This window comes from Nesterenkonia sphaerica (assembly GCF_005771565.1).
Taxonomy (GTDB): Bacteria; Actinomycetota; Actinomycetes; order Actinomycetales; family Micrococcaceae; genus Nesterenkonia; species Nesterenkonia sphaerica.
The window spans coordinates 1-56,330 of the sequence record NZ_VAWA01000010.1 but is presented as its reverse complement, the minus strand read 5'-3'; the positions used below and the strand labels follow the sequence as shown (position 1 = coordinate 56,330).

Sequence of the window (56,330 nt, the reverse complement as noted above, 5' to 3'; positions counted from 1 at the left end):
GGCTCTCACTGGTATGGCCAGGTGCACCAGGCCGACCCCTGCGGAGACCGCGAGCCTCAGGCGCTGATAAAGCTGGCCACCCAGGCGTAGTCCCATGCGCGGTCCTTCCACTTCTCGTACCGCCCCGAGGCCCCGCCGTGACCGCCATCCAGCTCGGTCTTCAGCACAATCGGGGCTTGGCCCAGCTGGTGTTCGCGCAGCACAGGAACCCACTTGGCGGGCTCCACGTACATCACCCGCGTGTCGTGCAGAGACGTCACTGCGGCAATGGCCGGGTAGCGTGCTGGGCGGACGTTCTCGTAGGGCGAGTAGGACTTCATGTAGCGGTAGACCTCGGGGTCCTCGATCGGGTTGCCCCATTCCTCCCACTCCCCGGCCGACAGCGGCATCTCCGGGTCCAGGATGGTGGTCAAGCTGTCCACGAACGGCACCTGCGCCACAATCGCTCGGTACTTCTCTGGAGCCAGGTTGGCCACCGCCCCCATCAGCAGGCCGCCGGCGGACCCGCCCATCGCCGCCAGCCGTGTGGCGTCCGCCCACCCGCTGTCCACCAGGTGATCGGTGACGGCCAGGAAGTCGGTGAAGGTGTTCTTCTTGTGCAGCTTCTTCCCGTTCTGGTACCAGAGCCGCCCCAGTTCACCGCCGCCGCGGACATGGGCAATGGCGTAGACAATCCCGCGGTCCAGCAGGCTCAGCCGTGGCACGGCGAAGCCCGGGTCATTGGAGATCTCATAGGAGCCGTAGCCGTAGATCACCGCCGGGTGGGTGCCGTCGCGCCTGAGGTCCTTGTGATGCAGCACCGTCACCGGAACCTCGGTCCCGTCGGGGGCAGTCGCCCACTCCCGCACCGCCCGGTAGTCCTCCCGGTGGTAGTCGTTGACTGGAGTCTCCCGGCGCAGGATCGGCACGGGATCCTGATGAGGAATGTCATAGATCCGGTCGGGCACCAGCCAGGAGGAGTAGCGGACTCGGAACAGGGGGGCGTCATAGCTGGCCTGTTCCACGCTGATGGTGTGCATCGTGTCTTCGAACACCGGGCCGGGGAGCGACGCCGCCTTCACACCGGCCGCGCCGTCACGCACCTGCCGGACGGTGTCCCAAGACAGCATCCGCACCGAGGGATTGGCGCTGATGCGGGCCTCCACCAGCACCTGAGCGGCAGTGACGATGACGCTGTCGTCCAGCTTCACGGCGTCGTCGTGCTGGATCACAGTGGGCCCCAGGTCCAGCTGGTCACTGCCGGCCTGGCCCAGCAGCGCCTCAGCGGTGGTCAGCGACACTGCGTTGTTGGGGCCCTGCTGGTTATGGGTGATCAGCAGCATCGCCTCACCGTCGACCTCACATGGTGCCACCGAGTTCAACACCCTGCGCTCGGCTGGCACAAGGAGCTGCGGCTCAGCGGCGGGGTCGGTGAGGTCCAGCAGCCGGGTGGCGTTCCACTCCGAATTGCCGGATTCGATCACCAGCTGCCGCCGATCGGCTGAGAGTCCGGCGCCCAGCCACTGGGTGACATCCGTGATCTCCAGCAGAAGCCGGTCCTGGGTCGCGGGCGTCCCCACGGTGTGCTGCCACAACCGGTGCGGCCGCCACGCAGCGTCGGCGGTCAGGTAGTAGGCGCGCTTCCCGTCGGGAGACAGATGCACCCCGTAGTGGACGTTCTCCACCGACTCCGGCAACGCCTGACCGGTCTGCAGGTTCCGCAGCCGCAGGGTGAAGTGTTCGTCCCCGGAGGTGTCCTCCACATAGGCCAGCAGCGTCCCGTCCTCGCTGACCGCCATACCGCCCAGGGAGTAGAAGGGGTGGGCGGATGCTTCGGCATTCGTGTTGAAGTAGGTTTCCTCCCCGGGCAGCGTTTCCCCTGCGGTGACCTCCGGGGGTGTCCATGCGGACAACGACGACGCCTCCGCAGAGGCCGGGACGCGACAGAACACCGGGTGCTGCTCACCCTCGATAGTCCTGAGGAAGTACCACCAGCTGCCCCGGCGGGCCGGCACTGAGAGGTCAGTCTCCACAGTCCGCCGCTTGATCTCCGCATAGATGGCGCTGCGCAACGGCTCCTGCTCCGCGGCGACGGCCTCAGTGTAGGCGTTCTCGGCGGCAAGGTGCTCCAGCACCTGCGGATCGTCCTTATCGCGCATCCATTCGTACGGATCGCAGAAGGTGTCGCCGTGGCGGGTGCGCTGGGTGGGGATCTTCTTGGCAAGGGGCGGAGAAGGGGTGGTCATGGGACCATTCAATCAGAGGCTGCAGCCGCTCCCGGCGGAGTCATTCGCCCGGGCGGATCAGCCCTGATTCATACGCTATGACCACAATCTGCGTCCGATCACGCAGCTGGAGCTTGCTCAGGATCCGTGAGACGTGGGTCTTCACCGTCTGCTCAGCCAAGAAGAGGCTGGCGGCGATTTCCGCATTGGCCAGGCCCCGGGAGATCAGCCGCATGACATCCAACTCGCGCTCGGTGAGTCCTTCCAGAAGTGCTGTGTTTTGCACGGGAGAGGGAGGTCTCTCGGCGTAGTCAGCGATGAGGGTGCGGGTGATCCGCGGCGACAACAGCGCCTCCCCTTGTGCCACTACGCGTACTGCGTGTATGAGCTCCTCCGGGGTGGCGTCTTTGAGGAGGAATCCGCTGGCACCTGCGCGCAGGGCGGCGAAGACGTACTCGTCGGCGTCGAAGGTGGTGAGCATCAGAATCCGCGGCGGACTGGCTGCCTCGCTCAGCACGGTACGTGTGGCCTCGAGGCCATTGACTCCGGGCATGCGGATGTCCATCAGCACCACATCGGGCTGGGTGCTTTCCACGATCTCCAGAATCCCGGCGCCGTCCTCCGCGGTGCCCACCACGTGGATCCCGGGCTGGGCGTCCAACAGTGCGGCGAATCCGGCGCGGATCATGTGCTGATCGTCCACGACGAGTACGCGCACATCGTCAGCAACAGGTGAGGTTGTCACGGGTTCACGGTACAGCAGGCCGCCGCAGGGCGCGGGAGCCTGCAGCGGTTACGTACTGTTGTACTCTATGACCTCCCCATGGCTGCACGCTGAGCACACGCGAGGGATCGCCTCCCGGTTGGCACGTGACTACACCTACGTGGTGCCGGGCTTTCCGATCGCGGTGTTCAGCTTCAGCCTGTTGCTGGTGATGACGGTGGTTTCGGCGGTGACGGCCATCATCTGGGTCGGGGCGCTGCTTATGCCACTGACTCTGGTGGTGGCCTCAGGCTTCGCGGAACTGGACCGGACCCGACTGCGCATTTGGGGAGCCACTGCCCCGGCGGTCGTCTACCAGCCCCTGGGCACGGGGGTGTGGGGGAGACTCCGAGTCTTAGCGGACCCGCGGCGGTGGTTGGACCTCGTCTTTGAGACGTTCATTACGATTGCGCTGCGGGCGGTGACCTTCACCGTGGCGGTGCTGTGGTCGCTCGCCGGGCCGGCGGCGGTGACCTACTTCTTCTGGTCGCTGTTCCTGCCGACCCCGGGTGTGCTGATCCAGCTGCTCGGCTTGATCAACCCGGTGTTGGTGCCGCTGTCAGCCATTGGGCAGTACGTCTTGGACGCGGGAGTGCTTTTTCTGCTGGGCCTGGCGTTCATAGCGACCCTGCCGGCGGTGATCCACGCGCTGGCGGCTGCAGACGCTTCGTTGAGCACGGCGCTGCTGACTTCAGGAGAACGTGCGCACGCCGGGGGGTCCCGCCCAGATACCAGGTATCGGACCGCTTCCTTCAGCTGTGCTGCCTGGTCCTGGATCGGCACCGGGTTTGCGGCCCTGGTGCTGTTTTCGGTCGCCTGGCCGGTCACCGTCGCGGTGCATTCGGTCAATGTGGTCCTCGCGCTGCTGCTGGTGCTGGTGCACTGCGGGGCCGCGGTGCTCACGCTCACCCGCCCCTGGACAGGCCTTGCGCTGTCAGTGGGCGCGGCCGGGGGCATCATGATCGCTACCGTCAGCTCTTCCCCCGCGCCCTGGCCGTGGCCGGTCACCGCGATGATCACGCAGTCTGCGGTTCTGATGGTCGCAGCTCTGGCGCGGCCCTGGTACCACGCAGTCTCAGCCTGGTGTGCCGGGGTTGTGCTGACGCTCGTGGCCCTGGTCAGCGTCTCCGAAGTGCCCGCCGGGGCCATGGCCAATAGTGTGGTCTACGCCTCCTTGACGGCCGGCGTCGTCGTGATCGGGATCCTGGTTCGGATCTGGATACTCAACGCGGGGCGGTTGGAGGAAGCGCAACGCACCAGCGCGCAGCAGGACCGTCGGCGCAAGGAGCTCCAGGAGCGTAACCGGATTGCCCGTGAGCTCCACGACGTCGTCGCACACTCCATGTCTGTGATCAGCGTGCAGGCGGCGACTGCGCAGTACCGCATCCCGGGGATGAGCGCCGCCGCACTGCGTGAGTTCGATGACATCGCGGAATCCTCCCGGCAGGCGCTGAGTGAAATGCGCATGCTGCTGAGCATCCTCCGCGGCGACGACGACGTCCCCACCGCCCCGGAGCCGGGATTGGATGACATCGACCGGCTCATCGAATCCACCCGCGCCTCTGGGACCACGATTACCTATAGCGGCCTGAATCTGGGTGAGGATGTCCACGCGCCTGCGGCGACGGGACTGGCCGCCTACCGGATAGTTCAGGAAGCGCTGAGCAATGCGCTGCGACACGCCCCCTCCGCCACCGTCGACGTAGATGTCACTGCCGAGGTTCACCACCAGGTGAGGAGCCTGCGCATTGCGGTGGTGAATGGTCCTTCGCCCGATGGGGTGGTGGATCCTGCTCCTGGGGCGGGGTTGGGGTTGAGCGGTATTCGGGAACGGGCTTCTGCCGTCGGCGGGAGTGTGACCACGGAGCATACTGCCGCGGGGGGATTCGCCCTCCGGGCGCACTTGCCGCTGTGACAGTACCCCGGTAGGGGGTCAGATTGGCTCCACCGGGTGACGTGCCACAGGCTCCGGTGACGTACCGTGAAAGCAAGAGCGGACGGTCACCAGTTCGCCACGGCCGTGTGAGGAAGGGATTCCACCCGATAATGACGATCACCCAGGACACTGCACCGGCGATCAGGTCTGAGCGCAGGCCGGTCAGGAACCGGCAGACCAACGACTTCTTTGAACTCGCCCAGCGGGTCAAGGAGGCAGGGTTGATGGACCGCAGTGCTGAGAGCTATATCGGCCGGGTCATTGTGCTGGCTCTGAGCTTCATCGGTGCTGGGGCATTGCTGGTGGCCGTGGGCGACTCCTGGTGGCAGCTTGCCGTGGCGGCGCTCTTCGGTATTCTCTTCACGCAAGTGGCCTTCCTGGCCCACGACGCCGCCCATCAACAGGTTTTCAACAGCGGTCGGCGCAATGACCGGCTCTCCCGGATAGTCGGCAATCTCGTGGTGGGCATGTCCTACGCCTGGTGGGCGAAAAAACACGGAACCCACCACGCCCACCCCAATGTCATCGGCAAAGACGGCGACATCTCTCCAGGCACACTCGCCTTTGTCCCGGAGGACGCCGAGGGCCGCACCGGGCTGGCTGGATGGTTCGTCAAACGGCAGGGTTGGTTCTTCTTCCCCATCCTCATGTTCTTCGGCTTTGTGCTCCACTACCATGCGGTGCATGTTGTCCTGACCTCCGAGAAGGTCAAGCACCGGAAGACCGAAGGTGCCTTCCTCGCGGTTCGACTCATCGGTTACCCCGCACTGATCATCCTGCTGCTCGGCCCAGTCCTCGGTGCCGTGTTCATTGCCGTGCAGGTCGCAGTGTTCGGCGTCTACATGGGCGCCACCTTCGCCCCAAACCACAAAGGCATGCCGCTGATCCCCAAGGACGCCAAAGTGGACTTCATGCAACGTCAGATCCTGACCTCCCGCAATATCCGCGGCGGTCGGGTGATGAACGCCGCCATGGGCGGGCTGAACTACCAGATCGAGCACCACCTCTTTCCCCGCATGGCCAGTCCCAATCTGCGCAAGGTCCAGCCGCTGGTCCGGCAGTTCTGCGCAGAGCGCGGCATCACCTACACCGAAACCGGTCTCATCGAATCGTGGGGGATTGTCATCCGCTACCTCAACCGAGTCGGACTCGGTTACGCCGACCCCATGGACTGCCCCGTCACCTCGCAGTTCCGCCCCCGCTGACCGGTCCGCCGCGGCAGTTGACCGCGGTCCGATAACCGCACAGGATGACGGGTGTGAGTTCCTCCCCGCCCGAGCCTGCCCCGCGGAACGCGCCCCCGGGCACAGTGACCGAGGTTTTTCTCGTCTTCCTCCGACTCGGGCTGACCAGTTTCGGCGGGCCCGTGGCGCACCTGGCCTACTTTCGTGAAGCGCTGGTAGAACGTCGCCGCTGGGTCAGTGAGCGTGCCTATGCAGATCTCGTGGCGCTGTGCCAATTCCTGCCGGGGCCAGCATCCAGCCAAGTAGGCATGGCCCTGGGCCTGCAGCGCGCCGGGCTCTGGGGAATGTGTGCGGCGTGGTTCGCCTTCACCATGCCTTCGGTCATTCTGCTGGTGGCCTTCGCCTATGGCGTGGCCGGTGCTGGAGACCTCTCTGAAGCGGGATGGGTCCACGGGCTGAAAGCCGCGGCAGTGGCCGTCGTCGCCCACGCAGTCCTCGGAATGTCCCGGACGCTGACTCCGGATGCGCCGCGGGCGACGATCGCCGCGTTGACCATGATCATCGTGCTGCTGCTTCCCACACCCTTCATCCTGGTGGCGGCCATCGCCGTGGCAGGGCTCATCGGACTGGTGTGGCTGAAACCTGCGGCGGAGACCTTTACCGAGGGTGATGAGTTCAGAGTCCGGGTCTCTAAGCGGCTCGCAGCCGGATGTCTGGGACTCTTCGCCCTTCTGCTGGCCGGGCTTCCCCTGCTGGTGGGGCTGACCGGCAACGCCTACGCAGCACTGGTGGATCTCTTCTACCGCGCCGGGTCACTGGTCTTCGGCGGAGGCCATGTGGTGCTTCCGCTGCTGCAGGCCGAGACGGTCACCACCGGCCTGGTGGAGGCTGACACCTTCTTGGCCGGCTATGGTGCGGCCCAGGCAGTTCCCGGTCCGCTGTTCACCTTCGCCGGGTTCCTGGGTGCGTCCACACTTGAGGGGCCCGGCGGCATTCCGGGAGCGGTGATCGCCATCGCGGCGATCTTCCTGCCCGCAGCGCTGCTGGTGCTCGGAGCGCTGCCGTTCTGGGAGGCCCTGCGCAGCCACACCCAGGTCCGGCGTGCCCTGATGGGGGTCAACGCCGGAGTGGTCGGTATCCTCGCTGCGGCGCTCTACGACCCAGTTTTCACCGCAGGAGTGCTCGACGTCGGCCTCGGTGCGCTGCTGCTGGCCATCGGAGCATTCACCGCGCTGAACAGTTGGAAAGCCCCCGCCTGGGCTGTGGTGCTCGTCGCCGGGGTGTTGGGCTGGCTCGCCCTCTAGAGTCCGCGCCGGTGCGCTGAACTGAGGGCCGCCCTCGTTACCCTAGAGGACTATGACTCAGCGCCGTCGTCCTTCCCCCGCCGTGTATCGCCGCCGGCGGCTGGCTGCGGCGCTGCTGGCGGTCCTCGCCCTGGCCCTGGCGGTGTGGGGCGCACGCCTGCTCTTCGATGCACTGACCGAGGAATCCGACCAGCCCGGTGCCAGCCCCCTGAACGGGACGGAGAACCAGAACGACGACGCCGCTGCCACCCCGGAACCGACCCAGGACCAGGAGACTGAGGCCGCAGAGCAGGAACCCGAAGAGGAGGAGACGGTGGAGGAGGGCGTCTGCACCGCTGAGGACATCGAAGTGCGGGCTCGGACCAGCCATGAGTCCTACGACGCCAGCACCGCACCGCTGCTGATGATGGAGATCGAGCACGTCGGCACCTCAGAGTGCACGCTGGATGTGGGCACTGAAGAACAGGAATACCGGGTCTCTACCGGCGGCCGGGAAATCTTCACCACCGCGCAATGCGACCTTCGCGGGGAGTCCCTGGAGATGGAGCTTGAGCCGGGCCAGGCCGAACGTGCCAATATGCTGTGGCCACGCTCCGACTCCTCGGTGGACTGCTCCGAACCGGCGGATCTGGCCACTGCGGAATATCAGCTCACGGTGGCGGTCTCCGGGATCACCAGCGAGCCACATACTTTTCAGATGAGCGGGAGATCGGAATGAGCCACAACCCCAGCACCAGCTCCGCAGAAGCCCAGTTCCAGATCAGACCGGCGCGGACCTCCGATGTGGCGCGCATCGTGGAGATGGCGCAGCCACTGGTGGAGAAGCGGGTGCTGGTACCCAAGGAGCGGGTGACGTACTACGAGTCCATCCAGGAATTTCTGGTGGCGGAGGACTCCCACGGCCACCTCATAGGGTTCGGCGCGCTGCACGTGATGTGGGAGGACCTCGCTGAGGTCCGCACGCTGGCGACCCTGGACTCCTGGCGAGGCCACGGCGTCGGATCCGGGCTGCTGCACCAGCTGCTGGCCCGTGCCACTGACCTGGGGGTGTCCCGTGTCTTCTGTCTGACGTTTGAGGTGGAGTTCTTTCTCCGGCAGAACTTTCGCATCATGGCGGACCAGGCCCCGGTGGACCCTGAGGTGTACGTCGAGCTGCTGCGCTCGCCGGACGAGGGTGTCGCGGAGTTCCTCGACCTCGCCCGGGTGAAGCCCAACACTTTGGGCAATACACGCATGATCCTGGATCTGGATACCGAGTCGTCCTGAGCTGTTCACTCTGAGTTCACCCCGGCAGCAACTTCTGGTCACCTGAGGTTCTTAGCGTGGCATCCGGCTGAGCAAGCGCGCCTGAGGTCAGGAGCACTTGCCGGTAAATGCCACAACCCTATGGAACTTGGCGGCTGCGCGCAGACGCCAACGCTCAATCCTCAGAGAGGCACAAACGTGAACGCAGCAAGTTTCGGCCGCACGGCGGCCCTCCTGTCCCTCGCATCATTCGTGCTCGTGGCCTGCGGTGAGGCCAACAACCCGGTGGCCGAAAACGGCGATGAGAACGGAAACGGGGAGAACGGCGGCGGTGAGACCAGCGAGGTCCAAGGCACTCTTGTCGGCGGGGGCGCTTCCTCGCAGGAGGCTGCCATGACCGCCTGGACAAATGGGTTCACCTCAGTGGCACCCGAGGCGCAGGTGAATTACGCCTCGGTCGGATCGGGAGCCGGGAGGGACGGATTCCTCGGCGGTGAGTATGACTGGGCTGGCTCCGACTCAGCCATGGAAGACGAAGAGTGGGAGCAGTCGAAGGAAATCTGCGGTCCCGATGGCGCGTTCCACATCCCCGCCTACATTTCGCCGATCGCTGTGGCATTCAATGTTGAAGGCATCGACGAGACCCTCAATCTCGACGCCGACACTATCGCGAGCATCTTCTCCGGGGAGGTCACGTCCTGGGACGACGACGCCATCGCCGAGCACAATGAGGATGTGGACCTGCCGGACACACCCATCACCGTGGTCCACCGCGCCGATGATTCCGGCACCACGGACAACTTCACTGAGTACTTGGAAGCGGCCGCCAGCACCTGGGAGTGGGAGGCCAGTGACGCCTGGCCCTCAGAGATTTCGGCGGAGTCCGCTCAGCAGAACTCGGGCGTAGTGGATCTCACTTCACAGACCGACGGTGCCATCACCTACGCGGACGCTTCACAGATCGGCGGATTGAACTCTGTTGCGGTCTTGGTCGGCGAGGACTACGTCGAGCACAACGCAGAGGCGGCCTCGCAGGCGGTCGCCTCCTCCACACCGGTCGAGGGCCAGGCGCCGAACAACATGGCAGTGGAGCTGGACCGCGACACCGAGGAAGCAGGCGCCTACCCGATAGTCCTGGCCGCGTACAACATCTTCTGCAATGAGTACCCAGACCAGCAGACAGCTGATCTGGCGGTCGCCTTTGCGGAGTACCTCGTCTCCGAGGAGGGCCAGCAGACAGCCGAGGCTGCAGCTGGCAATGCCCCGATGTCGGAGGATCTGCGCAGCACTGCCATGGATGCGATTTCGCAGATCAGCGCACAGTGACCACGCGAGCTCAGTCGCCCAGCGCCCGCAACACGCTTGTCACCTCTGACTCCGGGGGAGTCATGGGTGACAAGGTGTTCTCGGGGCTCGCTCTGCTGGCTGGGGTGGCAATTCTGGCCACCCTGGTGTTCGTCGCGGTGTTCCTCAGCTTCAACTCCGTCGGAGCGGTGTATCGGGAGGAAGAGGGCCTGATCATCCGCCAGTTCCTGCAGTATGCGTATCCGCTGGTGATCGGGACTTTGATCGCCTCACTGATCGCGCTGCTGCTGGCGACACCAGTGGCTGTGGGCGTGGCCCTCTACATTTCCCACTTCGCCCCGCCCCGGCTGAGCAAGTCCATCGGGTACGTCATCGACCTGCTCGCGGCGATCCCGTCGGTGGTCTACGGCGCCTGGGGGATGAGCTTCCTCGGCCCCACGTTGGTGCCTTTGTACGGATGGCTACACCAGCACCTGAGCTTCATTCCGCTCTTTGCTGGCAGCCCCTCGCAGACGGGCAGGACTATTTTCACTGCGGGTGTGGTGCTGGCGGTGATGATCCTGCCGATCATCACCTCGGTCTGCCGGGAGATCTTCATCCAGACGCCCAAGCTTCATGAGGAGGCGGCCTTGGCGCTCGGGGCGACACGCTGGGAGATGATCACCATGGCGGTCTTCCCCTTCGCCCGAGCCGGCATCATCTCCGGGGTCATGCTCGGTCTGGGTCGTGCGCTGGGGGAGACCATGGCGGTCGCGCTGGTCCTGTCCCCGGGCCTCCTGACCGCCTCGCTGATCTCTGCAGGAAACAGCACCATACCCGCGGAGATAGCCCTGGGCTTCCCTGAGGCGCCGCCCGGATCGGAGCGCCAGGCTCAGCTGATCGCCATCGGGCTGGTCCTGTTCATCATCACGCTGATCGTCAACATGACCGCACGCTGGATTGTCAGCCGCCACAAAGAATTCTCCGGAGCGAACTGATGACTCAGACACAGCAGCAACCGATGCCTACCTCCGTGCAGGGACCTGCCGGTCCCGCGAACCAGCATGCCCCGGCCCCGGCCAGCACCCCCCGGCCCAGGTCGCTGACGCAGCGTCACATGCCCTGGTGGGTCAGCCTGGTGATCTTGGCGGTCTCGGCAGTGCTCGGGGCGGCTCTGAGCGCGCTGATGACCTTCAATATGGCGATCTGGTTCATCCTCACGGCAGTGCTCTACGTGATCATCAGCTACGGAGTCACCCGGGCGAAGGTGAGCAGGCGCAAGGCCACAGACACGCTGTGGAAGCACCTGGTGTACCTGGCTTTCATCATCGCACTGCTGCCGCTGGTCTCGGTGATCTGGTCGGTCACCTCGATCGGCATCCCCGGCCTGCTTGAACCTGGTTTCCTCGCCTCAGATATGCGGGGCATCGACGGCACCATTGACCGCAGAAGCCAGGAAGAGGGTGAGCCGGTCCTGGGTGGGATCCGGCACGCATTGGTGGGTTCGCTGCTGATCACCCTCAGCGCCACCTTCATCTCCGTGCCGATCGGCCTGATGACCTCGATCTACCTGGTCGAATACGCCCGTGGAGGGCCGCTGGCGCGGGCCATCACGTTCTTTGTAGATGTGATGACCGGGATTCCCTCCATTGTTGCCGGTCTGTTCGGAGCGGCAGCGGTGGGGTGGTTCCTCGGGGTCGGAAACAGCCTGGGTCTGGGGCTGCCGACGCGCTCCACCATGGGAATTACAGCCGCGATTGCGTTGTCGGTGCTAATGATCCCGGTGGTCGTTCGCACCACCGAAGAGATGCTGAGAGTGGTGCCCAATGAGCTCCGCGAAGCTTCCTATGCACTGGGTGTGCGGAAGTGGCGGACGATCCTGAAGGTCGTGATTCCCACCGCAATCTCCGGGATTGCTGCCGGGGTCACTCTGGCCATTGCTCGAGTCATCGGTGAGACCGCGCCCATCCTGGTGACCGCAGGGTTCATCGTCAGCAACAACTGGAACATGTTCCAGGGTTGGATGACAGCGCTGCCGGTGTTTATCTTCCGGCAGTTTCAGAACCCGACGTCGCCCAATTTCTCCGACCCGTCCCACCAGCGGGCGTGGGCAGCGGCTCTGGTGCTGATCATCATCGTGATGGGCCTGAATCTCACCGCACGTCTGATTGCCACGTTTCTTGCGCCGAAGAACACCGGCCGCTGACTTCCCTTAATCATCCTCAAGAAAGCATGTGTTGAAGCAATGTCCAAGAGCATCACCGCCAAAGACCTCAACGTGTACTACGGCGACTTTCTCGCCGTGGAAGGGGTGAACATTGAGATCGCCGCACGGTCGGTCACCGCGTTCATCGGGCCTTCCGGGTGCGGCAAGACCACCTTTCTGCGCAGCCTGAACCGGATGCATGAGGTCCTTCCCGGCGCACGTGTGGAGGGCCAGCTGCTGCTGGATGACGATGACATCTACGCCCCTGGGGTGGACCCCGTCTCAGTGCGGGCGATGGTCGGTATGGTCTTTCAACGCCCCAATCCGTTTCCCACCATGAGCATTCGGGAGAACGTGCTGGCTGGCTACAAGCTCAATGGTGCGCGGATGTCGAGGTCGGACGCCGACGGGATCGTGGAGAGCGCGCTGCGCGGGGCCAACTTGTGGAACGAGGTCAAAGACCGGCTTGACCGGCCCGGTTCCGGTCTCTCCGGTGGACAGCAGCAGCGCCTCTGCATCGCCCGGACCGTTGCGGTGAAGCCCGAGGTCATCCTGATGGACGAACCGTGTTCTGCGCTGGACCCCATCTCCACTCTCGCCATCGAGGACCTGATCGCTGAGCTGCAGCAGGAGTACACGATTGTGATCGTCACTCACAATATGCAGCAGGCAGCCCGTGTGAGTCAGAACACCGCGTTCTTCAACATTGCAGGCTCCGGGAAGCCGGGCAGGATGATCGAGTATGCCGAGACCTCTACGATCTTCAACAACCCCAGCAATCAGCAGACCGAGCGGTACGTCTCTGGAAAATTTGGGTGATCACAGCAGTGGGCTCAGCGCCAGAGTGAGAACGGCGGCTCCGGCTCCCGTCACCACCGGGGTGGCAGCCCAGTAGAGGGCGATGCGCCTGCACTGCCGCCAGTTCACCGTGGCAAACCGCTGGTTTGACCCGGCGCCAATGATCGCGCTCGCCGCTGTCAGTGATGTCGACAATGGCAGCGCCAATCCCAGGGACCCCATGAACAGCAGTCCCGAGGTGGCCGTCGTCGCAACCATCCCGCGCAGCGGGTCGATAACCACCAGACGGTGGGCCAGCACATGCCCGATCCGCCAGCCTCCGTGCAACGCTCCCGCGCCAATCAGCACAGCGAAGACCACATAGGCCGGGCCCATCCACCCCTCAGGATCGGCGATACCTGCGGCCCCCAGGGCAATCAGCAGCACAAAGGCAAACCGCTGTCCCTGCTGCAGGCCCGTACCCAGGGACGTCACGCCCACAGAGACTGACTGCAGGCCTCGGGCGATGCGGTTGACATCGTGCGGGTCCTCACCGCGCGCGATTCGCACGGCGGCAAAGACCAACACATAAGCCAGCCCGACGGCCACCAGCGGCGAGATCAACAGCGTCAGCAGCGGCGTCAGCCACGGCAGCGCCCACACGCTCTGGGTGCTGACGTCCCCTATGGACACTGCAGCAAGCGTGCCACCGAGCAGGGCCGCCAGCAGGCCGTGGGTGAGCGAGGTCGGCATGCCCCGGAAATAGGTGAACAGGTTCCACCCGAAGATCGCCGCCAATGCTGAGGCCACCACGCTGAGCGCCATGGCGGCCTCCATGTCGGGGAACTCGAACCAGGAGAAGAGGTAGAGGCCCAGAGGCATTGCCAGCAGTACGCCCAGGGCATTGAACGACGCCGCTGCACGCACGGCCATGCCCGGGGTCAGCGCACGGGTGCGCACCGGGATCGCGATGGAGTTGGGGACGTCATGAAGGCCTGCGAGGTACAGGGTCGGCGCCATGATGGCGACGATCAGCGCCAACAGCAGAACTTCCACCTCAGGATTCCCGGACGATGATCGACCCGCAGATCGCAGCAACCTGCCTCAGCGAATGGACAGCCGCCAGGATCTGGTCCGCCAACTGTGCCTGCTGCTGAGCAATATTGGGCTGGAAGGCCGAATCCGTGGAGGTGACCCAATCGCGGTGTCGCCTGTTGGCCTGCTTGCTCAGCCGCTGCAGCTGCACCCAGTACTCCTCCAGGTGGTCAAAGTCCTCCAGCCGGCCCATCGCTTCGCCGGTCAGCTCCGCCTGGCGGGTGAGGGATTCAAGCATTTCGGCAGCCTCTTTGGGCAGCTCGAGGCCTTTTCGACGCAGAATGAGGTCCCCGGCCGCCACCACATGCTCCATAGTGCGGTTCAGCTGCTGGGAGATGGCGAAGATGTCTTGGCGCGGAAGCGGGGTGAGGAAAACGCTGCGAATATGGGTCATGAGGTTGAAGTGGAGGTCCATGGTGCGGCCCTCCAGGCCCAGCAGCTCCTCCTGGTGGGAGGATAGCTCCCCGGCAGGTGTACCCAGCAGCTGGGCAAGTAGGCTCAGGCCGGAGCGCAGCTCGGCTGTGATACTGATCAGCAGCTCTGCTGATTGGTGCTTCCGATGGCGGTTGAGAGCTTTCATGCGGTCCCGGCCCCTGGTCAATGCGATGCGTCCTGCCGCTGAAGGTAAACGGCAGGTATGTGACAGATGGTGAGTGTATATCCACCGGGTGAACAGCTGCGGACCAGCTAGCCGTTCAAAGGGGGTGGGTGTCGGGCTGGGAACGCCTCACGGCGCGTGGCCGCTCGTAGCGGCTAAAGGTTGGAGCCCGGGGGTTACCTGCAGCCCGACACCTGAAGACCAGTGTGCCGCTGCACCCGGGACTCGGTCAAGCCGCGCGTGTGGACGGTGGCCCGGCGGCGGCGTGGGCTGGCGGAGCGCTGCAGCAGACCGCCCCCGGTGGATCTACCCCGACTCTTCGTTAACACCTCACGCTATAGCGCAGGGTCATGCGAGCAAGGCTGGGTAGAACGGGCAAGGCGGGGTAGAACGAGCGAGGCGGCACCACGCGAGCAGGACGCGGCCATGGCGCCCCGCACGCGCCGGGGAGGCGCACCCCCGGGGTCACTTGATGTAGGGCACACCTTCGGCTGCCGGTGGACGCACCCGTCCGACGAAACCGGCGACGGCGAAGATCGTGATGACGTAGGGCAGCATCAGCAGCATCTCTGAGGGGACCGGTGTGCCGATGGTGGAGAGCACCTGACCTACGGAGGTGGAGAACCCGAAAAGCAGGGCGGCCAACAGCGCACCCTTAGGATTCCAACGCCCCAGAATCATGGCGGCCAAGGCGATGAACCCTTGTCCGGCTGACATTTCTTGGCCGAACGCCAATCCCTGACCCACCGTGAAGTAGGCGCCGCCCAGGCCAGCGATGCCGCCGGCCAGCACGGTGTTGAAGACCCGGGTGCGTGGGACATTGATGCCAACGGTGTCGGCGGCCTTGGGGTGTTCACCTACGGCACGCATGCGCAGCCCCCACCGGGACTTGAAGACCAGGATGTGAAGGGCGAACACGATGACATACATCAGGTACACAAGGATGGTCTGGTTAAACAGCACCGGACCGATGATCGGGATCTGGCTCAGGCCCGGGATCGGCAGCCGTGGCAGCTGCTGACGGGCGTTCCACATCTCTGCGTTCTGTGTCAGCACGGTGGAGTACAGGAAGCTGGTCAAGCCGATCACCAGCACATTGAGCACCACCCCAACGATGATCTGGTTCACGTGGTACTTCACGGCGAACCACACCAGCAGCCCGCCCACGGCCGCACCGGCAAACGGTGCGGCGAGCAGTCCCACATAGGCGGAGGTGAAGAACGACGCCGCCACTGCAGCAAGGAACGCCCCAGCCAGCAGCTGGCCCTCGATTGCAATGTTGATGATGCCCGAGCGTTCACCCACCAGACCGCACATGGCCCCGAAGATCAACGGCACCGACAGCATCAGGGCCCCGGCGAGCAGGGTGACCACTGGGATGAAAGCACCCCGGCCGGCCCCCGCGTAGACCAGGAACGCCAGCACGAACAGCAGGCCGAACAGCATGGGGTGCCAGAGCCCGAGCTTGATCCGGCGCGCGGCGGCGACGACGGCCAATACGCCCAGACCGAGCTGGAGCAGACTGAGCACCAGGGCCGTGGCAAATGAGGGCAGGTTCGCCGCGGGGAGGGTGACAATATCTGTTGCGGTAGCCAGCCGGAACTGTGTCACCGCTCCGCTGGGGGTCAGGAACGTGAACGCTCCCAGTGACAGCAGTGCCAGCAGCACATAGGTGATGGGGAACTTCCACTTGATGGGCTGCAGATGTGTATCTGCCTCGTGGCGGGGCTCCGCTCTGACCGCGGCAACTGACTCCTGGGTGGGCTGTTCACTCATTTGCTCACCTCCTGCGTCGGCGCGGGCTCAGAGGCAGCTTCTGCGGCCTGTTGGTCTCGGAGTCGGCGTCGCCGGCGGACTCGCGGACTGCCGTCCGGGTGGGGCAGGAAGAAGATGGCGCGCACCAGCGGCGGAGCGGCGATCAGCAGCACGATCACCGACTGCAGCACCAGCACAATGTCGATGGGGGTGCCGGTCTGCGCCTGCATCAGCACACCGCCTGCGCGGAGTCCGCCGAAGAGCACCCCGGCCAGGAAGGTGCCCAGGGGTCTGGAGCGTCCCAGCAGGGCTACGGTGATCGCGTCGAAGCCGAGCGTCCCGGCGATTCCGGCCGCCAGGCGGTACTCGGTGCCCAAGAGGTGGGCCGCACCGCCGAGCCCGCAGAGCGCACCACCGATAATCAGCACCAAGGCGGTGGCCTTCGGAACATTGACCCCGGCGGTACGCGCAGCCTCCGGATTCTCACCGATGGCGCGCATTTCAAAGCCGAGGGTGGAGCGCTCGAGCAGCCACCAGACGAAGATGGTGGCCGCAATGGCCAGGAGGATACCGGCGTGGAGTCGGAACCCAGTGCCCAGGATGCCGAAGAGCCGGGCGGATTCGTCGACCGAGGCGGAGATGGGCTGATTGGATCCGGTCTGAACAAACCACTGCTGGCGCAGCAGCCAAGCAATCAGGTACAGCGCAATGTTGTTGAGCATGATCGTGACGATCACCTCATTGGCACCGGTCTTGGCCTTCAGGACACCTGCGATGCCTCCCCAGATGGCGCCGCCGAGGGCCCCGCCGACGAGTGCGAGCAGCAGGTGCGCGCCCAGGGGAAGCTGGAAGGCGTAACCGATGAAGGCTGCGCAGGTGGCGCCCAGAATGATCTGGCCCTGACCCCCGATGTTGAGCATTCCCGAGCGGAACCCGATGGCGATGCCCAGCCCGGCCAGGATCAGCGGCACCGCGTTGACCAGGGTCTCGGTGATGGGTCGGATCGCTCGCTGCGGGGTGGCCGCCTGCCAGTCGTAGACTGCACCTCGGAACAGTGCCGAGTACGCATCTCGGATCACCTCAAAGCTGGTGAGGAAGAAGTCTCCGGGCCGGGCGAAGAAGTACCCCATGGTGGCCTGCACCTGCGGGTTGGTGGCCAGGATGAGCAGCGCACCCACTACAAGGGCCACCAGTACCGAGAGCAGGGTGATCACCCAGGAGGCTTGGGAGAGCTCGCGCACTGCGTAGTGCAGGCGGGACTCGGCCTCCTTCAGAGCGCCCCCGGGGGTGCGGGCGTCGTCGCTGGTCTGCTGCGTGCTCATGCTTGGGCCTCCTCGTCTGCTTCACCGAGGATGGTGTGGTGCTGCTCCGCCTGGGTGTAGGCCTCCTCGACCGGCACCCCGGCCATCATCAGCCCCAACACATCCCGATTGGTGTCGCCGGGGACGATTCCCACCACGACGCCGCGGTACATCACCGCGATCCGATCGGCCAGGTTGCTCACCTCGTCGAGCTCCGTGGAGACGATGAGGCAGGGGGTACCTTTGTCCCGCTCCTCGATGATGGTGCGGTGGACGAATTCGATGGACCCGACGTCGAGCCCGCGGGTCGGCTGGCTGGCCAGGAAGAGCCGTATATCGCGGCTCATCTCCCGGGCCAGCACCACTTTCTGCTGGTTGCCCCCGGAGAGCGTGGATATGGGGTCGTCCACGGTGCCGAGGCGGACGTCGAACCGTGAGGTCTGATTCACTGCGGCCTCACGCATCACGCTCGGTCGCATTGCGACGCCGTTGGAATACGGCTGCTGGTCATATTGGTCCAGGACGAAATTCTCAGTGATGGAGAACGCGGGGATGACCCCGTCAGTGGACCGGTCTTCGGGCACGAACCCGATGCCGGCATTAAGGCGTTCTTTGACGCTCATCCGGCGCAGGTTGGTGCCGTCCAGGGAGATGGTGCCGGCCACGGCGCTGCGCAGCCCGAGGATCGCCTGAGCCAGCTCGGTCTGGCCGTTGCCGTCAACGCCGGCGACGCAGAGTATTTCCCCGCGGGCGATGCTCAGGCTGACGTTGTCCAGGACGACTTTCCCGCTCCCGGAGACCACGGTCAGTCCCTCGACCGAGAACCCGATCTCTCCGGGGGTCGCGGGTTCCTTCTGCGTGGCGAGGTTGACCTCCCGGCCCACCATGAGACTGGCCAGCTCCGTCTCAGTGGATTCAGGGAGGGCCTCGCCGACGATCTTGCCGCGCCGGATAACCGTGATCTTGTCAGCGATAGCCCGGACTTCCCGGAGCTTGTGGGTGATGAAGACAATGGAGGTGCCGGCTTCTTTGAGCTGGCGCATGATGCTGATCAGTTCGTCGGTCTCCTGCGGGGTGAGCACGGCGGTTGGCTCATCGAGGATGAGCACCCGCGCATCCCGGGACAGTGCCTTGATAATTTCCACGCGCTGCTGGGCACCCACGGGAAGGTCCTCGATCATCGCGTCGGGGTCGACGTCGAAGCCGAAACGGGCAGAGATCTCCTGGACGCGATGCCGGGCTTCCGCGAAATCGATCATGCCGGCGGTCTTGGTGGGTTCATAACCCAGCATGACGGACTCGGTCACGCTGAAGACCGGGATCAGCATGAAGTGCTGGTGCACCATGCCGATCCCGGCCTCCACGGCGTCTCCGGGACCATCAAATGTCACGCGCTTATCGTCGAGGAGGATCTCGCCCTCATTGGGGGAGTGCAGCCCGTAGATGGTGTTCATCAGCGTGGACTTACCCGCGCCGTTCTCACCCAGCAGGGCGTGGATCTCCCCAGGTTGCACCGTCAGATCAATCTGATCATTGGCGGTGAAGGTGCCGAAGCGTTTGGTGACACCTTTGAGCTGCAGCTTCATGCCACTAGTTCTCCTCAGACGGGTTGCGCTGTGGGGATGGGTACTACTGTGGAGCGTTCTCAGACTCGACGACGGTCTCGCCGCTGATGATTTCCTCGGTCAGCTCGGAGAGCTTGTCCTTGACCTCATCCGGGACCTCGTCCTCGAAGTCGTGGAACGGGGCCAGGCCCACACCTTCGTTCTCCAGGTCGCCCACATATGGCTCGGAGGTGAAGTCTCCGGCGACGCCTTCTTCGACCGTATCGTAGACCGCCTGAGAGATCTGCTTCAGCACTGAGGTGAGAATGATGTCCCCGTAGTCGGTGGACTCGTATCCGTCGGTGTCCACCCAGATCAGCTTGGCTTCCCCGTCATCTTCGATGGCGCCTGCAGCGCCGAGGCCCACCGGACCTGCCACGGGCATGATGATGTCGGCGTCCTGGGCCAGGAACTGCTCGGTGAGCGCGCGTCCGGCGCTCTGGTCGTCGAATCCGCCGGAGAAGGAGCCGTCCTGTGCGTCCTTGTCCCAGCCGAGCAGGCTGACCTCAGCGTCGTGGTCCTCGTTGTAGCGCTCCACGCCGTCGGCGAATCCGTCCATGAACACGGTGACCGAGGGGATCTGGAGTCCGCCAAAGGTCGCGACGGTGTCGGTCTCGGTCATAGAAGCGGCCAGGTATCCCGCCAGGTAGGAGGCTTCTGAGGTGTTGAACACCAGTGGCTTACCGTTATCGGGTTCGTCGGGAAGGGTGGAGTCGATGATGCCGAAGTTGAGATCTGGGTTGTCCAGAGCGGCGTCGTTGATGGCGTCCTCTAGCAGGAAGCCCACCCCGAAGGTCAGATCGCAGCCCTGCTGGACCATGGCATCGACGTTGGGTCCGAAGTCAGCTTCGGAGGAGGACTCAGCAGTGGAGGAGTTGATGCCGAAGTCGTCGATGGCGTTCTGGAGGCCGGTGTAAGCAGACTCGTTGAAGGACTGATCGTCCCACCCGCCTTCGTCGGAGACGAGACAGGCAGTGTAGTCGGGGTTGTCTTCGGCTTGGGCTTCGCCGTTCTCCTCGTCTGTATCGGGCTCATCGTCGGGGGCTTCGCCGCAGGCGGAGAGGGCGAGCACGCCGACGGCAGCCAGGCTGAAAAGTGTTTTGGGCTTGAAAGACCTCATCGTGGATCTCCTGTGGTGTGAGTGATGCGAGCGCCGATGTGGCGCAGTGGGGCCATATTACAGTCCTCAGTCGAGAGCGCCGGTGCGGAAGGCTCGAGCTGAGGATTCAAGTTCCTCGGCCGTAGTTACCAGCCGGTTCGCTCGCTCGGTGAGCACCTGGGCTTCGCGGGCGCTCACGTGTGCCCTGTCGGCCCAGAGAGCCTGGCCTCGGGCGATGACTCGGCAGAAAGCACCCGCACGGTCGAAGGCGACGTCAATGTCTCCGGAGTACATCCCGGCAAGAAGGTGGTCGGTGAGTCGGTTCATCTCTTCTGCGGTCGGTGGTTCGGCGACTCCCGCAATGGCGGAGGGGGCAGAGTGGCTGCGTCCGAGCCGGTAGAACTCACTCATCCGTTCCGGGGACTTCTGAATGGCAGCTCGCAGCGCATAGATCCGCCACAGCGCTCCGGCCAGTGACCGGGCAGGGGAGTGTGCCCACAACTCGGCAATCGCTTCAATACCCTCTGTTTCCGCGAGTCGAACGAACCGCGCAGTGGCCTCCGGGTCCGCCGCGTGCCGCCCCTGATTGATCAGCGCGTGGGCGGTGTCATGCGCGGCTTGGGAGATGTCGGCCGGGTCAGCTCCACCCTCGCGTCGGTCGAACGACGCGGGGTCTGAGTACGCGGGACGGCGGTAACGCGGGGCATGTTTCATGGGACCGCCATGATAGCTGGACTCGCCGCTGCATTCGCAGAGGACCGGCTCGAGTATGGTTGTGGCGCGGTGTGGGATACCATAGTTTCTGGCCTTTTTGACGGCCAGATCCAACACGACCAGGGCCTTTAGCTCAGCTGGTAGAGCATCGGACTTTTAATCCGCTTGCGAAGGCGATAGGCCAGCCTGGCAGTGAGTCACTAGATCCCCGCCATATCAGCGATCCCAGGCCATCGACAGCTTGCTTAGTGAGTGCCCAATGGCCGTCTGGTGGCCATTTTGGTGGCCATTTTTCCGAGCGCTAATCGCCCACAGCAGTAATCAGCTAGGCTTTGCGCAAGGTTGGCAAGCTCACCGCTCTCTGCCGGATGCGCAGTTCGGCCCAAGCCGTGTCCCGCGACGCCCTATAGGCTTGATCTATGACACCTCTTCCGCCCCTGATACGCCGTCAAGGCATGACTCTTGTGACGATCGTTAAGAACTATGGAACCGCTGACGAAGAGCGAGTGGAGACTGAGGCCCAACTGCTGAACTCGAATGAGGCCTACTTCGCTCTCGAGGACCCTCTCTATGAAGGTGACCACGTCGAGATGCCAGACCCCAGGGGCGGGACGATACTCAAGGTCGCGGCTGAAATCGAGCAGAACCCGATGCCCGCCAGCATGAAAGCATCATTCGGCCGCTCCAACGGTTACGCAAAGGTAAAATGGGGCCAGGCCCAGCCTGTGCGCCAGGCTCCGGTGCGGCGACTAAATCTTGAACTACTGCATTCGGAGGTCATCTCCTCAGCAAGCACGCTATTCGCGGACGGTCAGTATGACTCAGCTATCACTGAGGCTATGAAGTCGGTCGAAGTCCGGGTGCGACGACTAACCGGTTTGGAGCTGTCGGGAGCGCCACTCATGCAGGAGGCGTTCAAGCCCCAGGGGTTCAAACTCGATGTGGGAGTCGAGGAAGGGCGCAGTGGCGAGGACGAGCGCGATGGTTTCTTCCACCTGTTCCGGGGCGCTATGGTAGGGATCCGAAATCCGAAGGCACACGAGCTTGCCCACGGCGACGACCCGAATGAGGCGCTGGAGACGCTCGCGCTGGCCAGCCTCCTCCATCGCCGCCTGGACATCGCCGAGTCCCGGCTGAGCAGGTGATCCTGTAGCCAGCAGCAACTGTTTCGTAGCTACTTCTAGCTCAGATCTTCAGGCTGACCGGGCCCTACTGTTTTCCTAGCGCCTCAGGTGTGCGGTGCCCGCGCCATCAAATCGGCGGCCATCAGCTGACGACGAGGTGAGGCGCCTATTGAGCGTCAGTGTCAGCCTCGTAGAACAACTGCGTGAGATCCTCACGCATCTCGTACTCCTGCTCACCCATGGTCTCAGTGTCCACCTCAGCACCTAGTAGTCCTGCGTCAGCAAGGGCATTATTGAGACGCCATGCATCTTCGACAGCAGCTTGTTCTTCAGCTCGCGTGGTGCAGTGCCTACAGATATATGAGCCGTCTATCGTAGCCTCACCCTCGTCAAACTCATCGCTTTCGACGCTCACCACTCTGCTGCATCGGATGCACTTTGCATTGTCGAGGTCCATGTGCTGATTCTCCCACTATCACGATTGGTGTAGAACGGCGATGAGGCCCTGAACCAACCTGGGTTCAGTTAGCCCGTGCGACGCTGTTTCCACTCGTCGAAGTTAATGACGGTCGTGTCACTGGAAGGCCCTTCTTTGATGTCGTCGCCTGGCTCCGGGTTGGGGTCTTCTGGGGATTTCGGATGAGCCCAGAGGGCATTTCCGACCTGCGCTGCGACGTCACGCTTCATGTCGTCGAGCACGTGCTGGTACCGGTCCAACATGGCCCGCTGGCTCCAGCCCATGAGGTCCATCACGACACGGGCATCGATGCCGAGCGTCAGCATCATTGTGGCCGAGACGTGCCGTGCGTCATGAAGCCGGCGGTGGCCAACTCCGCACTCCTCCAGGAGTGCTTCCCACCGCCTCCAATCACTTTCAGGGCGGTGCGGACGACCGTTGAGCTGGCAGAAGACAAGGTCAACGGTGACGCCGTTCGGATCTGTATATTGCTGACGTCGTTCACCCTCAGCTGCATTCAGGGCCAGATGCTCTGCATGAAGTTTCTTCAGGTGCTTCAGCACCTGCTTGGGGACGGGGACACTCCGTCGCCCAGCCTGCGACTTAGGAGTTCCAAAGAAGAGGCCGCCACCATGCCTGGATGGGCAGAGGTGCGGTCCCTTCGCGGGGCAGCGGCTACGGTCATCACATCCGTGCCGCCATTTCTTGGGGTAGAGAGTCCGACGAAGGTCAATTTGACCGCTGTCAAGGTCCACTGCATCCCAGCCCAACCCCAGAATTTCACCTTGCCGGGGCCCATAGGTGAGCGCCATCATCCAGCGTGCGGCCTCAGATGGCGGCAATGTCTCTGCATGAGCGATGATCTTCCGAGCATCTTCTGGGGTGAAGGTTGGCGGCACAAAGGCCTCGTCGGAGCGGCCCGAAGGTGCATCAACCTTCAGCAGGGGATTGGAGCCGAGCCTTCCCCGCTTCACTGCTGCTTTGAAAGCGCCGTTGAGGATGCGGTGAAGCTGGAGCACTGAAGCAACGGCCCTTCCCTCAGCCCGCTTACGTGCGTAGAAAGTCTCAATATGCTCAGGGTTGAGCTTGTCCAGCTTGGTTCGGGCCAGTTTTGTGTTTTTCAGCCAGGCGATCTTCGCCTCGTAGCCCTCCAGGGTGCTGTCCCTCAACGTCTCCTTCTTGATGACGTAGAGCCAATGGTCCAGCCATTCTTGGAGAGTGGGGGCGGAACCGATGGTGACGGCGCCGTCTTCGACTTGACGGATGAGGTCGCGACGGGCAGCCGCACAGAGAGCCTGGGATCGGCCATAGACCGGCTTGCGGATGCGCTTTCCGGTAATCGGGTCAGTCCCGACGGTGACATCAGCCCTCCAGCGTCCTTTGCTGACTTGGTAAGGCTTAGAGCCCTCCCCGTTTGCTCGACGTCCCATCACTCACCTCGCTGCTGAACCCACTGGCGGTAGATCTCTCGGATTTCTGCTTCATCGGGAGATTCTTCGGACGGAGGAGTCATGTCACGAAGGAACTGGACGACGAAGTCTGAAGCGAAGCGCTCGAGGTGCTTCTCTGTCTCGTAAATCTGCAGTGCACGAAGGAAAAGCCCGTGTGCTCCCAGGCTGAGAACATCTCCCACTTCCTCGAGATCGTTCACGTTCCAAGTGACGGCGTCATTTAAGCGTTCAGAGACATAACTGCGTGACTTGCCTAGACGCTCTGCGAGCTCGCCTTGGGTGATCTTCCGGTCGTTGATTTCTGAGCGGACAAGCTTCGACACGGCCTTCGACAGCGGCCCTGGGGGCAACGATGGTCTCGACTTCATGGATTCCACTGTAATGGGCTCTGCAGCCATTTGGCAGCAGAAAGTGCAAGGCAATATTTGTACTCAACCGGACACTTACTAGTGAAACAAGGTACTCATGTCACGTCCGGGCATCCTGGCGTGACGCCAAAAGTGCCCAATTGCGTCAGTGGGTGCGGGGCTCCACTGCATGGAGCACGCAGTGGATCAGACAACAGGGCGGGCACTACATCTATAGCGTTGCTTCAGTGCGTGACTGGCGGCATTCATCGCTGGAGAGGAAGATTGAAATGGCCCAGTTGTCTCTGCCGGACCAGCAGTCAGGGGCGAGTTCTGAGGGGACTCGGAGTTCGCGAACTTCCCCCACGTGGGTCCTCAGCTCTCGGCGAGTTGTGCCAGTCGTTCGATTCGGCGCGGTCGTAGAAGATCGTGGGCGGCATGAGCTAGATCTCTAAGCTCTCGCGATAGTTCGGCGAGGTCCCAGACAAGGTCCTGGAGTTCTTCCTCCAGCCATGCCTCCTTCGGCGATTGCGTGAGCTCGACCGATACGCTCCTCCCAGCTGCCTCGTCTTCTGCTGTGATGTCAGCCCATGTGAGTTGGCCGTGCTGCCAGGAGATTCTGCGACGTCGCCATTCATCGTGCGCTGGGACTTTATGGGCTCGGAATTCTCCTGACCCGGAGAAGCAGAACCGCAGGCCTACGAGTCCTGACCATCCGCGCTGTGGTAGGAGGTCAGCGAAGTTCCGGTAGTAGTCACGCAGGTATTGCCAGTGGAGTTCTACTTCGCAGATTGCTGTCCTGACTTCTTCCGTAGAGACGCGATCTGGGCTTTTGGCTGCCCGGTTTTCGAGACAACTGCGATCGCACTCGATGTGATCGTTCTGGTCATAGCGCGACGACCGCGACGGTGGATCTGTACGGTGTGCCCATGCGTGCCACTCTTGCGCATGGTGCTTCTCGACTGTGAATGCGCGGATCGTCTCGTGCATTTGATCTTCAAACACGTGCGAGAGGTTCTCGATGGCGGGTGTAGCTTGGTAAAGCCTGTGCAGGGCTGCGACGTGACGTTCCCGTCGGAACGTTCGGCGGGTGACGGTGCGTTCCCGAATTAGGAACCTCAGAACGACAAGCATCAGCGGGATGACTGCAACAAGAATCGTAGTCAGCGTGGCTTCCGGGAGTGACATAATCTGCAGTACCTCTTGCACGGCACCGGTAACGCTCTGGACCTCTTCCGGAAACGCAGTGAGCACGGAGGCGAGTAACACTGCGATTCCGGCCCCTGTCCTAGCAAGTCTCGGCACGGATGCGACAGCTGCGACAATCCCCCAGGCAATCAGCCAAACCTTGCGCAGACACCATCGTCCTATACGAAGTGTGAGATGCTCTCTCGGAGTTAGGGCGGGAAGAAACATCCGACGTTTGGGCTGTGCGATGCCGGTACGCACGATTCGGGATCCAATCCATCGGAGCGCCGATTCGACCCTGGCACTACTCGACTCCAGCCGGATGACAGTTGCCAGTGACGCGTTGGAAGCCAGACGTCTCGCGCATCCTCGAGTGGCTTCGGCGGCCGCGCGCATTAAGCCGTGGAGGAGTAGCCCGCCGGCGAGTACCAACGGGGTGTAGACGAGAATGCTCGAGATGAACGTTGCGAGGTTTCCATCCGAGCCACTGGCATTCGATAAAACCGCTCTCGGCCGCTCGAAGAACCCAAGTATCAGTTCAAGCAATTCCATGGGTAGCTAAGCCCCTTCAGTCAGCTCATAAGTCAGTGAGAGGCTCGAGAACTGGCACCTGTTGCTGCAAGCAGCCCCAAGCCCACACTTCGTCCCGATGCACGATACGTGGTGCCCAGGGGGTCAAGGAGCACAACGCTCGACCAAGTCAGAGAATCGATAGAGCTGCCGAAGTGCGTTCGCCTGCCCGTCGAACCGCCTTAGGGAAGATTGCGCGCCGAGAAGGGCGGGGCCCATCGCGGTTCATGAGTGAACAGTCTCGCTACAGCCCGGTTGGAGTAGAAGCTAAGAACACACAGCTCACGTTTCCTCAGAGAGGGCTGTACGGTGCTGCGCAGGCAGGTGTTGCTTCCGGACACTCACTGGTCACCAACGAAGCGCCCCCTCGAGAGGACCCTTTTTATGAGTGACCACAGTGCATCAGATTTTGACCTGCAGTGTCCCGGATGGTGCCGTGCCCAGCACGGTGACGAGATTCATCCTGATGACCGCCGCCACGAAAGCGAGATCGTGGTGGTGCCGGTGGCGGAAAACGCGCGGACATCCGCGCCAGCTGGCAACGGCGCGGTGCATAGACGACCGGACTCAACAGAAGTCTTTTTGGTGGTCCACCAGCAACTGGGTGAGCCAGATGTATGGGTCGGCCTCGGAGTCGATGGCCGGGGCATGGACCTATCCCTGGAAAGCGCCCAACGAGTACACCAGGCACTGGGAGACCTGCTGAGCATCACCCGGCGCAAAGGCGCCTAAGGTTTCAATCCGCGGCAGGCGGCGCTTGTTCGGCGTCCTCGGAATTACGGAATAGCTCCAGGGGGTCGATGCCGAGCCGGCTCGCGTAGTCCTCGATCGCAGAGAGACTCAGGTTCTGGTCTCCGCGCTCGACGTGCCCGTAGTACACCCGGTGAAGGCCATCGAGTGCCTCCTCGGCGAACCGGGCCTGGGAGAGACCACGTTCTTGGCGAATCCGCCGCAGATTCGCGCCCACGCGCCGATGAAGTTCGCCTATAGCCACAACTTCTCAGACTGCGTGGAGTGTCACAGAAAGTCGACAGTGTTATAACTCTGCAAGAATGATCGGGGCTCAGACCTCAACGACGGGAGAAACATGGACAACCAGCGACAACGACGGTTTTACGGGGTAGCTCTGATGGGTGGTGCCGCCTTGGTACTAACCAGCTGCGGAGGCAGCGACGTCGGTCTCGACAACGCCGAAGAGTTCCTCGAGGACGCCACCAGCGCGTGGCTAGATTCGCTGCCCAGCGACAATGTCGCGGTCCATGACGAGGCCGGGTGCTTCTTTGTGGTCGACGGCGAGGGCGAGGTCACCGGTGAGCTGGCCTGCGGCGGCGCCCGGACCCTGTTCGCCGAGGACGGCGAGGTTTGGGACCTCACCACTTTTGATTACTCCGAGGACTCCGACGGCGAGATGGTTGCTGAGTTCGACGAGTCCATCCTCGCCGAAGCGGAGATGGAAGTCTCTCGCCCTGAAGGCAACATCGTCGATGCTGACGGTGACGATGCCCCGGAGGCATTGGATGAGATCGAGGCCCCGTCTCGCCCTGAAGCTGACTCGGGTCTGATTGTGGCCCCCAGCCCACAGGACCAGGAGGATGACGCTGTCGATACCTCCGGTGGCAGTCTCGTTGAAGGGGAGGAGGTCTCCGATGGCGCCTACACCGTCAGCGAGGAGACAGACCCACAGGATTCTGAAATCGTCACCCCGGCTGGGGTCGCCACAATCGAGGAGCTCGGGGCGGCAGAGACGGTCACCGTCGAAGGCGTCCCTGGCCAGCGCGGTGTCGAGGATGATCAGTCCGCAGTCCCCCATGCCTCGGCTGAAGGAGAGACCTTCCGCTACGTCTGGGCGTCGTTTGCAGCCAACGAGCTCCCCGAGGCCCCGGAGAACAACGCCTATCTGGACCTGGGTGATGAGCAGATCGAGCTCAGCGACCTCGAGGGCGGCGCCTTGGTCTCGGTGCCCGATAGTGGTGCTGAGCTGGTGGTGACCACTGGTGAGGACACCGAGCAGCGCTATGACCTTCTCACTGGCCAGCGCGACAGCGACCCCGTCACTGACGGGTTCTATGTCGAGAACCGCCACCAGCCCGAGGCCGACATCACTCTGGACTTCCCGGACTTCGAAGACACCATCACTGAAGAAGAAGTCGGCTCTCCCAGCCAGGCCGGGGACCTGACCATCTCCACTGAGGCAGTCGTTGAGTCCTACACCATCACCGCATGGAACCCGATGATGGGCTGGGCCAGTGAGGGCGAGGCCTGGCTGGAGTTGAACTGGGAGGCCTCGGTCAGTCGTGATGGTGATGCCCGGGCCGGTTACTACCGGGCCAGCGATGATCAGCCCAGCGTTGTGGACTGGAGCATCACCGTCGATGACACCACCATCGAGGAGCGCTACGAATCCACTGACGCCGGACGCAACGGTGGCAACAGCTTTGGAGAAGTCAGCGTGATCGCTATCCCGGCGGACTTCGAGAACATCTCCCTGGATGCAGAGATCACCAGCCATTGGGATGAACAGCCGGTGACTGTCGAGCATGAAGGCGCCGAGCTGCCCTTCGACGAAACCCACGACTCGGAAGACGAGGGTGAGGTCGATGAAGACGGCCCGCTCGATGAGGACGAGAACACCGGCTGGTAAAGACACCCACCAACCTGTATCCCGCCGCCACCACGTACGAGAGGAACAACGACCATGAACCAGCGCGTGAAAGCCCTAACCGTTATCCCTGCGGCAGCACTGCTGCTGACTGCCTGCGGAGGCGACGACGTCCCCCAGGAAGACCTGGAGATGATGCTCGCCTGGGAAGAAGGAGAGCACCCAGATGACATCACCTGTGAAGAAGGCCTCAGCTACGAAAAAGCAGACGCGACTTCCTGCAGATTCGAGGAGGGAATCTCACTGGATGCCAGCTATACCGATGAGGAAGGCGCTCACAGTATTCGCTTCGTCGGAGGCTGGGGCGAGATCTGGGTCGACATCGACGAATGGGAAGAGATTCGCGACGAAGTAGAGCAGGAGTTCGAGGATGGCTGATCACCACCGCGCACCGGTATTCGTCCCTATCAGCAGCATCATAGTCGGGGGTTGATGGTGGCCCGGACTCGTCGTTTCAACGCCCGGAAGTTCTTCCGCTTCCTGCTCATCTTCACCGCGGTCGTCTACGCGGCCGGATGGGTGCTGATGCTGCTCTTCGGCCTGACTCCCGACAGGATGGAGAACCGGTCCATGGGAGGGTGGCCGGAGTACATCTTCGAGCTCGTCCTCAGTCCCTTCCTTGCCGCGGCAGCTCTGGTTATCGTCGTGGTGGCACTGTTGATATTCGTCGGACTTCTGCTGCTGATATTCAAGGGCTATAATCTCTTCGACAAGGTGCTCACCAGGGCAGGGTTCTTCGACATCGTGACCCACGAACCATCCCCCGCCGTGGGTGCCGGTGCAGAGCCCGGTCCGGGTTCCACCAAGCTGGGGCAACGGGTCGCTGCCCGCCGCGAGCTGCATCCGCTGTCACCACAAGAGATCAAGGCCGGAACATTGGGCACTGTGGTCGGCTTCGACGAGGGCTTGGGCACCGACTATTACACGGTGCGATTCGCCAGCGGACAGACACTGAACAACCTCACTGACGCAGACGTTGTCTTCGTCTGATTCGGCTGTTCGGTCCGCCTCAGCGCTGATGTTGAGGCGGACCGAACACTGACCACATTCGATGAGGAGGAGGCTCCCCCGATGGCTCAGAATGAACCCGAGGACCTTCCATCTTTCACTGGGTTCTATCGACGCAAATCCATCGGCGACGACGTCGCGTTCACCTCCGAACGGAAGTGGATTGCGGGCATGGAACGCCCTGGCAAGAGACGCCAGTACAAGAAGCGGGAGAACCGCCAAGAGCGGCGCAGGATTCACACTCGGCTCCACCAGCGATTCGATCAGATCGAAGACCAGTGAGCGGACCGCTCCGGGCGCTGCGAACAGGGCAAGATTCAGCTGCAGAAACTACTGCGCCACCGCGCTACCCGGTGACCTGAAGGCCAGATTATTCGCCCCACTTATGTGCCTATGAGCCTGTGCGCTTAGCCGCTCACAAGGTGCGTCACGGCCGGTTGTGTGCTCTCGACGTTGGACGGCTGATCCCTGGGCGGCTCGAGTGCCGTACCTGCCCCTTATCTCCCCGCAGAAGTACCCTCCCAGACCCCCATCTCCTATAGCCTCCGAACCCCCTACTTCCACAGCTGGCCACTTGCGATCACAGTCTCAGCCGAGACCCCCTCGACGCGACCGCGAGCCGGGATCGTCATACGTTGAGAGGAGCCCCCGCCGACTGTGTGTCAGCTTCGGTTCATCTGCCGGCATTTCCACATACCCGTATAGACCCCCAATCCCGGCAGAAGTACCCCGCAGGGCCTCCATGACATAAAACCTCCAGACCACTACTTCTCCCAGCTCCGCTCGAGAACCAAATATTGAGGCACTCCGGTCTCCGCTACGAGGCCCCCTGCGGTCTTCCAGAGAGTGTGCTTCAGGCTGACATCTTTGCGGGGCGATTCGCCCTCGCCGTGCCACTTCCACATGCTTTCTCTCCAAGAAGGCAACTGCCCTACATTGCGGGCTGGTCTGATCGCTTACCTCGGGTACGTGGCGAGGTGTGCGGGGGTTGTTTTTCTTGTCGCTCACCAGGTAGGCGGGCGAGCAGATTGGGTGAGGGCCTGAGGGTGCGCGTCGGCTGGGAGTTGAATCGGAATCGCGCGCGTAGAAACCGGCCTGCGTTTGGTCATAGTGTAGCGTCGCTACAGTGGGGTCATGACCGACGGGGCGACCGACTACGGCCAGTACCGAAAGTTGCTGGGGCTCAGTCTGCTGTGCTTTCTGGGGGCGATCGTGTTGGGTCTTATCGGGATGCATGCCGGTATCGGTGCTCTGGATGAGATGTATCACGCAGATCCGCAGATCACTCATCATGGTGAAGGTGCAGGTCTGGCTGCAGCGATCGTGACGGTCTACGGAGTGATCCTCGGTGCAGCCGCAGCCTTGGCCTACGGTGTGGTGGCCATCGGGCTGAAGATGCGCCGTCGATGGGGAGTGAGTCTGGGCACCGCTGGGGCGCTGGTGGGGTTCGTGCTGATGATCTTTGCCGGCGGGTTCCTGAACGGGGCGCTGTTCACTGTGCTGGGCGACCTTTACGGCAGCGACTACACCCCGGCCAGCACCTTCGGAGTGCTGCTGCTGACCGGTCTCACCGTTGCCGCACTCCTGGGGCACTGTGTCATCAGCATCCTCTGGTTGCGTGAAGGGGGCCGGAGTGTGCAACGCAGCTGAGAGATCACGGCCACTGGCTGGTCTTCGGATCGGGGGCGAGAGTAGTCGTCTCTATTTTTTGTGAGGGGCTTCGTCCCCTCACACTCCCCGTGGGGGTTTCCGGTGTATCTCCGCTGTCGCGGGGTGGGCGCGCCTGCCGGCGCAGGGGCCGTGCGGCCCCTGTGATTCGCAGCCGGGCATTGCCCTGATATTCGCCTTCCGGGTTCTTACAGCGGTGGGTCCGGGATGAAGGTGCCGGCATGATGCCGGTGTAGCCTTCGAGGACCCCGGGGTGGGCCAACGGGAAATCACTCCAGCGACGATATTCCAACTCACCGTCGCCCGGGAGTATCCAGCAGGACAGCAATCTGCTTAGGACTCATTCGCGGCTTTTCTTCCAGCAGGCTGCCCCTCCATACTGGCCCAACGCCGCTCTGACGTTCTCCACCGGTTGGCGTTCCTAGAGGAGCCTCAGCCACGGGCTCTAGTTGTATGAGGTCATTTGCCATACCAGCCCTCATCGGCCGGCACTCAGATATACCGTTCAACTGCGCGATAGGTCGAAGCCGTTTTACTGATGGTGGATCAGATTCCGGGCATAGATATACTCATCGTCCTCGATCCGGTGTAGGGCGATCATCTGCCGACGGGTGAAATCCGAGTTCAACCCGGAAGCGATCCGAGAAGCCTGGTCAGCGATGGCATAGACCTCATCGAAGCGTCCGCACCAGGTGGCGATAATCCGATGACGCAGTGCGAGCCATGAGAACAAGCGGTTCTTTTCGTCCAGGGTGATGGCGTCGCGTTTGACTTCCCCGAAATCCCGTGCGGCTTTCATGACCGGACCGGGGCGGAGAACGTCGGCAAAAGCTTCTGGGTGACCGAACCTGTCACCGTCCAGAGTGCGGTCCTCGGGCCCATGGAGTGCGTGCCATGGGTCGGCATCGGCCAAAGTGTCCAAAAGCAAGCCGTTCGCCGTGTCAAGGTACATGTGGGCGACATCCTCCTCGACATCCAGCAGTCCGGCGGTGGTCACACTGAGCAACTGTGCCTGTACATGTCGGTTGAGATGGAGTCTTCTGTCGTTATCCATGACCAGTGAGTGTCCGGAACCAGAGCAACCTTGCGCTGATGAGCATGCGACACGCCGCCCCACAAGACTCTTGACCTTGCCGACAGATGTCCATATAGTGGACGGCACGTTGATCGTCGAAGGGCGTCGCGAGCCGACTACTATCGACAATCGACTGCGGGGTGACCCCCACGAACCGACTTCTCGACTCGACCCCACGAACTGATCTTCATACCCCGCGACCGTTCTTTGCGGTTTTGCCGCAAAGAGAAGATCAGAACGAAAGGTTCGTGGGATGCAGAGTCAAGCGTCTCCGCAAACACTCTTCACCGTGACCGAAGCGGCCACTGCCCTCGGTGTGAAGAAAGACTACGTCTACGCCGTCATCCGAGACGGCGACCTCCCAGTCATCTACCTGGGCCGAGGCTCTCGGCCCGTCATGCGCGTGCGCCCATCCGACCTGCAGCGCTTTATTGACTCTCGTCGCCTCGAAGGTGGGGCGCACGATGACTGAGGAAGCCGACGGGAGGCCTTTTGTCCAGAAGGCTGTCAACATCGTTCGTCCCATCAGTGATGCTGCGTACCTGCAGTTGGATGACGCTCTCCTCGACGCCGGTATAAGGAATGAGCGCATCCGGGATACGGTCTTCGATGTTCTGGCGGCCATCACTGATACCCATAGCCACGATGGTCCGGAAGCAGCGGTCCACCTCAGGGTGATCGGTGAATGCCTGGAGATCGAATACACAGGAATGACCTATCCGTCTCAGGACGAAGGTTTTCGATTGCTGACCCGGACAGCCGTCCGGTATGCCGCGGAAAACCCAATCGCAGGCGACGCTGATACGCGCTCCATGAAGGAGTGGCGACAAGGCCTAGAGCTGGCGCTCTTCCACAAAATGTATGCCCTGATGGAAACAAAGCGCAGGATCGGGGCCGGCAGGTTTAACTACCGCTACGACTGGGAGGACGAGGACGAGCCGGAGGATCAGGGAGCTCCGGAAGGCCCGTCCACGGGAGCGCTCGAGGATGCTCTTGTCGCCGAGATACAGAACCTTCGTGACTCCGCAGTGGAAATTGAGGAGATCGCGAGTATCACAGGGGCCAGCCGCAAGGAAGTCGAACGAGTGCTGGGATCTGTCCCGTGAAGCTCTTGAAAGCCGCCAGGCTTCCTTCGGTCGCGGGATCGCCGAAGACACCCGCAGTGCGATGCAATGACGTTCGCCGCGAGTGCCAATCCCAGCGTCAACGTCCCCTGTGAAAATGAGAAGTACAGAAAGGCCCCGCATGGACGAGCAGCAACAAGCTCTCCGAGACACAGCATATGAACTGGTCGCCGCCGGGTTTCGGATCCTTCCTCTCGGTAAGGACAAAATGCCCCTGACGCCATGGTCAGACGCCAAGTACAAGTTTGAGGGCGACGAGACCATTGAGTTGTGGTTCGGTGAGGACCAGCAGGATGATGATTGGCTCTCTGGGCGTCACCCGGAATCGTCAGGGCCGGCGCAGGGCATCGCGATCGTCACGGGGGAACCCTCAGGGTTCGTTGAGATGTGGGAGCTGGAAGGCCCACACCGGGACAAAGTCTCAGAGCTCAACAGGCTTGCCCAGGAGCACGGCGAACGAACGGAAGAGGTCTGGCGACGCATCCGGTCCGGCTGGATGGAACAGAGTCCTTCGGGCGGATATCACTGGATGGTCAGGATCACCGATTGCGAGGAGATGCCGCGCAGCGAAAGCCTGGCGGAGGACCCAGAGCATAAGAAAGTTCAAATCGCTGAGGTCAAAGCCGCCAAGGCAAACTCCACCATGGCTCCTAGCTATGGGCACACCCACTCGACGGGCAAACCTTATAAGACGCTGACAGGCGGGCCGGATACCATCGCCGAAATAACGATGGATGAGCGGCACCTTCTTCGCGCCCTCTTCCAGAAACTCGATCGCCGCCCGGCCAAACCCAAGCGTGAGGTGGGGTTTCAAGTAGCTCGTGAGAGAAACGTCGGTGACCCAGAGCTGCCTGGCGATGACTATAACCAGCGTGCTGACTGGCAGGAGATCTTGGATGCCGATGGGTGGGAATATGTGCGTTCCACCGGCAACGAGGATCACTGGCGACGCCCTGGAGCTTCCACCAATGGTGTCGACGCTGCGGTCTACACCCACCCGGACAAATACGACGAAGAGAAAACCTTCTCACTTCTGTATGTGCCCTCAGCAGGGGCGCTGTCCCAGTTCGGCCTGCCTACCGAGGACGGGAAGGGGCAAGAAAAGACAACCTATACAAAGTTTGAATACTATGCGTTTTCTCGCCACAGCGGGGACTTCTCCGCTGCGGCAAAAGCACTCAGTGAGCTCGGGTACGGCGAACGCAAGAAGGCTGCTTCCACATCCCGTGCGGAGTACCCTGCGGCCTCCCCGCAGGGCGCGGCGACAGGTACTGACGGAGTCGTCATTGACCTGGCTGCCAAACGAGCAGAGAAGGACTCCGTGCCGGGGCAGCAAACCAACGGGGCAACTCTGGAGCGGACTGACGATGCAAATGCCAACCGTTTCGCTTCCGATCATTGTGAGGTCATCCGTTTCTCCTCCGCCCACGGGGTATGGGTGCACTGGAACGGCGTGCGATGGGTTCCTCAGCCTGGCAAAGGCGGGATCGAGCGCGAGCTTGCCAAACAGACTGCCCGAGCACTGCCCACAGAGGAGTTCGACAACCAAGGCAAACCTGACCAGAGCGCCTCCAACGCTCTCGCCGCGCACAAAAAGTATTCACTGTCGCGCCAAGGGATCAACAACATGCTCTCCATGGCCAACAGTTTGCCGCAGCTTCGAGTCGATGACGACAGGTTCGACAACCACCCCTGGGAGCTCAACACCCCCGGTGGAATACTGGATCTACGGACAGGACAGCTGCTGCCTCATGATCCCACCAAGCTGCACGTAAAAATTGCAGGCGTCGCTCCTGACTTCGAGGCAGACCGCACTCTCTGGGAGAACTTCCTGCACACCTCAGTCCCAGACCCAGAGGTGCGCAGGTACCTCAAGCGGCTGGTCGGCTTGACCCTTATTGGCGAAGTCCGAGAGCACCTCATCGTCTTTATCACAGGACGGTCCGGACGTGGAAAATCCACCTTCGTGGAATCCATCATGACGGCCATGGGTGACTATGCAGCAGTTGTCCCCGACGGCATCCTCCTGGAGACCAAGGGCTCAGACGATGAGGAAACCAAGGCGGTGGTACTCAAGGGCACACGTTTAGCCCTGATTGATGAGGTCAAGGCCACCGACCGCCTCAACGAAAAACGTGTAAAGAAGTTCTCGGGCGGAAACACCCTCTCAGCACGGCACCTGTATCAAGAGCATCACAACTTCACCCCGAGTCACACACACTTCCTTGTCGGCAACCATCGCCCCGGCTTCGACGGCAGCGACGACGCGATGCTTCGAAGGTTGAGGACAATCCCTTTCGACGAGGACATCCCTGATGAGCAGAAGATCCCCAACCTTAAGGAGAAGATCTTCGGCAATCTGCCGGCTGTCCTCGCATGGGCAGCTGAGGGAGCAGTGGAATATCACAAGGAAGGGCTCGGAGAAATACCGGACCTTGTCAGGGCCACAACCTCCGACTACGCCGAAGAATCCAACCCGGTGGGCCAGTTCCTCGAGGAGCGTTGCAAGCTCGCTGACGGTGAAACAGTCCTCGTCTCCGAATTCCGGGACGCATACGAGATCTGGTGCCAACAGCGCCAACTGCGGCCTCTGGGCGATAAGCGGGTGGCAGACGCATTGGAGCGCCACGGTGTCAAAGTCGGGAGCAAAGCACCCAGGACCGCTCAGGGAAGACTCTATGGCGGCGTGAAACTACTCTCCTATGAGGAACGCAAAGCCCAGGCCGCACAGCACAACCAGGAACTGGGTTACGACGAGGACCCGCTCACCACACCCCGGCAGTCCAAATCCAAGAAGACGGCCGAGCAGCAACGGAAATACGACTCGCCGAAACCGCGCAAACCACATCGTCGCCCACCTCGTCGAACCCCTCCACGCCGCAGCTGAGCTGCATCCCGGCGTATAATGCCTGACCCCATGGGCGCCGGAATACCGGGGCTCCCCAAGTAGCGCTCTGCTAAACCTCGATCCACCGATGAGGGGTGTGTCTGAAGCGGCGCGTTAACAAGGAAATGCCCGCCTGACCTGGGAAAATGGTGATGTCTAACGTCACAAGTTCCCAACCAGAAGGGCACACCTCTCAGGTGCTATTCAACCATGCCCCAGCTGGGGTCTCCTATACCTTCGATGAGCCCAACCTCGTGTCGGCTGCTGGGCTGGCGCCGATGATGGCTCTGGCCCAGAATGCTGGGCTGGCTGAGTTGGCTCAAGACAGGGTCACGGTGCACCGCACTGGGGCCGATAAAGGCGCCAACGCTGGTGCGAAGGTCAGCTCGATCGTGGCCGGGATGGTCGCCGGTGCCGACAGCATCGATGACATGGACGTGCTGCGCCACGGCGGGATGAAGAGTTTGTTCGACTCGGTGTATGCGCCCTCCACGTTGGGGTCTCATCTACGGGCCTACACCTTCGGCCATGTCCGCCAGCTCGACGCGGTCGGCACCCGATTCCTGGCCTCGTTGGGCTCGTATGCGCCGCTGCTGCCGGTAGCGCCTTCAGCCACCGGGGCCGCGGCCATGACGTTTGTGGATATCGATGACACCGTCATCGAAGTCCACTCTGCCAAGAAGCAAGGAGCCGGGTTCGGCTATCAGGGTTCCCGGGGACTTAATGCCCTGCTGGCCACCGCTTCCACCGCTGAGGCCTCTCCTGTGGTGGTGGCCCAAAGGTTGCGCGAAGGCTCGGCCTATTCAGCCCGCGGTGCTTCCCGGATGGTCGGTGACGCCCTGGCCGCCACAGCCAAAATCCCGGGCACCTGCGGGCCTGTGGTGGTCCGGGCCGATTCGGCCTACTACAACGCCAAGGTCGCCAAAGCCGCCGCCGATGGCGGGGCCAAACTCTCGGTGACGGTGCGGATGAACAAGAGGGGCAAGACCGTCATCGCAGGCATCCAGGAGGACGCGTGGACCAAGATCCAGTACAAGAACTCCATCTATGACGAGACCACCAAAACCTGGATTTCTGAGGCTGAGGTCGTTGAAGTGCCCTTCACCGCGTTCACCTCAAAGAAGAAGTCCCTGCAGGTCACTGGCCGGCTCATCGTGCGCCGGGTGCTTGAGAAGAACGCCAAGAAACTGGCCGCCGGCCAAGACACGATCTTCGATGTCTACCGGCATCATGGGGTCTTCACCACCATCGATGCTTCAACGCTCGACACTGCGGCCGCGGACCGGGTCCACCGGGCCCATGCGGTGATCGAGCAGGTCAACGCCGAACTCAAAGCAGGCCCGCTGGCGCATATGCCCTCCGGGGTCTTCCAGGCCAACGCGGCCTGGCTGGCGATCACCACCATGGCCCATAACCTGATGCGTGCTACTGCTGCTGTCATCGGCGGGACCATGGCCCGAGCAAGGGCACTGACCCTGCGGCGCCGGATCATCAGCATCCCCGCACGGATCGCTCACCGGGCCAGGAAACTCATCCTGCATCTGCCCACCGACTGGAAATGGGCTGCCGCCTTCGAGGAACTCTGGGCCAAAGCTCTGGGCCCACCAGCAGCGGCGGCCAAGAGCACCTGATCACCCAGCCCTGCAGGGCACCAGGCCCAGGACACAGGAGATCCTCGGAAACCAGAAGTGGAACAGACCGGAGCATGGCCGGGACGCTACCGGCTGCCCACATCCCCCGCAGCCAAGATTCACCAACTCAATGACCCAACAAAGAACTCATCGGTGGATCGAGGCTAAAGGTCAGGGGTTGCTCACTGCGTTGAAGCTCCCGGGCGCCCTGTAGGAGCGATCGAGCGCGGAGTAAACCCTACCCGTCGTGTTACTCAAGAACACCTGGAGTGTGCACTCTCATCGAGGGCCCCGAAATGCTCCTCAATCTCTTTTGTACCGCCGCCACTGATGTGTGAAGCCGCTGCAGCGGCCGGAGTGACGGGATAGACGTCAACTGACAGATCTGGAGGGTGCCCCGCCGCTGGTCTCCCCATGAAGTGTCATGGGTTGCCTCCTGCCCACTCCCAAAAGACGCCCGGCAGGAGGATGAAGCATCCCGAGGAGAGCAGCTTTGGGGGAAATGCGGTACTGGTGTGACACAGCACCGGCCGCATGACGCTCCATCTGCAGACATGTCACAGAACATGTCATCACACTGAATCCCCGTCATCACGGGGAAGGCCACCTACTCACCACCTCTTCATGACACTTGTGACACTTTTTCTCAAAAGTAGTGAATAAGAGGGGTTAAAGGATCTGCCTTCCAGCTGCCCGGGGTGGTTAGTCAACAGAGAGTTCTCTGACACAACGTCACAGGTGTCATGCCTGTCACCGGAGAAGACATGCGTGCCCTGGAACCCTCGCATCCTCATGATGCTCGTGCTCAGGGGCCTTTTCAGCGAGGATCGACCGACGGCGCCCTCACCCTGAGGTGAGTGCTTGGCTGCAGGAAACTCTGTGAGGCTAGAGGAGGAACCCGTCAGCGCAGTAGAGCGGTCCCTACTTCGTTGGCGTAGGCCCGGTGCAATACCTCCACCAACCGGGAACTACTCGCAAGTCCGTGTTCACCAATACGCGCGACATCGATCCCTGGGGTCCAGGAGTTCATTACCACTGCGGAGAGCTCATCAGTGAGCATGTCCTCAGTGATAGGCACCGTGCGTTGGGGGATCTGTAGTGCTTCAAGTTGCCGGGAGAGGATCTGCATCGTGACCCCGGGCAGGATGTTGGCTTGGGGCCAGATGACAGATTCGCCGTCCCAGAATGCGAGGTTCCAGATCGTGGCTTCGCTGATCCTGCCGCTGTTGTCCCTGAACGCTGCATCGTCGAACCCTTTCGCGTTGGCTTTGCGCAGGTAGTGAGTTTTCGCGACTTCGCCGACGTGCTTCACTGTAGGCAAGTCGCGCTGGTGGCCCACCAGGTCCAACGCCAAAGGACCGGCCGGTGGCTCAGCAGCAGGCATCAGTTTGATGAGGACATTGAGGACTAATGATCCGGGGGCGGGCATGAACTCCCCAGGCTCAGAGGTAATGAAACACATCAAGGAAGCATCAGCTGATCCTTGGGCAGCTGCGTTCTGCAAATATCTAAGAACCTGCTCGTCTGGAAGATGCGTGCCGAAGAGTTGTGTGCTGGCGTCTCTTAGCCGTCTCAGGTGCAGGTCCAGTCCCTTCACTGCGTGGTCCCTGACCTGCATGGCGGTGAAATGGGCGTAGCCGGCGAAAGCCAGGGGAGAGAGGTCTTCGACGGTAGCGGTACGGTCATTGAAGAAGGTCTGAGAAATCGTCATGAGGCAAAGCTAGGAGTTGACACTAGTGTCAAAGGCAAGCGCCCCAGAGAAGGCACCGTTGCGTATCGGAGAACTCGCTGAGCAGACGGGGGTAAGCACTCGGAGTCTTCGGCACTACGAGAATCAAGGCCTGATCATCGCCCAGAGGTCTCCTACTGGGCAGCGGATGTTCTCTGCCTCTGCCGCCCACCAGGTCCGCCATATCAGAATGTTGCTCGATGCCGGGCTGCCTACACGAGTCATCGCAGAACTCATGGACTGCATCCGCGACCCCGGTCGTCTGGATCCCTGTGCAGTCCCAACATTGGTAGAACACCTCCAGGACTACGACCGCCGGCTAGCCGAACTCGAAACCACACGGGTGACCCTTCAGGGACTCATTGACTCCTCCCAACAAGGATGAGCACCCCTGGTAGTGGCTTTCCTCATGCAAGAATCATCAAGTGGGCAATCTGATCGTCTTCCTCGCCGGAGCAGGGCAAGCCAGCTCTGCATGGAATGAGCAGGTTCAGCGTCTTCCCAAGTATCAGAGCCTGGCGCTGGCAGCTACCGACCTGACCGACGGCCCTTTCAGCATGGATGCCGCAGTCGAGGGCCTGCAGCGGCAGATCCTCGAAACCGGTGCTGAGTCCGTGACGCTGATCGGGTTATCCCTGGGCGGAATGATCGCCACCCGGTACGCCGCAACACATCCTGAGATGCTCGCCGGGCTGCTGCTCAGCGGCAGCCAGATCCGCCCCTATCCCACACTGATGAGCATCCAACGAGGCATCATGCGTCTGATCCCCGCCCGTATGCTGCCCCTGCCCCAGGGACTCGATAAACCGGCATTCCTGCAGCTGCTCGATGCCGCAGCGCACACAGACCTCAGCGACGACCTATCCCGCATCGAGGCGCCGACGCTGGTGCTATGCGGAACCAAAGACCGCGCTAACCTCGGTGCGGCGAAACAACTCGCCCGACGGATTCCCGAGGCCGAACTGCGCCTGATCACCGGAGGCGGCCATGAACTGGCTACTGACGTCCCGGATGAGTTCGCTGATGCGGTGAGCGCCCTGTTGAACCGCCAGGAATGAACCAATCGCCTCAGAGTCGTTCATGCCCCGAAGGTCTGGAGGGCCAGGGCTATGGCCATGATGATCAGCGCTGCACCGGCTCCGCCTTCGATGATCCTGGTCCACCGCTGGCTCATCGCCCGGCGGAGCCCTGCGATGAGGCCTGCGCAGATGAAGCACCACAGCAGGGAGGAGACCATGAACGCGGCGAAGAAGACCAGCAGCGAACCCAAGGGGGCACCTTCCCCCAGCGCTCCACCGACCGCACCACCTGCACCGCCCCAGTAGACGACGTTCCATACGCTGCCCAGCGACATCAGGGCCCCTGCCACCAGCGGGCCACGCAGCGTCCTGGTACTACCGGGCCGCGTGTCCTGCGCTAGGACCTCGGAGGGAGTCTCGACGGGCGTGGCACCGGGCCTAACTGCGGCATAGATGCCCTGTGCCCCGAGGAAGAGAAGCACCAGGCAGCCAGCCAGGGTGATCGGGATGTGCCACTGGGGCTGGGTCAGCAGAGCGGCCGCCCCAGCCAGCCCGAGCACGGCCCATGCGGCATCGCCGACCAATGAGCCGACCTGGACCGCGAAGGCAGGGCGGAACCCGCCGCGGACCCCTCGCCGCAGTGATTCTGTAAAGACCGGGCCGGGTGCGGCGTTGAACACCAGGCCCAGCCACAAACCGGTGAGAACAATTTGGATCATCCCACCACAGTGCCTGCTGCCCGCCGGACGGGTCTTGAACGATTCCGACCTCGTCCGGCCTGACACGGAGCTAGGGCCGCTGCCTCTGGAGCTGGCCGGGCGTCTGGGCGTAGGCGGCCCGAAAGTGCCGATGGAAGTGCGCCTGGTCGCTAAAGCCCAGTTCGGCAGCGACCACCCCTGGCCGATGGCCGGCCTTCAGGCGACGACGGCCCTCCCGCAGGCGCAGCTGAAGGTGCCACGCGTATGGGGTCACCCCCATGGCTTTGACGAAGGCGCGGATGAAGTGGTCCGGACTCAGTGAGACCGCTGCGGCCAGCTCCGGGACCCGTACCGGGGAGGCCAGGTCATCGCGCATCTGCTGCAGCACCGGGGCCAGAACGGAGGGGGCCGGGTCGGAAGCGAGAGCCGGTGGAGCACCGGCGCCCTCCCTGCTGAGTCTCAGAACTTCGCCGACGACCCATAGGGTAATCTGCTCGGCCTCCTGGGCATCCTTGGCTATGGCAGCCCTGCGCAGGGCCCCAGCCAGCCCGGGACCGCCCACTGCAGAGCGGTGAGCCTCCACCGGATCCCCGCCGGTCACAGCCGCAGCCGTCTCGGGACTGATGTGGATGCTGAAGCACTCCCACGGGCTGTCTTCTTGTGTCTCGGCCCAGGAGGCCTGCACCTGACCAGGGTTGTAGACCGTAATCTCATCCGGCCCCACGGTGAATCGGGGCTTGCCTCCAGATCGAGCACCTCCGCGCTGAGCTGCCAGTGGCGGTTCACGATCTCCGGGTTCCCGGCGGCACGGGCGGTACGGGCCAGCCGCCGGTTCGAGCCGTAGAACTCTCCTGAGATCCAGTCGACGCCGGGCTCGCCGAGGATGAAGTGCACCAGGTTCGCCCCGCCCTTCTGCGGGGAGGTGAGCAGTCGCCGCAGCGGTGGCTGGGTGAAGACAGTAACTTTAGAGCGCTGCAGTGAACCACGATCGGAGTAGATTCTTCGTCTCTGGGGTGGCGTTGGTGGAGTCTACTTGCTCTGATGAGATCCATCGGTAGGAGGTGTGCTCCTCAGAGAGCTTCACCTGCCTACCTGTCAGTGGCACTGAGACGGTGAACTGCCGGGTTCGGCGTCCGGATCGGGACTCATAGTCAAACCATTCCAGGAAACCGGGGTCAACATGTTCAGCGGCGAAGCCAACCTCTTCAGCCAGCTCACGGTTCAACGCTTCTAAGAGACCCTCCCCGGAGTCCACACCCCCTGAGGGAACTTCTTCAAGCCCCGGAAGGAAATCATCACTCAGACTGCGCGTGACCACCAGCGCGCACCCAACGTCGTGGATGACGGCACCGACAACGAACTTCTCGATGCCTTCAGCCTCTGCCGCGGTTCGTAGTTCCTCACTCAGGACCATGCCTTCGCTCCTTTGATCTGATGGTTGGTGTGAAACTGGCAGCTCTTCTGAGGGCTTTTCGTTGCCCACAATGCTCCGTGGGGCCGGCTGCCCAGATCATGACGCGTCTGGACTCTCCCGGTTGATAGTCCTCTCTGCGAAAGCTCCTCTCGCAGTTGATCTGGTGGCCAGAAGTAGGCCGGGGCGATCGCGTGGTTGAACTTCTCGATATGCTCGCCGCTGAAGAATCCCATCAGCAGTGAACCGCCAGGCTGCAGGCACCTGACGAACTCATCCAGAACGGCAGGCATCTCTGTTGGTGGGATATGGATAGTCGAGTACCAAGCCAGAATGCCTCCGAGCTGCATGTCCTCAAACGGCAGGCTCCTGAAGTCACCCACTTCGAAGGGCGTGGACGGAAACCGCTCTTTGGCCGACTCGACGAACTCTGCGACCATGTCGATCCCGACGACGTCCACACCGATCTCGTACAGCAGCTGTGTCCAGTGCCCTGGCCCGCATCCGGCATCAACCACACAGCCGGTGAGGGACTCAGCCCACTGAGAAATCAACTGCCGATCATCGGAAGCCATGACATCCAGGGACCCCAGGGCCTGAACGTACTCTCCAGCGCGATGCTGGTAGGCGGAGCGAACCCCTTCCCTCACCGCCCGGACCTAGAGGTCCCGCAGATGTTCACGGGCGAAAGCCCTCACACTGTCCGTGGTGGTCAGCTGCTCCAGCTCGTTACGGGTGAACCAGCCCACGTCGTCGACCTCTTGTTCTTGGGCGGTCAGGGGTGCGGCGTCGTCGGCTTCGAGCAGGTACATCATGTCCATGTGGATGTGCTCAATGTCCTTGGCGGATTCCGGGATCAGCTGGGCCGCCATCGCGAAGGGGGTGGGCAGCTGGGACTCGGTGGTGCCGTTGAGGGCCATATCCATTGGGTTGCCGTTCGTGTGACGGGCATGAATGCCAGTCTCTTCAGCAACTTCCCGCAATGCAGTGTCCGAGGGGAACTCATCGGGATCAACATGGCCTCCAGGTGGCAGCCAGCGCTGCAGGCCCTGGTGGAAGATCATCAGCATCCGCGTCCGGTCCTGATTGACCACGTATCCGGTGGCGGTGAACTGCTTCTTCATCCCGGTTGCGTACTCGATCAGCGCCACGCTGGTTCTGCCCCTATCCCTTGGTCTCCGATTCGCCCCATGTAGCGTATCTGCTTGTGAATATCGCCCAGCTTTACGACACCGCCATCGCCGACGCCGATTCCTTGATCGACCGCCTGGGGGTGCGTGATGAGCTGGTGCAGAATGACACCCTGTGCCTCCAGGTGCCCAGTAACGAGCGCTATGACCAGGTCAAGACAGAACTCTCGGAACTGGGAGAGCTGATCAGCGAGAGCGAGGTCAACGGACGCCTGATTGCCGTCTTCGAGCTTCATCGCCGGCTGAAGTCATCCGGTTGGTCGGTGAGTTTCGTGGAGCTGCCTCAGCCGAAGACCGGCACAGAGGCTGAGGGTGTCCGGCACCTGCAGTTCGTGACCCGCACCGGGATCGAGAGCTTTCGAGCCAAGTTCCCGCGGTTGGACTTCGATGACAGAGGAAACGCCCGCAACCGGCTGCTCGAAATCGCCGAGGACGGCGCCGTGGTGCGTTTCCACGACAAGAACATGGGCGCGGTCATCGCCCTGGAGACGATGGGCTAAACCCTCACCAGATCACTCAGCGACAAAGGAGCGCCCATGCCACTGAGATCCCGAATTGATGCGATGCTGTTTGACTGTGATGGAGTGCTGGTGGACTCTGAGCCCATCGTGAATCAGGTGCTCCGTGATGAAGTCGCCGCGTTGGGGTGGGAGATGAGCATCGAGCAGTGCCTGCAGACCTTTGTCGGCTCCTCGCTGGAAGGAGTCCAGGCACGGGTGGAACAGCACACCGGCTGCAGCGTAGGCGAAGGGTGGGTGGAGGAGTTCACCCGCCGCCGAGACGCCGCCCTGCGCGAGCAGCTTCAACCGATTCCCGGCGCTGCCGAACTTGTCACTTATGCCGAGGATGCCTTTGAAGGGCGGATCGCCTGCGCTTCGAACTCAGAGCGAGCCAAAGTCGAGCTCCAACTGGAGAAGACAGGACTGCTTGCGCACTTCAACGGCAAGATCTTCAGCGCAGCAGAGACCGGGCCGGCGAAACCCTCACCTGCGGTATATCTGGCCGCTGCAGAATCAATGGGGCCGGTAGCGCAGCGACCGCTCGTCCTAGAGGACTCACCCTCCGGGGTCAGAGCCGGCAAAGCCGCCAACGCATACGTAGTCGCCCTGGCCACTACTGTCGATCCTGAGGCGCTCGTGGGTGCAGGCGCGGACGTGGTGGTGGATTCACTCTTCGAGGTCAGAGACCTAATAGGCTGAACAGGTCGGCGCCTTTCTTTCTTGCCATGCTCCCCTAGGACGCAGAGCGTACGTGGAGGCGCTCTCTCAGTGTGCTCACGGAGGGCGGTAGGGGGACCCCGCTGTTCGTGGCTGGGGAGGTTTCGGGTTCGCCGGCGACTGTGGTCAAAGGTAGGGTCCCGGCCCAGATGGTGGGATCATCGCCTGGTTCATCCGCGCTGGAGGCGCTGTTGTCTTTCACGCTGGCTTTCTCCAGCGGGATCCGCAGCACCATGGTGGCAGCCAGTTCCTTCTTTGTCATCGGACGGACTTCCTGAGATCGTCCAGGCATCAGGTGCTCGGCCAGTGTCAGCAGTGCAGCTTCTTTCTCTTCTGTTGGCACAGGCGTGGCTTGTCCGTAAATCACCGCTGCGCGATAGCGCATTGAACTGTCGAAAAACGATCGCGCATAGACGATGCCTTCCAAGAGGGTGACATTGACACAAACCTCTTTGCCGGTGGCGATCTCTCGGAAGAACCTGCTGCCGGTGGAGCCGTGAATCAACAGCGAGTCGCCCTCCCGGGCAAAACCGACGGGTAATGCGATGGGGGCTCCATCACGGGTGATGGAAACATGCGCGACAAGCGCCTGGTCTAGCAACGCATAGAGATCTGCTCGCTCGGTCTTCTGGTAGTGCGGCATGCGACCGATGCGGGTCTGATCATCGACGGGCAACTTTGGGAGCTCTGGCATGTCTTCGATGATCAGCCATCATCTGGTTCACTAAGTAGGCCAGTTTCTTAAAAAATCACTAGACCAGTGAAGGTGCCGTCTATGAAGGTCGAGCTTGCGATCACCCTGGACCGTGACGCTGAGTCGAGTCTTCAGGAACAGTTAGCTGGTCAGTTCAGGCGCGCCATTCTCCAGAAGCGATTAGTCCCGGGAGATCCTGTGCCAGCCAGCAGGCCTCTGGCACAGCAGTTGGGTGTCTCACGGGGCACAGTAGTCAGCGTCATGGAGCAACTGGTGGGCGAAGGTTACCTCGTGGCGCACCCCGGCAAGGGGCACTTCGTCGCCGCACTCGACCACCTCGGGCAGTCGAAGAATGAAAAGGAATCCCGCACTTCTCCTGCTGTCCTAACAGTCCCAGAGCACCCCCGGCCTGTGCTGGATCTTCGCCCCGGTTACCCCTGGACACAAGGTTTGGGTCAGGACCCGCTGTGGAAGTCAGCGTGGCGAAAAGCTACCGCCGACCTTCCAGATGCCGCCCTTCACGAGGAGGAACCGTCAGGAAGCCTGCGCCTGCGCGTGGCCATTGCTGAACATCTTCGACGAGCCCGGGGCATCATCACCCACCCGGGGAGTATTCACATTACGAGCGGGACAGCAGAGGCCCTTGTGCTCATCACACTGACTCTGAACCGCATCTATGGCACCGCTCAGATCGCTGTAGAGGACCCTGGCTATCCAGCAGCGAGGCAAGCCCTGGAAGGTGCCGGAGCTCGGGTGCAGACGGTGCCCACAGGCTCCGATGCCGGGATAGCGGTGGAAAAAATCCCCACATCGGTTCACGCCGTAGTTACCACCCCAAGCCACCAGTATCCGTTGGGCGGGCTGATGAGCATCAACGATCGGCTAGCGCTGCTGCGCTGGGCAGAACGCCATGAGGCTGTGGTGGTAGAAGATGACTACGACAGCGAGTTCCGGCACGGCCGGCCACCATTGCCAGCACTGTCCACCCTCTCCCAAGGCGAGCGGGTCATGACTATAGGAAGCTTCTCAAAAGTTCTCACCCCCGCCCTCCGGACCGGATACATCTACGCAGACGGTGCCCTCGGCCGTGAGCTGATCCGCACCAGGGCGGGTATCGGCGCGTCGGTCTCATATCTGCAGCAGGTCGCTCTTGCCGAATACCTTGAATCTGGCGGATTGGCCCGTCACATCGCCAGGATGCGCCGAGAGTACCGACATCGCAGAGATCTCCTGATAAGACGGCTGAGCGGGCTAGCCGGTGTGCAGGTCTCGGCAACCTCCGGCGGCCTGCATGCGGTGCTGCACACCCCGGTCCAGGCACCGCAATTAGCTGCCCAGCTCAGGGCCAGAGGAACAGAGGTGGCCTTGCTCTCCTCCTACTACGCAGAAGGCCTTCCCCAAGAAGAGGATGGACTCGTCATCGGCTACGGCCAGACCTCAAGCGTTCACCTGAGTCAGGCGCTGGGGCAAATCCAAGAGATTCTTGCCACGAAGCGCTAGTAATCACCTGCGACCAGTGTGGGGCAGCCGTAATCAGCACCTTCTGAAACAGGACCCGTCAGCCGGACACTGCATCAATCACAAGAGCGCAAGCGAAGACCAGCAGCAATAGGCCGACACCGATCTCGAGGTTGGCCAGGCCGCGGTTGCCTATGCTGCGGAAGACCCGGGCGCCGAAGAGCACGAAGGCCGGCAGGTAGAACACCCCGACCAGTACATCAGCGGCTCCGAGGATGCCCAGCTGCAGCCACACTGGCCAGGCGGAGGCCTCGTCGATGAACTGGGGCAGCACGGCGACGAAGAACAGGATGACCTTCGGGTTCATCAGGTTGGTCAACAGGGTGCGTTGGAAGGCCGAACGTGCCGCAGCGCTGCGGCCGGGTGTGGTCGCAGTTTCTGTCAGGTCTGCCGGTTGGCGGCGGATCTTCCGGCTGGCCAGGATGGCCCGCACACCGAGATAGGCCAGATAGATAGCGCCTCCCACAGACAGCACGGTGAGGCTGGCTGGGGCGGCGACCAGCAGTGCTGAGAGTCCCACTGCGCTGATGATCATGTGCACGCTCAACCCGGCTAAGGCACCTGCAGCCGCTGCGAGGCCCACGCGTGCCCCTCGGGCACTGGCCCGCAGGATCATCACCGTGTCCGGGCCCGGGGAGATGTAACTGACCAGCACCAGGGCCAGGAAGATGTGCCATTCAACGATCACCGGGGTCCAGGGTTCCTCTCACTCACGCGTGCCACCTGGTTCGGCGGAGGCCGGTGGCACTAGCTGCTCAGACTAACAACCGGGACCACGATCGCTGCGATGAGCAGGCCTGCAGCTTGGGGGCGGCTGAGGCGTTCTTTCAGCAGCAGTACAGCAAGAATCACCGGCAGGGCTGGGTAGAGGGCGACGGCGATCATCACCGGACCCAACAACGCGTGGCGTGTGGCGAAGAGGTAGAACGCCATGGCAACCGCGGCCATCACACCTACCGCAGCACCCAACCCGGTACTGCTGCGGAGCTTCAGGGATGTGCCTCTGATCCATGCCAGGCCGAGCAGCAGGACCAGGCTGACCAGTTGTCCGGTCAGCAACGGTTCAGCCGGGGCAGCAGTGGTGACCTGGCTCAGGGCAAAGAGCTGTGTGGCATAACCGGCACCGGCCACCAGCCCAAAGCCAACAGCCTCCACACCTTGCCTGGTATCCGGTGTGGCCTGATCAGCAATGCTGTGGCGCGGAGGCCGGCTGAGCAGCCATATCGCGGGCAACAGCATAACTCCGGCTACCGCCGTATACAGCTGCAGAGGCTCGTGGAGAAGGGTGACTGAGAGGATGAACGGCACCGCCACTGAGACGATGCTGGTCACCGGGACCATCACCGCGATATGCGCCCTGCTCATCCCCTCATAGAGAGCCGCCACCCCGACTGCGGCTCCTACTCCTGAAAGCACAGCCCAGCCAGCATCGTCCTGGCCCATCGGTTCAAGCTCACCCCGGCCCCAGAACACAGCCAACCCCCAGCCCAGGAAGAACACCGCACCACCAGCCTGGGAGTAGACCGCGATACTCAGTGCCGGTGCTCGGCGGGAGAGAACTCCGTTGAAGAAATGAGATGTCCCGAACATGATCGCGGCTGCGATACCAAGGGCCTCTCCCACAACTGTCCTCTCTTCCTCAGGCGTACTGGTTCGGTTGGTGTTGGCTCTCAGTGTTTCGATAGGAGAGCGTTGCGGTCTAGTTCCGTTTATGCACAGCAACCATGTACCTTGAGTGCATGTTGGATCGGAGGATCGAGCTGCTTCGGATGATCGCCCACCTGGGCACGGTCACCGAGGCTGCGCACGCCCTCTACCGCAGCCCCTCGGGGGTCTCGCGCCAGATCCAGGAGCTGGCCAAAGAGCTCGGGGTGGAACTTCTCCAGCCCGAGGGCCGCAGGGTGAAACTCACCCCAGCAGGTAAAGCGTTGGTGGAATATGCCGATGAGACCCATCACCGCTGGGAAGCCACCCGCTCCAGACTCACCACCACAGAGGAGCCGGCCGGGAGCATCACCCTTGTCGCCCACCCTTCAGCAGTGACCGCGCTCATCGCGCCGTTGTTGCCGCAGCTGGCTCAGGAACATCCCGGGGTGCAGTTGCATGTGATCGAAGACCAGGCTCCGGGCAGCTTCCACCGGCTCACCACCGGTGAGGCCGACCTCTGCCTGGCCGTGGTCGAAGAAGGAATCCCAGCACGCGGCGACTCCCGCTTCCACCAGACAGACCTGGGCAAGGAACCCATCGATGCGCTACTCCCGGTAGGCCACCAGCTGGCCGAGAAGACAACAGTGTCCCTACGCGAGCTGGCGGATGAGGCCTGGGTAGTGCCAGCCCCAGGGCAGGCCAGTCACCATGAAGTCATGACCGCCTGCCACGCCGCGGGCTTTACCCCCACGGTGGTGCACTACGCCCGAGACTGGGCTGCCGTCGGCGCACTGGTCCACGCCACCGGAGCCGTAAGCCTGACCTCACGCTTCGCCCCCTACCACCACCCCAACACCCGTCAAGTAGCGCTGACCGGAGAACCGACACCTACACGTCAGCTGCTCCTGGCCACCCGAGCAGGCAGTGAGAACGCTCCTCTGATCCGGCTGGTGGCCGCACAGCTGGAGGACTGTGCGTTGTCTTAGTCCTCCTGGGTTGGGGAAAGCACTAGTGATCCCAGCTCATCTCGAGTTTGTTCCGTCTCGGGGACCAAATGGTAGTCCTGTCCTTCACGCTCGACCTGGAAAACCAGCTCTGCTGGCTCAGTGGCGTCTTCAATCTCGAGGGAGAGAACGTCTTCTTCCAGCGTGTAGCTGTAGCCCCGGGTGAACTCGCTGGAGTCATGACGAATAGTACTGCTGGTGAAGATCATCTCTCCGGCTTCTCCGTTAGATGAGACCACTATCCAGGGCTGCTCCTGAAGATCAGTACCGGTGTCGCTGAAGCAACCGGTGACCGATCCCGCCAGCACGAGAACCGGGCCGACAACACCGAGTCTTCTACACCGCATAGTAGGTAAAAAGTGTAGTCGTTGACCCTTGAGCCCTCTCACCCCGCCGGGGGCGACCTGTCCTCTCTAAGCGTCATGGCCCGCACTGCGCACTCAGCAGGCCCCAGCTCATCGTTCACCGCACCGGGCAGAGAAGCAGCCGAGTGGGTCTTTGATTTCACCTGGCAGGGGCGTCGTCGTTCTTTCGAAGGCACCAGCATCGCTACCGTCGATGGAGGTCTAATCACCTCACTGCGGGAGTACCGCACCAACGGGGAACTTTACGACTGGACCGGCACCTGGCGCTGAGCCGTGGTGGCCGGCTCCGTTCAGGGCAGGCGTGATGGGTTCAGAGTTTGGACATCCGGTAGATGAAGAACCCCTGACTGGCCAACATTGCTGCCAGCCCGATCCACACCCACGGGCTGATCGGCCAGTCTCCGGCGATCCCGCCGAGTGCGATCACATAAATCAGTGTCACGGTGGCCACGGTCCAGATCATCATCTGGACACTGTTTTTGTAGTGGGCCTGGATGTTGCCCTCGGTGACTTTGCCCAGCCCGTAGTTATAGGTCCGCGGGAAACGGGTGAGGATCGCGCATCCGATGATCGCAGCGAGCATCACCGTAGCCATGCCCAGAATCTCCCAGGGTGAGCCGTACCGATTGACTGATCCGTCGGCGGTGAAGTGCATCGGCACCTGATCCGGCATCGAGGGGATACGCACCACCATCCACACGGTATAGAGCACCGCAACCAGCAGACTGCCGATCAGCAGAAACCGGTGAAACTGGTCCAGGGTGAAGTCTGGCTGGGGACGGCTGCGCATCGTGGGGTACTCCAGCACCCCGTCTGCGTTACGGAAGGGAACCCCCAGTCGCCGGGCCTGCACATAGTCACTGACCGGCTCGCTGCCTGTTGTCTTCTCCGGCATCGTCACCTTGTCCTCCCTCAGATCCTCTCCAGGGATTATTTCAAACTGGACGACGACGAGGAGGACTGTCAGCGCACGGCTTCCAGGGCTGTGGTGTCCCAGATGGCGCCTATGCGCAGTTGCGCTCAGCCATGTGTGCTCTGGAGCTGGTCTTGTAACCAGGCGCTGAGGGTTTCAGGGTCGTAGCGCACCGACCCGCCGCAGAGGGATAAGTAGGGTGGGCCGATGCCGTTGGAGGCCCAGTTCGCCAGCGTTTTGGCCGAGACTCCGAGGTAGTCGGCAGCTTCCTGCCGGGTCCATAGCTTCGGCATTGTCGGCGTCGCCTCTGTCTTGGTTTCCATAGTTGCTGTGCTCATATGCCGGTAGCGCCCGGCCGGGGGTCGTCAACGGGGGCCAGCCCGTCCGGCGGGGTCCCTTCGACCCCTCGTGTGTGTGCTGCGCACCTTGTTGGGGCTTCCGGACACTCACAGGGCATGGATACCAACGACACCACAGAGACCTACGATGCGAACCAACGCGATCACCAGTGGGAGACCACCGGCGAACAGGCCGATGAGCTCACCCCACAGAGCACGGGCCGGTGGCTGATCACCACTCAGGGCACTCTCCATCTCTGGGATCTGGATCAGATGACCTACGTGCGGATGCCTTCGGCAGCATCGAAGTCCGGGTCTATGGGACATGACCAGAGACCGGTCCCGCTCACCCGAGTGGTCTGGTGGCCGAAAGTTGGGGAGCGTCCTTACTTCTGGTACGACGATCCAGATGATCCAGTGTTTTGGGAGCATTGGCGGATCAGCTCGGAGGTCCAGAAGATCGAGCGCCTAGCCGATACCCGGGCCGCCACTGATCCGGAGGACCCGTCATGACCCCTGGGCCACGAGATCGACTGCAGCACACGGATTCCATGTCGGTGGGGCCCTCTAGGCTGAAATTCATGAGCAGCCCCGAACCTACCCAGGACACTGACACAGCCCTCCGGGGTGCCACTGTGGCGATCGCCGGGGACTGGCACGCCAACACCTCCTCGGCCATCCGATGCCTGCGTCGTCTGCATTCACTGGGCGTGCGAGAGGTCTTCCAGCTCGGAGACTTCGGGATCTGGCCCGGCCAGAAAGGCACTGAGTATCTCGACGCCCTCCAGGAAGTCCTGGACGAGCTCGGCATGCGACTAGTCGTCACCCCGGGCAACCACGAGGACTATCACCAGATCTCCCAACTCTCCGCCCAGAACCGGGACCACCATGACATCCATGCCGATTTCGAGGCGCTGGGTGCGGTGATGTGGGCCAGGGAGCGGATCGCGTTGCTGCCCCGGGGTCACCGGTTCACACGTAGCGGGTGGAGTTTCGTGTCTCTGGGCGGTGCGCCGTCGGTGGATTTCGAACACCGCATCACCGGGCAGTCGTGGTGGATCGAGGAGATGATCACCGGCGACGACGTCGCCACCGTCGTCGCCGGTGGGACGGCCGATGTGATGTTCACCCACGATGCCCCGGAGCCCTGGCACGGCACCGACATGGTCGCCAAGATCATCCAGACCCCGCTCGGCCGTTCAGCGGAGGTGTTGGCCTATGCCACCGAAGGACGCCGACGCCTCGATGAAGCCTTCCAAGCCGTGAAGCCTCGGGTGTTGGCGCACGGGCACTATCACGTCAAGGACTCCAAACTGGTCCAGATCGAGGGTTGCGATCACCAGACCCTTGTGGTCGCCACCGAGTGTGATCAGATGCCCGATGCCAACCTCGGTCTCCTCCACCTGCCCGACGAGCAGGACCAGGCGGAGGGAGCGGAGCCGCGCGTGGAATGGGTGCCGCTTCCACCGGTCACCACCGGGGTGGACCGCAGCCAGCTCGGAGTCTGGCCGGAGAAACCGGTCTGGGTCTGGGAGACCGAGGATTTCCTGCGGGTCTTCGACGAAGGCCGCTCGGCTCACTGGAACCAGCTCATCGCCGAAGCCGCGGACGAGCCCCAGGGCGCCTGGCTCGGTCGGATGGTCGAGGCCCTGGAACAGAGTGCCAACGCCCGTGCCCGGGAGTTCATGGTCTCCCGGGCTGGTGGCCTGCTGCCCGATCCGCCGGAAGACAGGAGGGATCACTGATGGCGCAGAACCCAGCACGCAGCACTGCCCAGGACTTTGAGCTTGCCCCGGTGCTCAACACCGGGGGCGGGGTCATGGGGAAATGGGCCTGGTATCACCGGCGGAATCAGGAGCTTCGCCGGGTCAAGGACTTCTACTTCCAGGCCCAGACCGCGGAGAACATCTATGAGGATCTGGCAGTCTTTGGGCGCGCTCCACAGACCGGGTGTGAGGATCTGCAGGCGCGGGTGATGGACGGCAACCTCCCGGTGCTGGTGCACATTCCGCATGCAGGTCTTCGGGTCCCCTCTGAGTACACCCGGGACGGGCACCTATCCCAGGGTGAGCGGGCCACCGAAGACCCTGGTCTGCTGGCCCGGGTCCGTGATGCCGCCGACTACGGCGTGGATCACTGTGTACAGAGCGCCTGGAATCGAGCCAACGACGGCGCCCCCTATGTGGTCAAAAACCTCCACTCCCGGCTGACCTTCGACCCCTACGAGCACCCAGAGAGTGCCACCGAGAAGCTTCATGCGGCCTACCACCAGTTGCTCTGCGAGACCCTGGAGAGGATCCTGGATCGCTTCGCTGAAGTGCTGATCATCAACCTCCACGCCCACGGAACCCCCACCCCGGCCCCAGGTGAACACCAGGGGCCTGCCTGGTGCCTCGGGGTGGACGGGGCGCAGCACAGCCAACGCATCGAAGGGGTGTTGGAGAGGCTGAGGATCGAGGGCCTGGCCGCGGTCAATGAGCCGTACTCAGGGGCTTTCGTGCCAGCAGGCTACGTCGGCAGGCCCGAGGTTACTGCGGTGGACTGCCATGTCCGACAGGACGTCTATCTCGATGCTGACCATACGCCCCGCCGCACAGGTTCCTACGAGAATCCAGGAACCGATGAGGTCCCTGAGGTGCGGTTGTCTGACCTGCGGGTCGCGATCCGACGGATCTGGCTGGAGCATGAAGAACCCGGCCGAGAAGCCAGACACAACGCACGACGGAGAACCGGCACCACACCGTTGCCTGGACGAAAGACCACGGCCATGACTGAGGATGACAAGGAGGCCTACGATGATGCCGCTGGACCTGATCCTGATCCGACACGGAGAGTCTGAGGGCAACGTTGCCGGTGCCCTGGCCAGGCAGGGCGAGGAGTCTCATTACACCGATGACTCTGTGACCACCCCTGGGCGTGAGTGGCAACTGACTCAGACTGGGCAGAGGCAGGCCCAGATCGTGGGCCAACACTTGCGAGAGGCCCAATTTCCCACCGCCTACACCCAGCTGCGAGGACAAGAGGCCACCCGGTTCTACTGCTCGCCCTATGTGCGTACCCGGCAGACCGCAGGCCACCTCGGACTCGAAGCACGGAGAGAAGATCTTCAGCGGCGAAGTGAACGGCAAGAGTCAGATGGGCTATGATAGAGGATGCTGTTCTGGGCAGAAAGGGCTTCCGGCCCCCTGAGCCTGGAAGGCAACCAAACTGAATAGTGGGAGGCAGCGCAGCGCGCTGCATGGGCCTTTAGCTCAGTTGGTAGAGCATCGGACTTCAAATAGGAGCGCCTCGGTGGAAACGCTGGGGATGACACCACTCAAAGTCGGGGAACCCTTCCTAGATGGAATCTAGATGGCAATCCCGAGCCAAGCCGAGACCACGTCTTGGAAGGTGTAGAGACTGGACGGGTGGCACCTACGGCGCAAGCTACGGTGAAGGGACAGTCCAGACCACGAACGCCCCGAAGGGGCGGCGGCGAAAGTCGAAGTGGCAGGTTAATCCGCTGGTCGCGGGTTCGAGCCCCGCAGGGCCCACCCTACGCACAAGGCTCGAACCCTTGCCCAACGATTCGTTGGCGGGGGTTCGGGCCTTGTTGTCGTCTCGGCTCCAGTTGAGGGCGTTGCCGTTGATCTGGGGGTCGAGCAGCATCTCGAAGGGGCGTTGGTGCTCGACGCGGAGCTTGTCGTCTTCGTCGATGTAGACCTTGGTGAAGAAGGCTTGGTTGCATAGTCGCCGGTTGGTGTCGTCGCATCGAGCGTAGATGTCAGCGCAGTTGGCGAGCAGGGTCAGGGCGTCTTCGAGGTGGTTTCTGGCCTCGATGTACTCGCCGTGGTGGGCGTCGATGCGTCGGTTGACCTGGTCTAGTTCACCCAGGATGCGGTCTTGTTCGCGTTTGAGTAGAGCGAGTGGGATGGCGTCGGCGTAGTGGGCTTGCAGCAGGCGTTCTTGTTCGTGTTGGAGTCGGTCACGGTTGGTGGTCAGCTGGTTCAGCTCATCGGTTTCGGNTCGGTCACGGTTGGTGGTCAGCTGGTTCAGCTCATCGGTTTCGGCGGCCATGAGCCGGTCGAACTCGTGGTGGAGCATTCCGCCGAGAGCTTCCTTATCAGCAGCGGTGATCTGCACGTGGTGGTAGTAGTTCTCGACGAGCTGTTCGACGTCTTCAATAAGGATGGCACCCCGGGTGCCCCTACCTGCCAGACTGAGGTGAGACACCCGGGCTGATGGTTATAAGGGCTGGGGCATCCCACTATTGGAAGAGGAACCCCGCATGACGATCACCACCGAAACAGTCTTCGAGGTCGGCACCGTTCCCGCCGAGCAGGTCTCTGA

58 protein-coding genes are annotated in these 56,330 nt (G+C 62.4%); 31 read left to right on the top strand and 27 right to left on the bottom strand.

The genetic code is table 11. The features are described 5' to 3' along the window. Window positions 1–56: 56 nt before the first annotated feature. Window positions 57–2,225 (bottom strand): S9 family peptidase, encoded by a 2,169-nt coding sequence (locus FEF27_RS08945; RefSeq protein WP_138170518.1) that lies wholly within the window; start codon window positions 2,223–2,225, stop codon window positions 57–59. Window positions 2,226–2,265: 40 nt separating this feature from the next. Then, complete coding sequence (locus FEF27_RS08940; RefSeq protein WP_424991677.1) at window positions 2,266–2,949, bottom strand: response regulator; 684 nt, start codon at window positions 2,947–2,949, stop codon at window positions 2,266–2,268. 67 nt (window positions 2,950–3,016) lie between these two features. On the opposite strand from FEF27_RS08940, the gene FEF27_RS08935 reads away from it, so the two are divergent. From FEF27_RS08935 to pstB, 9 genes are all read left to right on the top strand, one after another. Beyond that, on the top strand, window positions 3,017–4,882 hold the full coding sequence (locus tag FEF27_RS08935; RefSeq protein ID WP_138170517.1) for a sensor histidine kinase: 1,866 nt from the start codon (window positions 3,017–3,019) through the stop codon (window positions 4,880–4,882). A 131-nt stretch (window positions 4,883–5,013) separates the two neighbouring features. Then, window positions 5,014–6,108 carry a fatty acid desaturase family protein gene (locus FEF27_RS08930; RefSeq protein ID WP_138170516.1) on the top strand — a complete coding sequence of 365 codons (1,095 nt, stop codon included), beginning with the start codon at window positions 5,014–5,016 and terminating at the stop codon, window positions 6,106–6,108. A 53-nt stretch (window positions 6,109–6,161) separates the two neighbouring features. Continuing rightward, window positions 6,162–7,391 carry a chromate efflux transporter gene (chrA, locus tag FEF27_RS08925; RefSeq protein WP_243729171.1) on the top strand — a complete coding sequence of 410 codons (1,230 nt, stop codon included), beginning with the start codon at window positions 6,162–6,164 and terminating at the stop codon, window positions 7,389–7,391. A gap of 52 nt (window positions 7,392–7,443) precedes the next feature. Further along, window positions 7,444–8,109: a hypothetical protein gene (locus FEF27_RS08920; RefSeq protein ID WP_138170514.1), complete on the top strand. Its 666-nt coding sequence runs from the start codon at window positions 7,444–7,446 to the stop codon at window positions 8,107–8,109. Beyond that, entirely contained in the window at window positions 8,106–8,657 is a 552-nt protein-coding gene (locus FEF27_RS08915; RefSeq protein ID WP_138170513.1) for an amino-acid N-acetyltransferase, read from the top strand. Before FEF27_RS08920 ends, FEF27_RS08915 begins: the two co-directional genes overlap by 4 nt. Window positions 8,658–8,834: 177 nt before the next feature. Continuing rightward, window positions 8,835–9,962, top strand: a complete 1,128-nt coding sequence (gene pstS, locus FEF27_RS08910; RefSeq protein ID WP_243729170.1) for a phosphate ABC transporter substrate-binding protein PstS — start codon at window positions 8,835–8,837, stop codon at window positions 9,960–9,962. Between the two features lie 62 nt (window positions 9,963–10,024). Then, complete coding sequence (gene pstC / locus FEF27_RS08905; protein ID WP_138170535.1) at window positions 10,025–10,918, top strand: phosphate ABC transporter permease subunit PstC; 894 nt, start codon at window positions 10,025–10,027, stop codon at window positions 10,916–10,918. 23 nt (window positions 10,919–10,941) lie between these two features. Beyond that, window positions 10,942–12,126, top strand: coding sequence for a phosphate ABC transporter permease PstA (gene pstA, locus FEF27_RS08900; RefSeq protein ID WP_424991676.1), 1,185 nt, complete (start codon window positions 10,942–10,944; stop codon window positions 12,124–12,126). Between the two features lie 39 nt (window positions 12,127–12,165). Further along, entirely contained in the window at window positions 12,166–12,945 is a 780-nt protein-coding gene (gene pstB / locus FEF27_RS08895; RefSeq protein ID WP_138170511.1) for a phosphate ABC transporter ATP-binding protein PstB, read from the top strand. Here pstB and FEF27_RS08890 read toward each other — a convergent pair whose 3' ends face one another. The 7 genes from FEF27_RS08890 to FEF27_RS08860 form a co-directional block, all read right to left on the bottom strand. Next, the gene (locus tag FEF27_RS08890) at window positions 12,946–13,959 is read right to left on the bottom strand and encodes an inorganic phosphate transporter (RefSeq protein WP_138170510.1); all 1,014 of its coding nucleotides are present in this window, start codon (window positions 13,957–13,959) and stop codon (window positions 12,946–12,948) included. A gap of 1 nt (window position 13,960) precedes the next feature. Then, the gene (locus tag FEF27_RS08885) at window positions 13,961–14,578 is read right to left on the bottom strand and encodes a DUF47 domain-containing protein (RefSeq protein WP_138170509.1); all 618 of its coding nucleotides are present in this window, start codon (window positions 14,576–14,578) and stop codon (window positions 13,961–13,963) included. 483 nt (window positions 14,579–15,061) lie between these two features. Continuing rightward, a complete protein-coding gene (locus FEF27_RS08880) occupies window positions 15,062–16,372 on the bottom strand; it encodes an ABC transporter permease (protein WP_138170508.1) in 1,311 nt (436 codons plus the stop codon). Continuing rightward, window positions 16,369–17,673 carry an ABC transporter permease gene (locus tag FEF27_RS08875; RefSeq protein ID WP_138170507.1) on the bottom strand — a complete coding sequence of 435 codons (1,305 nt, stop codon included), beginning with the start codon at window positions 17,671–17,673 and terminating at the stop codon, window positions 16,369–16,371. The genes FEF27_RS08880 and FEF27_RS08875 overlap by 4 nt, the downstream gene beginning before the upstream one ends. Further along, window positions 17,670–19,238 (bottom strand): ABC transporter ATP-binding protein, encoded by a 1,569-nt coding sequence (locus tag FEF27_RS08870; protein WP_138170506.1) that lies wholly within the window; start codon window positions 19,236–19,238, stop codon window positions 17,670–17,672. Before FEF27_RS08870 ends, FEF27_RS08875 begins: the two co-directional genes overlap by 4 nt. Window positions 19,239–19,281: 43 nt before the next feature. Further along, window positions 19,282–20,376: a BMP family lipoprotein gene (locus tag FEF27_RS08865; RefSeq protein WP_138170505.1), complete on the bottom strand. Its 1,095-nt coding sequence runs from the start codon at window positions 20,374–20,376 to the stop codon at window positions 19,282–19,284. Between the two features lie 66 nt (window positions 20,377–20,442). Beyond that, window positions 20,443–21,069, bottom strand: a complete 627-nt coding sequence (locus tag FEF27_RS08860) for a hypothetical protein (RefSeq protein ID WP_138170504.1) — start codon at window positions 21,067–21,069, stop codon at window positions 20,443–20,445. Between the two features lie 455 nt (window positions 21,070–21,524). On the opposite strand from FEF27_RS08860, the gene FEF27_RS08855 reads away from it, so the two are divergent. After that, window positions 21,525–22,214, top strand: a complete 690-nt coding sequence (locus FEF27_RS08855; RefSeq protein ID WP_166429981.1) for a TIGR02391 family protein — start codon at window positions 21,525–21,527, stop codon at window positions 22,212–22,214. A gap of 145 nt (window positions 22,215–22,359) precedes the next feature. Here the strand turns inward: FEF27_RS08855 and FEF27_RS08850 are convergent, their stop codons facing one another. The 4 genes from FEF27_RS08850 to FEF27_RS08835 all read right to left on the bottom strand — a co-directional run bounded on the left by FEF27_RS08850 (window position 22,360) and on the right by FEF27_RS08835 (window position 26,188). Beyond that, window positions 22,360–22,650: a hypothetical protein gene (locus tag FEF27_RS08850; protein ID WP_138170502.1), complete on the bottom strand. Its 291-nt coding sequence runs from the start codon at window positions 22,648–22,650 to the stop codon at window positions 22,360–22,362. A 68-nt stretch (window positions 22,651–22,718) separates the two neighbouring features. Then, window positions 22,719–24,080, bottom strand: coding sequence for a tyrosine-type recombinase/integrase (locus tag FEF27_RS08845; RefSeq protein WP_138170501.1), 1,362 nt, complete (start codon window positions 24,078–24,080; stop codon window positions 22,719–22,721). Then, window positions 24,080–24,469, bottom strand: coding sequence for a helix-turn-helix domain-containing protein (locus tag FEF27_RS08840; protein ID WP_166429980.1), 390 nt, complete (start codon window positions 24,467–24,469; stop codon window positions 24,080–24,082). Before FEF27_RS08840 ends, FEF27_RS08845 begins: the two co-directional genes overlap by 1 nt. Window positions 24,470–24,823: 354 nt before the next feature. Then, window positions 24,824–26,188 carry a hypothetical protein gene (locus FEF27_RS08835; protein ID WP_138170499.1) on the bottom strand — a complete coding sequence of 455 codons (1,365 nt, stop codon included), beginning with the start codon at window positions 26,186–26,188 and terminating at the stop codon, window positions 24,824–24,826. A 402-nt stretch (window positions 26,189–26,590) separates the two neighbouring features. Between FEF27_RS08835 and FEF27_RS08830 the strand changes: the two genes are divergently transcribed. Beyond that, a complete protein-coding gene (locus tag FEF27_RS08830; protein WP_138170498.1) occupies window positions 26,591–26,938 on the top strand; it encodes a DUF6907 domain-containing protein in 348 nt (115 codons plus the stop codon). A gap of 4 nt (window positions 26,939–26,942) precedes the next feature. Here FEF27_RS08830 and FEF27_RS08825 read toward each other — a convergent pair whose 3' ends face one another. Continuing rightward, window positions 26,943–27,200 (bottom strand): helix-turn-helix domain-containing protein, encoded by a 258-nt coding sequence (locus FEF27_RS08825; RefSeq protein WP_138170497.1) that lies wholly within the window; start codon window positions 27,198–27,200, stop codon window positions 26,943–26,945. A gap of 93 nt (window positions 27,201–27,293) precedes the next feature. Between FEF27_RS08825 and FEF27_RS08820 the strand changes: the two genes are divergently transcribed. The 5 genes from FEF27_RS08820 (at window position 27,294) to FEF27_RS08800 (ending at window position 31,523) form a co-directional block, all read left to right on the top strand. Next, entirely contained in the window at window positions 27,294–28,847 is a 1,554-nt protein-coding gene (locus FEF27_RS08820) for a hypothetical protein (RefSeq protein ID WP_138170496.1), read from the top strand. 54 nt (window positions 28,848–28,901) lie between these two features. Further along, window positions 28,902–29,243 (top strand): hypothetical protein, encoded by a 342-nt coding sequence (locus FEF27_RS08815; protein ID WP_138170495.1) that lies wholly within the window; start codon window positions 28,902–28,904, stop codon window positions 29,241–29,243. Between the two features lie 54 nt (window positions 29,244–29,297). Continuing rightward, entirely contained in the window at window positions 29,298–29,855 is a 558-nt protein-coding gene (locus FEF27_RS08810; protein ID WP_138170494.1) for a hypothetical protein, read from the top strand. Between the two features lie 81 nt (window positions 29,856–29,936). Continuing rightward, complete coding sequence (locus FEF27_RS08805) at window positions 29,937–30,155, top strand: hypothetical protein (RefSeq protein WP_138170493.1); 219 nt, start codon at window positions 29,937–29,939, stop codon at window positions 30,153–30,155. 852 nt (window positions 30,156–31,007) lie between these two features. Continuing rightward, window positions 31,008–31,523: a hypothetical protein gene (locus FEF27_RS08800; protein ID WP_138170492.1), complete on the top strand. Its 516-nt coding sequence runs from the start codon at window positions 31,008–31,010 to the stop codon at window positions 31,521–31,523. Window positions 31,524–32,073: 550 nt separating this feature from the next. Here FEF27_RS08800 and FEF27_RS08795 read toward each other — a convergent pair. Next, window positions 32,074–32,538, bottom strand: coding sequence for a hypothetical protein (locus tag FEF27_RS08795; protein WP_138170491.1), 465 nt, complete (start codon window positions 32,536–32,538; stop codon window positions 32,074–32,076). Window positions 32,539–32,905: 367 nt separating this feature from the next. Here FEF27_RS08795 and FEF27_RS08790 point away from each other — a divergent pair, with 367 nt between their 5' ends. From FEF27_RS08790 to FEF27_RS08775, 4 genes are all read left to right on the top strand, one after another. Then, window positions 32,906–33,088, top strand: a complete 183-nt coding sequence (locus FEF27_RS08790; protein WP_208009757.1) for a helix-turn-helix domain-containing protein — start codon at window positions 32,906–32,908, stop codon at window positions 33,086–33,088. Beyond that, window positions 33,081–33,722 (top strand): hypothetical protein, encoded by a 642-nt coding sequence (locus tag FEF27_RS08785; protein ID WP_138170489.1) that lies wholly within the window; start codon window positions 33,081–33,083, stop codon window positions 33,720–33,722. Before FEF27_RS08790 ends, FEF27_RS08785 begins: the two co-directional genes overlap by 8 nt. A gap of 226 nt (window positions 33,723–33,948) precedes the next feature. Then, window positions 33,949–36,627 (top strand): DNA primase family protein, encoded by a 2,679-nt coding sequence (locus FEF27_RS08780; protein ID WP_166429979.1) that lies wholly within the window; start codon window positions 33,949–33,951, stop codon window positions 36,625–36,627. Between the two features lie 197 nt (window positions 36,628–36,824). Continuing rightward, on the top strand, window positions 36,825–38,258 hold the full coding sequence (locus FEF27_RS08775) for an IS1380 family transposase (protein ID WP_138170487.1): 1,434 nt from the start codon (window positions 36,825–36,827) through the stop codon (window positions 38,256–38,258). 901 nt (window positions 38,259–39,159) lie between these two features. Here the strand turns inward: FEF27_RS08775 and FEF27_RS08770 are convergent. Further along, window positions 39,160–39,969 carry an aminotransferase class IV family protein gene (locus FEF27_RS08770; RefSeq protein WP_138170486.1) on the bottom strand — a complete coding sequence of 270 codons (810 nt, stop codon included), beginning with the start codon at window positions 39,967–39,969 and terminating at the stop codon, window positions 39,160–39,162. Window positions 39,970–39,994: 25 nt separating this feature from the next. Here FEF27_RS08770 and FEF27_RS08765 point away from each other — a divergent pair, with 25 nt between their 5' ends. Continuing rightward, window positions 39,995–40,372: a MerR family transcriptional regulator gene (locus FEF27_RS08765; protein ID WP_138170485.1), complete on the top strand. Its 378-nt coding sequence runs from the start codon at window positions 39,995–39,997 to the stop codon at window positions 40,370–40,372. Window positions 40,373–40,412: 40 nt separating this feature from the next. After that, window positions 40,413–41,045, top strand: a complete 633-nt coding sequence (locus FEF27_RS08760) for an alpha/beta fold hydrolase (protein ID WP_138170484.1) — start codon at window positions 40,413–40,415, stop codon at window positions 41,043–41,045. 20 nt (window positions 41,046–41,065) lie between these two features. On the opposite strand, the gene FEF27_RS08755 is transcribed toward FEF27_RS08760, so the two are convergent. From FEF27_RS08755 to FEF27_RS08735, 5 genes are all read right to left on the bottom strand, one after another. After that, complete coding sequence (locus tag FEF27_RS08755) at window positions 41,066–41,725, bottom strand: LysE family transporter (RefSeq protein ID WP_138170483.1); 660 nt, start codon at window positions 41,723–41,725, stop codon at window positions 41,066–41,068. A 70-nt stretch (window positions 41,726–41,795) separates the two neighbouring features. Further along, window positions 41,796–42,428, bottom strand: a complete 633-nt coding sequence (locus FEF27_RS08750) for a helix-turn-helix domain-containing protein (protein WP_138170482.1) — start codon at window positions 42,426–42,428, stop codon at window positions 41,796–41,798. 240 nt (window positions 42,429–42,668) lie between these two features. Then, window positions 42,669–43,118, bottom strand: coding sequence for an NUDIX hydrolase (locus FEF27_RS08745; protein WP_138170481.1), 450 nt, complete (start codon window positions 43,116–43,118; stop codon window positions 42,669–42,671). Continuing rightward, a complete protein-coding gene (locus tag FEF27_RS08740; RefSeq protein WP_138170480.1) occupies window positions 43,109–43,690 on the bottom strand; it encodes a class I SAM-dependent methyltransferase in 582 nt (193 codons plus the stop codon). The genes FEF27_RS08745 and FEF27_RS08740 overlap by 10 nt, the downstream gene beginning before the upstream one ends. A gap of 84 nt (window positions 43,691–43,774) precedes the next feature. Then, window positions 43,775–44,239, bottom strand: coding sequence for an NUDIX hydrolase (locus FEF27_RS08735; RefSeq protein WP_138170479.1), 465 nt, complete (start codon window positions 44,237–44,239; stop codon window positions 43,775–43,777). Between the two features lie 83 nt (window positions 44,240–44,322). Between FEF27_RS08735 and FEF27_RS08730 the strand changes: the two genes are divergently transcribed. Together FEF27_RS08730 and FEF27_RS08725 are read left to right on the top strand one after the other, a co-directional pair. Then, window positions 44,323–44,805: a VOC family protein gene (locus FEF27_RS08730; RefSeq protein ID WP_166429978.1), complete on the top strand. Its 483-nt coding sequence runs from the start codon at window positions 44,323–44,325 to the stop codon at window positions 44,803–44,805. 36 nt (window positions 44,806–44,841) lie between these two features. After that, window positions 44,842–45,504 carry an HAD family hydrolase gene (locus tag FEF27_RS08725; protein WP_138170477.1) on the top strand — a complete coding sequence of 221 codons (663 nt, stop codon included), beginning with the start codon at window positions 44,842–44,844 and terminating at the stop codon, window positions 45,502–45,504. 34 nt (window positions 45,505–45,538) lie between these two features. Here the strand turns inward: FEF27_RS08725 and FEF27_RS08720 are convergent, their stop codons facing one another. After that, window positions 45,539–46,216: a pyridoxamine 5'-phosphate oxidase family protein gene (locus FEF27_RS08720; protein ID WP_138170476.1), complete on the bottom strand. Its 678-nt coding sequence runs from the start codon at window positions 46,214–46,216 to the stop codon at window positions 45,539–45,541. 81 nt (window positions 46,217–46,297) lie between these two features. Here FEF27_RS08720 and pdxR point away from each other — a divergent pair, with 81 nt between their 5' ends. After that, window positions 46,298–47,716 (top strand): MocR-like pyridoxine biosynthesis transcription factor PdxR, encoded by a 1,419-nt coding sequence (pdxR, locus tag FEF27_RS08715; RefSeq protein WP_138170475.1) that lies wholly within the window; start codon window positions 46,298–46,300, stop codon window positions 47,714–47,716. 58 nt (window positions 47,717–47,774) lie between these two features. Here pdxR and FEF27_RS08710 read toward each other — a convergent pair whose 3' ends face one another. Further along, window positions 47,775–48,422, bottom strand: a complete 648-nt coding sequence (locus FEF27_RS08710; RefSeq protein WP_138170474.1) for a LysE family translocator — start codon at window positions 48,420–48,422, stop codon at window positions 47,775–47,777. A gap of 59 nt (window positions 48,423–48,481) precedes the next feature. Further along, a complete protein-coding gene (locus tag FEF27_RS08705) occupies window positions 48,482–49,357 on the bottom strand; it encodes an EamA family transporter (protein ID WP_138170473.1) in 876 nt (291 codons plus the stop codon). A 116-nt stretch (window positions 49,358–49,473) separates the two neighbouring features. Here FEF27_RS08705 and FEF27_RS08700 point away from each other — a divergent pair, with 116 nt between their 5' ends. Next, window positions 49,474–50,367 carry a LysR family transcriptional regulator gene (locus FEF27_RS08700; RefSeq protein ID WP_166429977.1) on the top strand — a complete coding sequence of 298 codons (894 nt, stop codon included), beginning with the start codon at window positions 49,474–49,476 and terminating at the stop codon, window positions 50,365–50,367. Here FEF27_RS08700 and FEF27_RS08695 read toward each other — a convergent pair. Continuing rightward, on the bottom strand, window positions 50,364–50,624 hold the full coding sequence (locus FEF27_RS08695) for a hypothetical protein (RefSeq protein WP_138170471.1): 261 nt from the start codon (window positions 50,622–50,624) through the stop codon (window positions 50,364–50,366). The two genes, FEF27_RS08700 and FEF27_RS08695, sit on opposite strands and share 4 nt — an antisense overlap. Window positions 50,625–50,807: 183 nt before the next feature. On the opposite strand from FEF27_RS08695, the gene FEF27_RS08690 reads away from it, so the two are divergent. Beyond that, complete coding sequence (locus tag FEF27_RS08690; protein WP_138170470.1) at window positions 50,808–51,020, top strand: hypothetical protein; 213 nt, start codon at window positions 50,808–50,810, stop codon at window positions 51,018–51,020. 40 nt (window positions 51,021–51,060) lie between these two features. Here the strand turns inward: FEF27_RS08690 and FEF27_RS08685 are convergent, their stop codons facing one another. Continuing rightward, on the bottom strand, window positions 51,061–51,645 hold the full coding sequence (locus FEF27_RS08685; protein WP_138170469.1) for a DUF1648 domain-containing protein: 585 nt from the start codon (window positions 51,643–51,645) through the stop codon (window positions 51,061–51,063). A 125-nt stretch (window positions 51,646–51,770) separates the two neighbouring features. Next, window positions 51,771–51,986: a helix-turn-helix transcriptional regulator gene (locus FEF27_RS08680; RefSeq protein ID WP_166429976.1), complete on the bottom strand. Its 216-nt coding sequence runs from the start codon at window positions 51,984–51,986 to the stop codon at window positions 51,771–51,773. Between the two features lie 132 nt (window positions 51,987–52,118). Here FEF27_RS08680 and FEF27_RS08675 point away from each other — a divergent pair, with 132 nt between their 5' ends. From FEF27_RS08675 to FEF27_RS08660, 4 genes are all read left to right on the top strand, one after another. Beyond that, the gene (locus FEF27_RS08675; RefSeq protein ID WP_138170467.1) at window positions 52,119–52,514 is read left to right on the top strand and encodes a hypothetical protein; all 396 of its coding nucleotides are present in this window, start codon (window positions 52,119–52,121) and stop codon (window positions 52,512–52,514) included. A 68-nt stretch (window positions 52,515–52,582) separates the two neighbouring features. Then, window positions 52,583–53,746: a metallophosphoesterase gene (locus FEF27_RS08670; RefSeq protein ID WP_166429975.1), complete on the top strand. Its 1,164-nt coding sequence runs from the start codon at window positions 52,583–52,585 to the stop codon at window positions 53,744–53,746. Continuing rightward, window positions 53,746–54,840 (top strand): N-formylglutamate amidohydrolase, encoded by a 1,095-nt coding sequence (locus FEF27_RS08665; protein WP_138170465.1) that lies wholly within the window; start codon window positions 53,746–53,748, stop codon window positions 54,838–54,840. Before FEF27_RS08670 ends, FEF27_RS08665 begins: the two co-directional genes overlap by 1 nt. Continuing rightward, window positions 54,797–55,147 (top strand): phosphoglycerate mutase family protein, encoded by a 351-nt coding sequence (locus tag FEF27_RS08660; RefSeq protein ID WP_166429974.1) that lies wholly within the window; start codon window positions 54,797–54,799, stop codon window positions 55,145–55,147. Before FEF27_RS08665 ends, FEF27_RS08660 begins: the two co-directional genes overlap by 44 nt. Window positions 55,148–56,330 lie beyond the last annotated feature (1,183 nt).

Coding starts and splice junctions, on each gene's coding strand:
- FEF27_RS08675 (WP_138170467.1), top strand. CDS start 52,119: ATGGATACCAACGACACCACAGAGACCTACGATGCGAACCAACGCGAT.
- pstC (WP_138170535.1), top strand. CDS start 10,025: ATGGGTGACAAGGTGTTCTCGGGGCTCGCTCTGCTGGCTGGGGTGGCA.
- FEF27_RS08725 (WP_138170477.1), top strand. CDS start 44,842: ATGCCACTGAGATCCCGAATTGATGCGATGCTGTTTGACTGTGATGGA.
- FEF27_RS08840 (WP_166429980.1), bottom strand. CDS start 24,469: ATGAAGTCGAGACCATCGTTGCCCCCAGGGCCGCTGTCGAAGGCCGTG.
- FEF27_RS08945 (WP_138170518.1), bottom strand. CDS start 2,225: ATGACCACCCCTTCTCCGCCCCTTGCCAAGAAGATCCCCACCCAGCGC.
- FEF27_RS08870 (WP_138170506.1), bottom strand. CDS start 19,238: ATGAAGCTGCAGCTCAAAGGTGTCACCAAACGCTTCGGCACCTTCACC.
- FEF27_RS08685 (WP_138170469.1), bottom strand. CDS start 51,645: ATGCCGGAGAAGACAACAGGCAGCGAGCCGGTCAGTGACTATGTGCAG.
- FEF27_RS08785 (WP_138170489.1), top strand. CDS start 33,081: ATGACTGAGGAAGCCGACGGGAGGCCTTTTGTCCAGAAGGCTGTCAAC.
- FEF27_RS08875 (WP_138170507.1), bottom strand. CDS start 17,673: ATGAGCACGCAGCAGACCAGCGACGACGCCCGCACCCCCGGGGGCGCT.
- FEF27_RS08935 (WP_138170517.1), top strand. CDS start 3,017: ATGACCTCCCCATGGCTGCACGCTGAGCACACGCGAGGGATCGCCTCC.
- FEF27_RS08850 (WP_138170502.1), bottom strand. CDS start 22,650: ATGGACCTCGACAATGCAAAGTGCATCCGATGCAGCAGAGTGGTGAGC.
- FEF27_RS08755 (WP_138170483.1), bottom strand. CDS start 41,725: ATGATCCAAATTGTTCTCACCGGTTTGTGGCTGGGCCTGGTGTTCAAC.
- FEF27_RS08665 (WP_138170465.1), top strand. CDS start 53,746: ATGGCGCAGAACCCAGCACGCAGCACTGCCCAGGACTTTGAGCTTGCC.
- FEF27_RS08745 (WP_138170481.1), bottom strand. CDS start 43,118: ATGGTCCTGAGTGAGGAACTACGAACCGCGGCAGAGGCTGAAGGCATC.
- FEF27_RS08800 (WP_138170492.1), top strand. CDS start 31,008: ATGACCGACGGGGCGACCGACTACGGCCAGTACCGAAAGTTGCTGGGG.
- FEF27_RS08700 (WP_166429977.1), top strand. CDS start 49,474: ATGTTGGATCGGAGGATCGAGCTGCTTCGGATGATCGCCCACCTGGGC.
- pstA (WP_424991676.1), top strand. CDS start 10,942: ATGCCTACCTCCGTGCAGGGACCTGCCGGTCCCGCGAACCAGCATGCC.
- FEF27_RS08835 (WP_138170499.1), bottom strand. CDS start 26,188: ATGGAATTGCTTGAACTGATACTTGGGTTCTTCGAGCGGCCGAGAGCG.
- FEF27_RS08865 (WP_138170505.1), bottom strand. CDS start 20,376: ATGAGGTCTTTCAAGCCCAAAACACTTTTCAGCCTGGCTGCCGTCGGC.
- FEF27_RS08690 (WP_138170470.1), top strand. CDS start 50,808: ATGGCCCGCACTGCGCACTCAGCAGGCCCCAGCTCATCGTTCACCGCA.
- FEF27_RS08780 (WP_166429979.1), top strand. CDS start 33,949: ATGCCCCTGACGCCATGGTCAGACGCCAAGTACAAGTTTGAGGGCGAC.
- FEF27_RS08880 (WP_138170508.1), bottom strand. CDS start 16,372: ATGAGTGAACAGCCCACCCAGGAGTCAGTTGCCGCGGTCAGAGCGGAG.
- FEF27_RS08920 (WP_138170514.1), top strand. CDS start 7,444: ATGACTCAGCGCCGTCGTCCTTCCCCCGCCGTGTATCGCCGCCGGCGG.
- FEF27_RS08885 (WP_138170509.1), bottom strand. CDS start 14,578: ATGAAAGCTCTCAACCGCCATCGGAAGCACCAATCAGCAGAGCTGCTG.
- FEF27_RS08815 (WP_138170495.1), top strand. CDS start 28,902: ATGAACCAGCGCGTGAAAGCCCTAACCGTTATCCCTGCGGCAGCACTG.
- FEF27_RS08845 (WP_138170501.1), bottom strand. CDS start 24,080: ATGGGACGTCGAGCAAACGGGGAGGGCTCTAAGCCTTACCAAGTCAGC.
- FEF27_RS08720 (WP_138170476.1), bottom strand. CDS start 46,216: ATGCCAGAGCTCCCAAAGTTGCCCGTCGATGATCAGACCCGCATCGGT.
- pdxR (WP_138170475.1), top strand. CDS start 46,298: ATGAAGGTCGAGCTTGCGATCACCCTGGACCGTGACGCTGAGTCGAGT.
- FEF27_RS08810 (WP_138170494.1), top strand. CDS start 29,298: ATGGTGGCCCGGACTCGTCGTTTCAACGCCCGGAAGTTCTTCCGCTTC.
- FEF27_RS08915 (WP_138170513.1), top strand. CDS start 8,106: ATGAGCCACAACCCCAGCACCAGCTCCGCAGAAGCCCAGTTCCAGATC.
- pstB (WP_138170511.1), top strand. CDS start 12,166: ATGTCCAAGAGCATCACCGCCAAAGACCTCAACGTGTACTACGGCGAC.
- FEF27_RS08805 (WP_138170493.1), top strand. CDS start 29,937: ATGGCTCAGAATGAACCCGAGGACCTTCCATCTTTCACTGGGTTCTAT.
- FEF27_RS08740 (WP_138170480.1), bottom strand. CDS start 43,690: ATGGCTTCCGATGATCGGCAGTTGATTTCTCAGTGGGCTGAGTCCCTC.
- FEF27_RS08855 (WP_166429981.1), top strand. CDS start 21,525: ATGACTCTTGTGACGATCGTTAAGAACTATGGAACCGCTGACGAAGAG.
- FEF27_RS08670 (WP_166429975.1), top strand. CDS start 52,583: ATGAGCAGCCCCGAACCTACCCAGGACACTGACACAGCCCTCCGGGGT.
- FEF27_RS08680 (WP_166429976.1), bottom strand. CDS start 51,986: ATGGAAACCAAGACAGAGGCGACGCCGACAATGCCGAAGCTATGGACC.
- FEF27_RS08830 (WP_138170498.1), top strand. CDS start 26,591: ATGAGTGACCACAGTGCATCAGATTTTGACCTGCAGTGTCCCGGATGG.
- FEF27_RS08660 (WP_166429974.1), top strand. CDS start 54,797: ATGATGCCGCTGGACCTGATCCTGATCCGACACGGAGAGTCTGAGGGC.
- FEF27_RS08860 (WP_138170504.1), bottom strand. CDS start 21,069: ATGAAACATGCCCCGCGTTACCGCCGTCCCGCGTACTCAGACCCCGCG.
- FEF27_RS08735 (WP_138170479.1), bottom strand. CDS start 44,239: ATGAAGAAGCAGTTCACCGCCACCGGATACGTGGTCAATCAGGACCGG.
- FEF27_RS08770 (WP_138170486.1), bottom strand. CDS start 39,969: ATGACGATTTCTCAGACCTTCTTCAATGACCGTACCGCTACCGTCGAA.
- FEF27_RS08930 (WP_138170516.1), top strand. CDS start 5,014: ATGACGATCACCCAGGACACTGCACCGGCGATCAGGTCTGAGCGCAGG.
- FEF27_RS08820 (WP_138170496.1), top strand. CDS start 27,294: ATGGACAACCAGCGACAACGACGGTTTTACGGGGTAGCTCTGATGGGT.